This is a genomic window from Pseudoalteromonas sp. JC28 (genome assembly GCF_013319255.1).
Classification (GTDB): Bacteria; Pseudomonadota; Gammaproteobacteria; order Enterobacterales; family Alteromonadaceae; genus Pseudoalteromonas.
In genome coordinates this window covers 519,044-576,362 of the sequence record NZ_QOKX01000001.1, presented here as the reverse complement: position 1 = coordinate 576,362, position 57,319 = coordinate 519,044, and the positions used below count along the sequence as shown (strand labels likewise).

At 42.4% G+C, this 57,319-nt stretch carries 60 protein-coding genes and 2 pseudogenes (2 of these 62 cut by a window edge); 32 read left to right on the top strand and 30 right to left on the bottom strand.

Annotation, left to right across the window (positions count from 1 at the left end):
- Window positions 1-266 carry the start of an acyl-CoA dehydrogenase gene (locus DS891_RS02550; RefSeq protein ID WP_174168759.1) on the bottom strand. The gene continues 2,005 nt to the left of window position 1, outside the view, so the window shows 266 of its 2,271 coding nt (coding positions 1-266); the start codon lies at window positions 264-266; the stop codon falls past the left edge of the window.
- A gap of 362 nt (window positions 267-628) precedes the next feature.
- On the opposite strand from DS891_RS02550, the gene DS891_RS02545 reads away from it, so the two are divergent.
- The 3 genes from DS891_RS02545 (at window position 629) to DS891_RS02535 (ending at window position 4,321) form a co-directional block, all read left to right on the top strand.
- Window positions 629-2,449, top strand: coding sequence for a M2 family metallopeptidase (locus tag DS891_RS02545; RefSeq protein WP_174168758.1), 1,821 nt, complete (start codon window positions 629-631; stop codon window positions 2,447-2,449).
- A gap of 175 nt (window positions 2,450-2,624) precedes the next feature.
- On the top strand, window positions 2,625-3,431 hold the full coding sequence (locus DS891_RS02540; protein ID WP_174168757.1) for an ABC transporter permease subunit: 807 nt from the start codon (window positions 2,625-2,627) through the stop codon (window positions 3,429-3,431).
- Entirely contained in the window at window positions 3,428-4,321 is an 894-nt protein-coding gene (locus tag DS891_RS02535; RefSeq protein WP_174168756.1) for an ABC transporter ATP-binding protein, read from the top strand. Before DS891_RS02540 ends, DS891_RS02535 begins: the two co-directional genes overlap by 4 nt.
- Before the next feature lie 57 nt (window positions 4,322-4,378).
- On the opposite strand, the gene DS891_RS02530 is transcribed toward DS891_RS02535, so the two are convergent.
- The 3 genes from DS891_RS02530 to DS891_RS02520 all read right to left on the bottom strand — a co-directional run bounded on the left by DS891_RS02530 (window position 4,379) and on the right by DS891_RS02520 (window position 7,214).
- Window positions 4,379-5,992, bottom strand: coding sequence for a M56 family metallopeptidase (locus tag DS891_RS02530; protein WP_174168755.1), 1,614 nt, complete (start codon window positions 5,990-5,992; stop codon window positions 4,379-4,381).
- On the bottom strand, window positions 5,992-6,384 hold the full coding sequence (locus tag DS891_RS02525; RefSeq protein ID WP_174168754.1) for a BlaI/MecI/CopY family transcriptional regulator: 393 nt from the start codon (window positions 6,382-6,384) through the stop codon (window positions 5,992-5,994). Before DS891_RS02525 ends, DS891_RS02530 begins: the two co-directional genes overlap by 1 nt.
- A 365-nt stretch (window positions 6,385-6,749) precedes the next feature.
- On the bottom strand, window positions 6,750-7,214 hold the full coding sequence (locus DS891_RS02520; RefSeq protein ID WP_174168753.1) for a nuclear transport factor 2 family protein: 465 nt from the start codon (window positions 7,212-7,214) through the stop codon (window positions 6,750-6,752).
- Window positions 7,215-7,550: 336 nt separating this feature from the next.
- On the opposite strand from DS891_RS02520, the gene DS891_RS02515 reads away from it, so the two are divergent.
- Both DS891_RS02515 and DS891_RS24420 read left to right on the top strand, forming a co-directional pair.
- A complete protein-coding gene (locus tag DS891_RS02515; protein WP_174168752.1) occupies window positions 7,551-8,522 on the top strand; it encodes a transposase in 972 nt (323 codons plus the stop codon).
- A gap of 203 nt (window positions 8,523-8,725) precedes the next feature.
- Window positions 8,726-8,893, top strand: a pseudogene (locus DS891_RS24420) (transposase); the annotation flags it as partial.
- A gap of 373 nt (window positions 8,894-9,266) precedes the next feature.
- Here the strand turns inward: DS891_RS24420 and DS891_RS02510 are convergent.
- The 3 genes and pseudogenes from DS891_RS02510 to DS891_RS02500 form a co-directional block, all read right to left on the bottom strand.
- Window positions 9,267-10,379, bottom strand: a complete 1,113-nt coding sequence (locus DS891_RS02510; protein ID WP_174168751.1) for a hypothetical protein — start codon at window positions 10,377-10,379, stop codon at window positions 9,267-9,269.
- 371 nt (window positions 10,380-10,750) lie between these two features.
- Window positions 10,751-11,093, bottom strand: a pseudogene (locus tag DS891_RS02505) (transposase); the annotation flags it as partial.
- 93 nt (window positions 11,094-11,186) lie between these two features.
- Window positions 11,187-11,603: a MerR family transcriptional regulator gene (locus DS891_RS02500; protein ID WP_174168750.1), complete on the bottom strand. Its 417-nt coding sequence runs from the start codon at window positions 11,601-11,603 to the stop codon at window positions 11,187-11,189.
- 154 nt (window positions 11,604-11,757) lie between these two features.
- Here DS891_RS02500 and DS891_RS24415 point away from each other — a divergent pair, with 154 nt between their 5' ends.
- Entirely contained in the window at window positions 11,758-12,222 is a 465-nt protein-coding gene (locus DS891_RS24415) for an NAD-dependent epimerase/dehydratase family protein (RefSeq protein WP_254605652.1), read from the top strand.
- Window positions 12,179-12,676, top strand: coding sequence for a hypothetical protein (locus DS891_RS24410; protein ID WP_254605650.1), 498 nt, complete (start codon window positions 12,179-12,181; stop codon window positions 12,674-12,676). The genes DS891_RS24415 and DS891_RS24410 overlap by 44 nt, the downstream gene beginning before the upstream one ends.
- 137 nt (window positions 12,677-12,813) lie before the next feature.
- On the opposite strand, the gene DS891_RS02490 is transcribed toward DS891_RS24410, so the two are convergent.
- From DS891_RS02490 to DS891_RS02480, 3 genes are all read right to left on the bottom strand, one after another.
- A complete protein-coding gene (locus tag DS891_RS02490) occupies window positions 12,814-13,122 on the bottom strand; it encodes a hypothetical protein (protein WP_045988126.1) in 309 nt (102 codons plus the stop codon).
- 111 nt (window positions 13,123-13,233) lie between these two features.
- Window positions 13,234-14,247, bottom strand: coding sequence for a protease SohB (sohB, locus tag DS891_RS02485; protein ID WP_174168749.1), 1,014 nt, complete (start codon window positions 14,245-14,247; stop codon window positions 13,234-13,236).
- A gap of 103 nt (window positions 14,248-14,350) precedes the next feature.
- The gene (locus tag DS891_RS02480) at window positions 14,351-16,780 is read right to left on the bottom strand and encodes a VolA/Pla-1 family phospholipase (RefSeq protein ID WP_174168748.1); all 2,430 of its coding nucleotides are present in this window, start codon (window positions 16,778-16,780) and stop codon (window positions 14,351-14,353) included.
- Window positions 16,781-16,976: 196 nt separating this feature from the next.
- Here DS891_RS02480 and DS891_RS02475 point away from each other — a divergent pair, with 196 nt between their 5' ends.
- Window positions 16,977-17,720 (top strand): YciK family oxidoreductase, encoded by a 744-nt coding sequence (locus tag DS891_RS02475; protein WP_010604961.1) that lies wholly within the window; start codon window positions 16,977-16,979, stop codon window positions 17,718-17,720.
- Window positions 17,721-17,773: 53 nt separating this feature from the next.
- Here the strand turns inward: DS891_RS02475 and DS891_RS02470 are convergent, their stop codons facing one another.
- The 6 genes from DS891_RS02470 to DS891_RS02445 all read right to left on the bottom strand — a co-directional run bounded on the left by DS891_RS02470 (window position 17,774) and on the right by DS891_RS02445 (window position 22,018).
- The gene (locus DS891_RS02470) at window positions 17,774-18,178 is read right to left on the bottom strand and encodes a GFA family protein (protein ID WP_174168747.1); all 405 of its coding nucleotides are present in this window, start codon (window positions 18,176-18,178) and stop codon (window positions 17,774-17,776) included.
- Window positions 18,179-18,243: 65 nt separating this feature from the next.
- Window positions 18,244-19,104: a 23S rRNA pseudouridine(2605) synthase RluB gene (gene rluB / locus DS891_RS02465; RefSeq protein ID WP_128726396.1), complete on the bottom strand. Its 861-nt coding sequence runs from the start codon at window positions 19,102-19,104 to the stop codon at window positions 18,244-18,246.
- Complete coding sequence (scpB, locus tag DS891_RS02460; RefSeq protein ID WP_010378581.1) at window positions 19,101-19,688, bottom strand: SMC-Scp complex subunit ScpB; 588 nt, start codon at window positions 19,686-19,688, stop codon at window positions 19,101-19,103. The genes rluB and scpB overlap by 4 nt, the downstream gene beginning before the upstream one ends.
- Window positions 19,689-19,741: 53 nt before the next feature.
- Window positions 19,742-20,536 carry a ScpA family protein gene (locus DS891_RS02455; RefSeq protein ID WP_174168746.1) on the bottom strand — a complete coding sequence of 265 codons (795 nt, stop codon included), beginning with the start codon at window positions 20,534-20,536 and terminating at the stop codon, window positions 19,742-19,744.
- An 11-nt stretch (window positions 20,537-20,547) separates the two neighbouring features.
- On the bottom strand, window positions 20,548-21,168 hold the full coding sequence (locus DS891_RS02450; RefSeq protein ID WP_010378577.1) for an L-threonylcarbamoyladenylate synthase: 621 nt from the start codon (window positions 21,166-21,168) through the stop codon (window positions 20,548-20,550).
- 4 nt (window positions 21,169-21,172) lie between these two features.
- Window positions 21,173-22,018 (bottom strand): PHP domain-containing protein, encoded by an 846-nt coding sequence (locus tag DS891_RS02445; RefSeq protein WP_010604965.1) that lies wholly within the window; start codon window positions 22,016-22,018, stop codon window positions 21,173-21,175.
- Window positions 22,019-22,454: 436 nt separating this feature from the next.
- Here DS891_RS02445 and DS891_RS02440 point away from each other — a divergent pair, with 436 nt between their 5' ends.
- From DS891_RS02440 to trpA, 6 genes are read left to right on the top strand one after another with little or no spacing between them, the layout of a single operon-like run.
- Complete coding sequence (locus DS891_RS02440) at window positions 22,455-24,032, top strand: anthranilate synthase component 1 (protein WP_010604966.1); 1,578 nt, start codon at window positions 22,455-22,457, stop codon at window positions 24,030-24,032.
- Entirely contained in the window at window positions 24,025-24,606 is a 582-nt protein-coding gene (locus DS891_RS02435; protein WP_010378569.1) for an aminodeoxychorismate/anthranilate synthase component II, read from the top strand. Before DS891_RS02440 ends, DS891_RS02435 begins: the two co-directional genes overlap by 8 nt.
- A gap of 9 nt (window positions 24,607-24,615) precedes the next feature.
- A complete protein-coding gene (gene trpD, locus DS891_RS02430; RefSeq protein ID WP_174168745.1) occupies window positions 24,616-25,620 on the top strand; it encodes an anthranilate phosphoribosyltransferase in 1,005 nt (334 codons plus the stop codon).
- Window positions 25,613-26,977, top strand: coding sequence for a bifunctional indole-3-glycerol-phosphate synthase TrpC/phosphoribosylanthranilate isomerase TrpF (gene trpCF / locus DS891_RS02425; protein WP_174168744.1), 1,365 nt, complete (start codon window positions 25,613-25,615; stop codon window positions 26,975-26,977). Before trpD ends, trpCF begins: the two co-directional genes overlap by 8 nt.
- A gap of 7 nt (window positions 26,978-26,984) precedes the next feature.
- Entirely contained in the window at window positions 26,985-28,169 is a 1,185-nt protein-coding gene (trpB, locus tag DS891_RS02420; protein WP_174168743.1) for a tryptophan synthase subunit beta, read from the top strand.
- A complete protein-coding gene (trpA, locus tag DS891_RS02415) occupies window positions 28,166-28,972 on the top strand; it encodes a tryptophan synthase subunit alpha (RefSeq protein WP_010604970.1) in 807 nt (268 codons plus the stop codon). Before trpB ends, trpA begins: the two co-directional genes overlap by 4 nt.
- Window positions 28,973-29,014: 42 nt before the next feature.
- Here the strand turns inward: trpA and DS891_RS02410 are convergent, their stop codons facing one another.
- The gene (locus tag DS891_RS02410; RefSeq protein WP_010604971.1) at window positions 29,015-29,287 is read right to left on the bottom strand and encodes an HU family DNA-binding protein; all 273 of its coding nucleotides are present in this window, start codon (window positions 29,285-29,287) and stop codon (window positions 29,015-29,017) included.
- 122 nt (window positions 29,288-29,409) lie between these two features.
- Between DS891_RS02410 and DS891_RS02405 the strand changes: the two genes are divergently transcribed.
- Entirely contained in the window at window positions 29,410-29,979 is a 570-nt protein-coding gene (locus tag DS891_RS02405) for an inner membrane-spanning protein YciB (protein WP_010604972.1), read from the top strand.
- Window positions 29,980-30,069: 90 nt separating this feature from the next.
- Window positions 30,070-30,711: a CPBP family intramembrane glutamic endopeptidase gene (locus DS891_RS02400; protein ID WP_102056944.1), complete on the top strand. Its 642-nt coding sequence runs from the start codon at window positions 30,070-30,072 to the stop codon at window positions 30,709-30,711.
- Window positions 30,712-30,783: 72 nt separating this feature from the next.
- Here the strand turns inward: DS891_RS02400 and DS891_RS02395 are convergent, their stop codons facing one another.
- Window positions 30,784-32,208, bottom strand: coding sequence for a sodium-dependent transporter (locus tag DS891_RS02395; protein ID WP_010374065.1), 1,425 nt, complete (start codon window positions 32,206-32,208; stop codon window positions 30,784-30,786).
- A 222-nt stretch (window positions 32,209-32,430) separates the two neighbouring features.
- On the opposite strand from DS891_RS02395, the gene DS891_RS02390 reads away from it, so the two are divergent.
- From DS891_RS02390 to DS891_RS02370, 5 genes are all read left to right on the top strand, one after another.
- Window positions 32,431-32,730: a YciI family protein gene (locus tag DS891_RS02390; protein WP_138583523.1), complete on the top strand. Its 300-nt coding sequence runs from the start codon at window positions 32,431-32,433 to the stop codon at window positions 32,728-32,730.
- A gap of 108 nt (window positions 32,731-32,838) precedes the next feature.
- Window positions 32,839-33,096: a PepSY domain-containing protein gene (locus DS891_RS02385; protein ID WP_010374059.1), complete on the top strand. Its 258-nt coding sequence runs from the start codon at window positions 32,839-32,841 to the stop codon at window positions 33,094-33,096.
- A gap of 2 nt (window positions 33,097-33,098) precedes the next feature.
- On the top strand, window positions 33,099-33,773 hold the full coding sequence (locus DS891_RS02380; protein WP_010374057.1) for a response regulator transcription factor: 675 nt from the start codon (window positions 33,099-33,101) through the stop codon (window positions 33,771-33,773).
- A complete protein-coding gene (locus DS891_RS02375) occupies window positions 33,767-35,110 on the top strand; it encodes an ATP-binding protein (RefSeq protein WP_102056947.1) in 1,344 nt (447 codons plus the stop codon). The genes DS891_RS02380 and DS891_RS02375 overlap by 7 nt, the downstream gene beginning before the upstream one ends.
- A complete protein-coding gene (locus DS891_RS02370) occupies window positions 35,094-35,528 on the top strand; it encodes a hypothetical protein (RefSeq protein ID WP_010604978.1) in 435 nt (144 codons plus the stop codon). Before DS891_RS02375 ends, DS891_RS02370 begins: the two co-directional genes overlap by 17 nt.
- Before the next feature lie 121 nt (window positions 35,529-35,649).
- Here the strand turns inward: DS891_RS02370 and DS891_RS02365 are convergent, their stop codons facing one another.
- Entirely contained in the window at window positions 35,650-36,687 is a 1,038-nt protein-coding gene (locus tag DS891_RS02365; RefSeq protein WP_010604979.1) for an AI-2E family transporter, read from the bottom strand.
- 115 nt (window positions 36,688-36,802) lie between these two features.
- On the opposite strand from DS891_RS02365, the gene DS891_RS02360 reads away from it, so the two are divergent.
- Complete coding sequence (locus DS891_RS02360) at window positions 36,803-37,699, top strand: TIGR01777 family oxidoreductase (protein WP_174168742.1); 897 nt, start codon at window positions 36,803-36,805, stop codon at window positions 37,697-37,699.
- Window positions 37,700-37,713: 14 nt separating this feature from the next.
- Here the strand turns inward: DS891_RS02360 and DS891_RS02355 are convergent, their stop codons facing one another.
- Window positions 37,714-39,039, bottom strand: a complete 1,326-nt coding sequence (locus DS891_RS02355; protein ID WP_174168741.1) for a murein transglycosylase domain-containing protein — start codon at window positions 39,037-39,039, stop codon at window positions 37,714-37,716.
- Window positions 39,040-39,080: 41 nt separating this feature from the next.
- Window positions 39,081-39,659 (bottom strand): LPP20 family lipoprotein, encoded by a 579-nt coding sequence (locus DS891_RS02350; RefSeq protein WP_010604982.1) that lies wholly within the window; start codon window positions 39,657-39,659, stop codon window positions 39,081-39,083.
- Between the two features lie 176 nt (window positions 39,660-39,835).
- Between DS891_RS02350 and DS891_RS02345 the strand changes: the two genes are divergently transcribed.
- The 3 genes from DS891_RS02345 to DS891_RS02335 are packed head-to-tail and all read left to right on the top strand — an operon-like array spanning window position 39,836 to window position 43,107.
- Window positions 39,836-41,497, top strand: a complete 1,662-nt coding sequence (locus tag DS891_RS02345) for a hypothetical protein (protein ID WP_174168740.1) — start codon at window positions 39,836-39,838, stop codon at window positions 41,495-41,497.
- Between the two features lie 4 nt (window positions 41,498-41,501).
- Complete coding sequence (locus DS891_RS02340; RefSeq protein ID WP_174168739.1) at window positions 41,502-42,119, top strand: penicillin-binding protein activator LpoB; 618 nt, start codon at window positions 41,502-41,504, stop codon at window positions 42,117-42,119.
- Entirely contained in the window at window positions 42,067-43,107 is a 1,041-nt protein-coding gene (locus DS891_RS02335; protein ID WP_248298608.1) for a hypothetical protein, read from the top strand. Before DS891_RS02340 ends, DS891_RS02335 begins: the two co-directional genes overlap by 53 nt.
- Before the next feature lie 36 nt (window positions 43,108-43,143).
- Here the strand turns inward: DS891_RS02335 and DS891_RS02330 are convergent, their stop codons facing one another.
- The 3 genes from DS891_RS02330 to yejK form a co-directional block, all read right to left on the bottom strand.
- Window positions 43,144-43,548 (bottom strand): phosphate ABC transporter substrate-binding protein, encoded by a 405-nt coding sequence (locus DS891_RS02330; protein ID WP_010374038.1) that lies wholly within the window; start codon window positions 43,546-43,548, stop codon window positions 43,144-43,146.
- 10 nt (window positions 43,549-43,558) lie between these two features.
- The gene (locus tag DS891_RS02325) at window positions 43,559-44,635 is read right to left on the bottom strand and encodes a porin (RefSeq protein WP_010604987.1); all 1,077 of its coding nucleotides are present in this window, start codon (window positions 44,633-44,635) and stop codon (window positions 43,559-43,561) included.
- 153 nt (window positions 44,636-44,788) lie between these two features.
- Entirely contained in the window at window positions 44,789-45,802 is a 1,014-nt protein-coding gene (gene yejK / locus DS891_RS02320; protein WP_039497545.1) for a nucleoid-associated protein YejK, read from the bottom strand.
- A 65-nt stretch (window positions 45,803-45,867) separates the two neighbouring features.
- Here yejK and DS891_RS02315 point away from each other — a divergent pair, with 65 nt between their 5' ends.
- The 7 genes from DS891_RS02315 (at window position 45,868) to DS891_RS02285 (ending at window position 52,191) form a co-directional block, all read left to right on the top strand.
- Window positions 45,868-46,080, top strand: a complete 213-nt coding sequence (locus tag DS891_RS02315) for a DUF1414 domain-containing protein (protein ID WP_174168738.1) — start codon at window positions 45,868-45,870, stop codon at window positions 46,078-46,080.
- A gap of 4 nt (window positions 46,081-46,084) precedes the next feature.
- Window positions 46,085-47,605: a DUF3413 domain-containing protein gene (locus tag DS891_RS02310; protein ID WP_174168737.1), complete on the top strand. Its 1,521-nt coding sequence runs from the start codon at window positions 46,085-46,087 to the stop codon at window positions 47,603-47,605.
- A 65-nt stretch (window positions 47,606-47,670) separates the two neighbouring features.
- The gene (locus DS891_RS02305; RefSeq protein ID WP_010604990.1) at window positions 47,671-48,147 is read left to right on the top strand and encodes a DUF4094 domain-containing protein; all 477 of its coding nucleotides are present in this window, start codon (window positions 47,671-47,673) and stop codon (window positions 48,145-48,147) included.
- Between the two features lie 162 nt (window positions 48,148-48,309).
- Complete coding sequence (gene aceK / locus DS891_RS02300) at window positions 48,310-50,034, top strand: bifunctional isocitrate dehydrogenase kinase/phosphatase (RefSeq protein ID WP_174168736.1); 1,725 nt, start codon at window positions 48,310-48,312, stop codon at window positions 50,032-50,034.
- 16 nt (window positions 50,035-50,050) lie between these two features.
- Window positions 50,051-50,989 (top strand): LysR family transcriptional regulator, encoded by a 939-nt coding sequence (locus tag DS891_RS02295; RefSeq protein ID WP_010604992.1) that lies wholly within the window; start codon window positions 50,051-50,053, stop codon window positions 50,987-50,989.
- 99 nt (window positions 50,990-51,088) lie between these two features.
- The gene (locus DS891_RS02290) at window positions 51,089-51,463 is read left to right on the top strand and encodes a hypothetical protein (RefSeq protein WP_174168735.1); all 375 of its coding nucleotides are present in this window, start codon (window positions 51,089-51,091) and stop codon (window positions 51,461-51,463) included.
- Between the two features lie 119 nt (window positions 51,464-51,582).
- On the top strand, window positions 51,583-52,191 hold the full coding sequence (locus DS891_RS02285) for a MarC family protein (protein ID WP_017219127.1): 609 nt from the start codon (window positions 51,583-51,585) through the stop codon (window positions 52,189-52,191).
- A gap of 54 nt (window positions 52,192-52,245) precedes the next feature.
- On the opposite strand, the gene mltG is transcribed toward DS891_RS02285, so the two are convergent.
- The 6 genes from mltG to fabD form a co-directional block, all read right to left on the bottom strand.
- Window positions 52,246-53,217: an endolytic transglycosylase MltG gene (gene mltG, locus DS891_RS02280; RefSeq protein ID WP_174168734.1), complete on the bottom strand. Its 972-nt coding sequence runs from the start codon at window positions 53,215-53,217 to the stop codon at window positions 52,246-52,248.
- 5 nt (window positions 53,218-53,222) lie between these two features.
- A complete protein-coding gene (pabC, locus tag DS891_RS02275; RefSeq protein ID WP_368032155.1) occupies window positions 53,223-53,996 on the bottom strand; it encodes an aminodeoxychorismate lyase in 774 nt (257 codons plus the stop codon).
- A gap of 98 nt (window positions 53,997-54,094) precedes the next feature.
- The gene (gene fabF, locus DS891_RS02270; RefSeq protein WP_010604997.1) at window positions 54,095-55,333 is read right to left on the bottom strand and encodes a beta-ketoacyl-ACP synthase II; all 1,239 of its coding nucleotides are present in this window, start codon (window positions 55,331-55,333) and stop codon (window positions 54,095-54,097) included.
- Window positions 55,334-55,419: 86 nt separating this feature from the next.
- On the bottom strand, window positions 55,420-55,656 hold the full coding sequence (gene acpP / locus DS891_RS02265; protein WP_010374019.1) for an acyl carrier protein: 237 nt from the start codon (window positions 55,654-55,656) through the stop codon (window positions 55,420-55,422).
- Window positions 55,657-55,872: 216 nt separating this feature from the next.
- A complete protein-coding gene (gene fabG / locus DS891_RS02260) occupies window positions 55,873-56,619 on the bottom strand; it encodes a 3-oxoacyl-ACP reductase FabG (protein ID WP_010604998.1) in 747 nt (248 codons plus the stop codon).
- A 13-nt stretch (window positions 56,620-56,632) separates the two neighbouring features.
- Window positions 56,633-57,319: the 3' portion of an ACP S-malonyltransferase gene (fabD, locus tag DS891_RS02255; protein WP_010604999.1), read on the bottom strand. The gene runs 240 nt beyond the window's last position; the window shows 687 of its 927 coding nt (coding positions 241-927); its start codon lies off the right edge, out of view — the gene reads right to left on this strand; its stop codon occupies window positions 56,633-56,635.

Genomic DNA, 57,319 nt, shown 5'->3' with positions numbered 1-57,319 from the left:
AATTCGCTATCTATAAATGCCTGTTCTTCATCGCTTAGCTTTGGTTTATCATTACTTAACCACTTTCGCCAATTCGGCTTACCCGAAAACAACGCACCATCCCACCAGATACTCCCCGCTTCCATCGCTTCTCGCTCGGTTTGGGAGAGTTCAGGTAATGACGTTTTGAAATAATTAAAGAGCGGTTTAGTGATCAACTTAACCCTGATATCACGGACACAAAATACCACCACTATGGCCAAAATCACCAATAAAACAAAAGTCATATGCACTCCTTTTTGCAGGCTCCAAATACGGCCTTTTGATACAATTGACTGTCTTAATTATGGTTAATAATCACACTAACTCAACTTTTATCTGCGCTCGTATCTCTTTGTTTGTCCATCGCAAAATTGTCGTTTTAAAGTCGTCCTGCTATTATTCTTGCCACCACAGCAAAAAATGATGCTTTGCTGCGAGAAAAAGCCGCGCTCACTACGATTAGTTGTTCATACGACTAATACTAATTCGATTAATTTACTTGCTGATTTTTAGCAATTAACCCAATTAGTGTAGCTGGCTATAGATACTAAAATGCCGTCTAGCGTTAAGTCGGCTCGTGTATTCATTAAAACAACAAGTGAACTCTATGAAACCAAGATTTAAGTTAAGTGTTGGCGCACTCATTGTTGCCAGTACTTTTGCACTCTCTGCCTGCAAATCCACTGAAACTACAAATAAAGCGTTATCAGAAGCCGATGCAGTAGCATTTTTAGATAAGGCGTCAGAACAGTTGGTTGACCTTAACTTCCGCTCTAGCCGCTCAGCTTGGATTTACGCAAACTTTATTACTCACGACACTGCTTCTCTTACTGCGGACGTGAATGAGGAATACACCGCTGCGCTCGTGGAGCTTGCTAACCAAGCAGCACAATTTGATGGCTTGACGTTAAACGAAGATACTCGCCGCAAGCTTGACAAATTGAAGCTAAACCTGACATTACCTGCACCAAAAGATGCTGACAAAACAGCGGAACTTGCAAAGCTCACTGCAGAGCTTGATGGTATGTACGGCAAGGGCAAATACTGTAAAGATGATGGCACTTGTCTAAGCCTTGGCGACATGACGGCTAAGATGGCGAATAGTCGCGACTATGAAGAGCTTTTAGACATCTGGCAAGGTTGGCGAGAAGTGTCAAAGCCGATGCGTCCACTCTATGAAAAGCAAGTGGTACTTACCAATGAAGGTGCGAATGAGCTTGGCTACGCAGACACAGGCGCCATGTGGCGCAGTAAGTACGACATGCCAGCGGACGACTTTGCAAAAGAACTTGACCGTACTTGGAACCAAGTAAAGCCGCTATATGATTCGCTGCACTGTCATGTTAGAGCCAAGCTTGGCGAGAAATACGGCGAAGATAAAGTGCCTCAAGACCAGCCTATTCCTGCGCACTTGCTTGGCAATATGTGGGCACAAAGCTGGGGCAATATCTATGACTTAGTCGCGCCGGAAAACGCAGATCCGGGTTATGATGTAACAGCGCTACTGGCTAAACACAATTACGACGAAATCAAAATGGTAAAAGGTGCAGAAAAGTTCTTCACCTCTATGGGTTTTGCCCCATTACCTGAGACTTTCTACGAACGTTCTTTATTTATTAAACCACAAGACCGCGACGTACAATGTCATGCATCAGCATGGAACTTAGATGCCAAAGACGACCTACGCATCAAAATGTGTATCCAACGCACCGGTGAAGAGTTCTCAGTTATCCACCATGAACTAGGCCATAACTTCTATCAGCGCGCTTACAATCAACAGCCTGTGTATTACCAAGAAAGTGCCAACGATGGCTTCCACGAAGCTATCGGCGACACCATCGCGCTATCTGTAACACCTGGCTACTTAAAGCAAATTGGTTTGTTGGATAACGTACCGGATGAGTCAAAAGATATCGGTCTATTGATGAAGATGGCACTCGACAAAGTTGCATTTATTCCATTCGGTCTACTTGTCGACCAATGGCGCTGGAAAGTATTCTCTGGTGAGATTTCTCCAGCAGAGTACAACCAAGCGTGGTGGGAATTAAGAGAGAAATATCAAGGTGTTAAAGCACCAATTTCACGTACTGAAAATGACTTTGACCCAGGTGCAAAATACCACGTACCAGGTAATGTACCTTACACTCGTTACTTCTTAGCGCATATTTTGCAGTTCCAGTTCCACAAATCACTTTGTGAAATTGCTGGCAGCAAAGAAGCCATTCACCGCTGTTCTGTTTACAACTCGAAAGCAGCTGGTGAGCGTTTAAATGCCATGCTTGAAATGGGCAGCAGCAAACCTTGGCAACAAGCACTGAAAACGCTAACAGGTAAAGATGAAATGGATGCAACAGCAGTACTTGACTACTTTGCACCATTGCAAAAATACCTAGATGAGCAAAATAAAGGCCGTAATTGCGGCTGGTAATTGCTAGCAAATTTAAACTCAGAAACGGGCACACTCAATCGTGCCCGTTTTTTATTGGTTTAATTTTGTTACAGTTCAGTAACTTCCTTTTTTAGCGCCAATCATATACGCTCAAATCAAAGTCAGCCTACCGCTCTAGTAGTGAAAGTCTGTGTTGTCACTTGCAAGGATCCTTATGAATATAAAAAGAATTGGCCTAATTGCCATCTTTGAATTGCAACGCTTGTTTGCAACGAAACGCGGATGGATAGCCATCGCCGCATTTGTTTTGGTTTGGTACGCCATTTTGCGCTACGCCATTGCAGAAGCGGTATCCATTGTCAGCGACCCCAACTTCAAAAATATGATCCAGAGTTTTTCTGGCGTCGTTGGTATGCACCGTATTGCCCAATGGCCTGAAATGGAACTTGCACTATACTTAGTTTGGTCAATCTTTCTATTTCCTCTTTTTGTGATCTTTTCAAGCGCAGATCAAACTGTAGAAGATAGAACCCGCGGCACACTGAGATTTCTAACCCTGCGCACATCTCGCGCGGAAATTGTTGTTGGCCGCTTTGTTGGGCAGGTATTCAATACGTTGCTGCTCATAGCGATTTCTGCTGTAGGTGCTTGGATATTAATGGTGGTGCGCGACCCAAGCTTGTGGCTCACAGGGCTAAGTCGGGCTACATTAATTGTTTTAGAGCTAACGCTTATTACTGCGCCATTTATTGCCCTGATGTCTGTTGCTAATCACTTTGCTAACTCAAGCAAAATGAGTATGATTTACGCAATTTTAACCTACTTAACGCTCGCTACTTTGGTCGCTTTTGCACTTGAGTACAGCGCTTACGCGGAGTATCTGTTTTATCTTTTTCCTGGATTCCAAGGCACAGAAACCATCGCACAAAATATCAACCTCACTCGCTTTGCCACACCGGTGCTGCATAGCCTCGTGTTAATTGCAATTAGTTGTGAACTATTAAGAAGGCGCACGCTATGAGTAGCATTATTGAAGTTAATAATTTAGTGAAAGAGTATGGACGAAAGCGCGCACTAGATAACGTATCTTTTACCCTAAACGCAGGTTCCCCCATTGCGCTTGTTGGCCCAAATGGTGCGGGTAAAACCACCCTTTTTAGCACACTTTGCGGATATCTAAATGCAGATGCTGGCAATGTTCAGATTTTAGGTCACAAACCTGGCAGCGCTGCACTTTTTGGTCGCCTTGCCGCACTTCCACAGGATGCTCAGCTTGATCCAAGGTTTTCTGTCAGTAATCAGCTACGTTTATACGGACAACTTCAAGGTTTAGATGCGAAAGCGGCCGAGAGTGAAACGCACAGAGTGCTTGCGCTTGTCGACCTCAAAGACTGTTATCACGCCAAACCTCATGAGTTATCTCATGGCATGCGAAAACGTATCTGTATCGCCCAAACGCTACTTTCAAAGCCTGAAATTGTACTGCTTGACGAAGCCACGGCTGGATTAGATCCCGTAAATGCTCGTGAGATCAGAAACCTAGTAAAAAGGCTTCAATCTGAAACGACCTTTATTTTGAGTTCACACGATTTAGTGGAACTCGATGATTTGTGCGATCAAGTATTACATTTACAGCATGGTAAATTAACCGCAGTTGACCGCATCCAAGAAGCGGAGCTTACCACGCTGACTGTAAAACTTAAAGAGTCTGGCACCAGTAGTCACATGGCGCTTTTGAAAACCTTACAAGGCGTTGAAGAGGTGACAGTAAATGCCAGTGGCGCCCTGCTTATTGAGTACCGTAGCGGCCAACAGGTTGATATTGACGTACTCCGACTTTGCCGTGAACAGGGTTGGCGTTACAAGTCGTTAGTTAACGGTAAAACACTAGAAGATGAACTGTTCGGCTAGCGCACGGTTAGTTTAGTAAATTAAAAAAGCCTGCATCTTACAGGCTTTTTAAATGATTTATAACTTCGCCAGAAGCAAAGAGCCAGGTCGAGGTAAGCGAGGTAATATTGCTGGTGTTTTCGCATAATGTGCTGGTAAACGCTCTTTCAGCTCATTCACCTTTGTCTGGTTATTCAGTTTTTCGTATACATAGTATCTTAGGATATCTTGATATGTTTGATTTTCAGCGCTGGTTACAACATCACTGTTTAATACAGCTAATGCTTTATCGTAGTCTGCCATTTCAATGTAAGCGCGTGCCAAATCAGTAGCGCTACCGATTTGAAAGCGACTTTGCATTTTTTCAGATAGACTCTCTAATTGCTCTGCTGCCTGCTGATATTGCCCAAGGTGCATATAAGCTGATGCCAATCTGTTTTTTAAAAATGGCGGTTGGGTAGAGCCTTCAGGAAACCAATTATTGTAAGCGGTCAAGATTGCTTCGTATTGAGCTAGCTTATGATAGGTTTGGTCGAGCAAGGTAAAGCTTTTTACTTTTATATCCAGCTCTTCAAAACCATTTAACGAACCGCGGTTACTATGCCAATTTAAAATGTGTGAAACCGCTGCTTTAAGCTGTGTTTCATCATTCGATTTCGCGCCTTTCGCCCCAGCGAGTAGCTCTCTCAATTGCTGTTGATATCGCGCTGACTTTTCACTCTTTTGTATACTCGCTCCTTGTGTTACCTGCTTTTCAGAGACGATTTGGTTAGCAGCTAAGGCACTACAAGACAGTGCTGCCGTGATAATCATTAAATGGGATAATTTCATTTTCTTTTCCTTGTTTAGTGTTTTAACTCTTTGAATATTGAAACTTTTCGAGTGAGATACGGCTAATACTGAATGACCTAATGACGCATGTTCATACCGGTATTGATGTTCGGACAACAGTAAACTGGCCAAATCGTATCTATATTTATCACTCAGTTTTTCCATACAGCTTTCATCGCAGCTGAGTTCGATTTGTTGTCGCGCCAAATTTGCTAACAACAAACAGAATGGATTCCAAAAGAAGACGCTTTCAGTCGCACATATTAGCCATAACCAATATGTGTCCTTATGCTTGATATGCGTTAACTCATGCTCAATCACGGAATCGAGTTCTGGTCGACCTTTCATCTTAAAATCTAACCAAATGGTGTGCTGTAATGGGCCTGTCGTAATTGCTGGGGTACTCAATTCTGTAAATTTTACGGTGCAAAACGTGTGTAGATATTGATGCTCTTCACTGGTGTAGGCGCCCTTTTCGATGCCTCTTAGTAATCTTTTATACGACCATACTCTCGCTAAAAATAGTCCTCCACCTACCACTGTCAGAAATACAAACAAATTTGAAAACACTTGGTTTATGGTATAGCCAGAAAGCCAGTTTGATTCGGTTTGCAAAGTGCTTTGCTTGATGCTGTTCGGTGGAGTTGACCCTGAGTCTGAAATAGAACTCACCTCAATAGTGTAAAGCTCCAGATCTATTAAAAAAGGGGGTGGGGAAAGTTGCTGCCATGGAATTAGCCAACTCAATAACCCTACTACCAACACATAAAAGCGCGTTCGTGCAGGCGCAGTTTTCAGAAAATAGCAGCTAGTCAAACTAAACATGCTGAGCAAGCTTGCGGTGAGTAAGTAATCAAACATTAGTCGCTCTCTTTCTTCTGTTTTTTGCTCTTAAGTAGGTTTTGTAAATACTCAATATCATCATCGTCTAAACTCTCTTCTGTAATGAAATGAGCTATCAGGCTGCGTGAACTACCTTTAAAAAAGCGATCCATAAAACGCGGTGTTGCCTGCTGTGAAAGCGCTTGCTGAGTCACTTTTGCTTGATAGACGATTGACCTCCCCTGCTGACCACAGCGCTCGACCGCACCTTTTTGCTCTAGTCGATCTACGATTGTTTTGACTGTGTTATAAGCCACTTTTTTTGTTCTTGTATCATCTGCAAGAAGATATTTATGAAGCTCACTGGCAGTACATGCATTTTGTTGCCAAAGTAACTTCATCACGTCTAATTCAAATTCACTTAGTTTCACTTATCACCTCTACCACTACATCTGTAGTTTTCAACTACTACAAATGTAGTGGTTGGTACCCATGAAGTCAACTAGAAATTTTTGGTGGGACACAGAAGGTGAAACCTTTACATGAAAGCTGTATTACTTTGAAGGAAAGTGAAGACTGTGCAACAACTCCCCCAAGAAGCAGCATAAAATAGCGACGAAGGAGCGCGAGCTTGCTATTTTTCGTTCCTTGGTTAAAGCCTTTGTATGGATAATAACAACTCAAATTAGGGTAAAGTGAGACTCAAGTTTTAGCTACAACTAAAGCTCTCTATGTTGTAGTTCTATTGATCGCTGACACCCACCACTAATGTGTTAAAGCGTTTGTATGGTATTGATTACCCGTGGTGTCGACGAATGTGCTTAACTAAGCCCGCTTGATTAAACTCAAGTGAAACAATATTGGTTTTACTATATTCAATAGTTTTATCTAAATGAGCAGGTTTTACTTTACCTGATTCGGTCATTTTTACAAAGACGACATTAGCGCCAACCATTACCTCATTTATTTCTATTGAACTATGAATGACTTCATCTTTTAATTTATTAATCATATCCTCTCGGAGTTTAGATTTATCTGTATAAGTAAATTTAAATTTGACGTGTTCATCGATAAAGTCATCAGAAAGCAGTGAGATATAGTTTTCTATCTCTTTAATTGTTGTATTTGGCTGTTGACGCGCATTTTTTGCCGCTACAAATACTTTTGCTTTCTCAATTAGTTGCTCTGACGTGAAATTCTCGTGTGCACTACTAGAAAATGAAAAAAGAAAACAAAATAACACTAATATAAATTTATTCACGGTTCTTTCCTGATATACCTAGACATATTGACTCCCACATGGCACTTGTCTCCACCTCTTCGTGGGTTAGCTTAAAGCCAATGCCATAATTAGTTTGTCAAATAACTAAACAGCAGAGGCTAACATGAACAAACATAACATATTTTTCATTGGCTTAGGTATTTATAAAGAGCTTGTTAAAGTCGCTTAACGAGGCGCCCAACCCGTTCATTTTGGTCAAGAGTCAAATCGCTCAAATCGCTGCGCCAAATCGCTGACACCCACCACTAATTTGCACCTTCCTAAGATTCCGCCTACGCTTTAATTCTGCACTCAAAGGATTGAGGAAACCAAACTATGGCTACTGCCCGTAAAAAACAAATTAGTTTAACCGACACCAAATACTACCACTGTATCTCCCGTTGCGTGAGGCGCGCCTTTCTGTGCGGTGAAGATAAATTTACTGGAAAATCATACGAGCACCGCCGTGATTGGGTTGAAGAAAAGCTCCTGATGTTGGCAGATGTGTTTTGTATTGATATCTGTGCTTATGCCGTGATGAGTAATCACACCCACATTGTTTTATATGTTGATGATAAAAAGGCTAAGCGTCTGTCGGATAAAGCGATTGTGATACGATGGCACAAGTTATTTAAAGGCAATTGGATTAGCCAAAAGTTTATTGAAGATGAGCCACTCAATGAATCGGAGCAATTGATACTCAATGAGCATGTCGCCAAGTACAGGGAAAGGCTCGCAGATATTAGCTGGTTTATGCGCGTACTTAACGAAGACATCGCCCGCCGAGCAAATAAAGAAGATGGCTGTACAGGCCGATTTTGGGAAGGACGATTTAAATCCCAAGCATTACTGGATGAGGCGGCATTGGCTGCTTGTCTCGCTTACGTAGACTTAAACCCTATTAGAGCCAAAATCGCAGCAACGCCTGAAACCTCAGACTACACCAGCATCAAAAAAAGAATCGACCACGCTAAGTTGGGCAAACAACCAAAAAGTCTACTACGCTTTGCTGGCAGCCCAAGAAAACATATGCCTAAAGGCCTGCCTTTTGAACTCAAATCCTATATTGAATTAGTTGAGCTCACGGGCCAGTGTATTCGAGCCGACAAGCGAGGCTATATCTGTGAGTCTCAACCCATTCTTACTCGATTAAATATCGAACCTGAAAACTGGATAAAACTCACTACGCAGTTTTCTCGGGTATTTCACGGTGCTGTTGGCCGAGAGCGAACGATAACCGCTTACTGCGAAACACTGCAAAAACGACGACGGACAAACCTAACAAACTGCGAGCGCTTGTTGGCTTAGCAGAGCAAGCTTTTCAACTCTAGAATTTCTTACTGTTTTATTTACAGCGCGTTGTCGTGCGCGATAACCCGGTTTTAGTGTAGAGATACGCTTACCCGCCAAAGGTCATCCTATCTAAAAACGCTTTTGTCCATCCTCGTTTAAGTGTTTCCGTACTTTTAAATCTTACTTGCCAGCATAGATACAAATGATGGTGGGTGTCATTGACTCCATTAAATATAGAGCCTGAGAACTGGATAAAACTCACTACGCAATTTTCTCGGGTATTTCAAGGTGCCGTTGGTCGAGAGCGAACAATAACCGCTTACTGCGAAACACTGCAAAAACGACGACGGACAAACCTAACAAACTGCGAGCGCTTGTTGGCTTAGCAAAACTCACATTCTCAACTCTAGAATTTCTTACTGCTGTATTTGCAGCGCGTTGTCGTGCGCGATAACTCAGTTTTAGTGTAGAGATACGCTTGAGCGCTAAAAAATAACCTATCGATAAACGTTTTACAAAGTGACGGCTGTGCTTTCATACTTTTTTACTTCACCTCCTCAGTTTTGATGTTAATAGTGATGGGTGTCGCTTATTTTCTTATTGTGTAGAGATACGCTTGAGCGCTAAAAAATAACCTATCGATAAACGTTTTACAAAGTGACGGCTGTGCTTTCATACTTTTTTACTTCACCTCCTCAGTTTTGATGTTAATAGTGATGGGTGTCGCTTATTTTGCTGGTGGGTGTCATCACTTCATCATCATTTTTGCACGTCCTTCTTGCTTGATTTGTTAGGCAGTATCGGCTGATTAGCTGAGATAAGATGGCTCGTATAAACTGTTTTCCAGCCAATATTCTCAATAAACTTCTCGTCATCATTATATTCCTCTAGCTTATCAAGCAATGAATCTATCCAGCCGTAGTACTCCCACCCATTGCCCATAAGTAAAGATAATTGGTTGAATTTTATTTCAATATCGAGATTAAACTGATATGTGTGATCTTCATCGAAACGATCAAGCCCCAAGTACAGCTGTTCAAACTTTCTTGGCCACACACTGCCAAAACCTTCAAATCTAGGGTTTATGTTCAACTCAAATACTTTCGTACTGATTTTGATAGCGCCATTAGCTGTACGCTCAAGCGATGAGTCTTTTGGGAGAGTAAGTTCAAAATGATTAAATATTGCGCCTCCTTCTCCTGAAGCCCAAACTACTTTTCCAAGAGACTCATCACCCCCTCCATGACCCATAAAAGGTGCTCTTTCATTCATTGGCTTTGTAAATAGCTCAAAAATCTTGTTTTTAAATAGGAAGTCAGGAAGGTCTTCTCTTGTGTATTCTTTAAGGATGGATTGATCTATTTCATTTTTGGCAAAGTATGCTTGAATATGCATGGATAGCTGTTCAAGGATTGTGTACTCAATTGTTTGCAGAATAAGGCTATTGGAGTCTAGTGTGCTTTTACCTTTTTTTAGAGGCCTGCACTCTATAGGATTTTCATCCCATATTTTCTTAAGAGCAGGGTTTTCTGAAAACGCCGATATAAGATATTCAGATACCTTTTCACTGATTTTGTATTCTGGTACTTCTACTGGCATTAGTCCTTTGTCGGTTTTTTTAAAAACAAGAGACCCTTCATATCTAATAGTTCTCTCTAACCCATTTAGAATTCGGTACGCTACAAACATCACTAGAAGCAATATTGATGTCAGGGAGATAATTAGTACTGATGGAGTAGCTAAATCGAATAACTCAATGCTTACGGCGCCGAATATTCCAACAGAAAGACTAAGAGCTATAGCAATCAATAGGATGTCAACAAAACCTCCCTTTAATGTCATCAGTCTGGATAATATATTCCTGTCTTTCAAGCTTAACTCCTTTTTGTACTAGTGCTTCGTACTACATCTGCCTAACACTTTAGTATTTATGCGACACGCAGTTTGTGTTACATAATCGCTTGTTGGACTGAGCTGCTACCTGCTCGGTGTGACAGAGTTGGTGTTGTTTATGCTATAGCTTACTTAGAAAAAATAGGCTTTTTGAAGGCTTTCACTTTCCTAGCTAGTGTAATCAGTTTAGCTAGTGTTATGTAAGCTTTCCCTGCATTGCTCAGCGCTTATTATGTATTCATTACACCTAAATTTTCCTTAATAAGCAATTATATTTTTTAGCGTACAGAGGCCGCTAGCCTGAGCAATTAAGCAGGTTAACTAATTGATTTTGAGCAGCTATCGAGCTGCTAACTCGTTCGGTCTACTTTGGTCGGTGTTGCATCTAACTTGAATACACCAATTAGCCGCAAGATACCTACCTTACAATGCTGACAAGGCCAATGCGGTATCAATGTCACGTTTTCTCCTGTCTTTGGCCTCTTTGCTCTGCATGTGCATGACGCCTGCGACCTTATCAGCGCTAACTTTCGCTTGCGACATGCATTGGCTAAAAAACCGTAATGTCGAATACGCATAAATCCTTTCGGTAATTAATACATGCTGCAAATAACGCCGTAAGAATTCGTCATTACTCAGTGTCATCACTTTATCAAGATTATCATCTGCGTAATCTCGGTATTTGAAGCTCACCGACTGTGCATTCGCTGATACTAAACGTGCTTTGTTATACACGCAGCATTAGAAATGGCTGTCCTTCTTTCTCTCTTTCTCCTCCTTTTGCATCTACCTCCTCCTTTTATCCATCCCCATTTGTGATATCACTCGCTTGGCATTGTCGGCACACGCCATGTCACCCGGTTTGGCTTCTATGTCATTAAGGATGGAGTTTAATTGTCGTTTGTTGTCTGCAAGCTTTTTCTCCATCAGTTCAATATCAGCAAGTTTTTGACGTAAAGCGTTAAGTAACTGATCATGTTTCCAGTCACTTAGATCACTCGGAAGTAATTTACTCAACTCATCTAAACTAAAGCCTGCCTTTTGACCATTTGAAATTAAATGCAATACAGTTTCAGCTTCAGGGGGATAGATCCTATAACCATTGGCAGCGCGCTTAACTAATTTAAGTAGGCCAATATCCTCATAGAATCGAATTTTCGACGTCGCCAAGCCTGTTCTTTTTGATAATTCACCAATTTTCATAAACTCGAGTTCCTACTGCACTCAGTCTGCTACCTTAAATGAAAAAATCTGTGCTTATCCCAAACAATAGCAGATAACAGAAATTAAGTATTGACCTTCAAGTTTACTTTAACCTTATGCTTGCACAAAACAGATACAAATTAAGGTAATTTTTATGCAAACAATACTTGGAGCAAACGGCCAAATTGGTAGTGAACTCGCCCGAGCTTTAAAGAAAGACTTTACCGATAACATTCGTCTTGTCAGCCGAACACCAAGAAAGATAAACAACACGGACGAATTACTCAGCGCTAATCTACTTGACGGCAGTCAAACGCAAAAAGCAGTAGCAGGCTCTAAAATTGTTTACTTAACCGCAGGACTGCCGATTGACACAAACATGTGGGTTGAGCAATTTCCTATTATGATGCGAAATGTCATCGATGCGTGCACAAAACATAATGCCAAATTAGTGTATTTTGATAACACCTATATGTATCCGCAAAGCAATGAACGTCTCACAGAAGAAACACCTTTTTTGCCATATGGCGAAAAAGGCCAAGTTAGACCTAATAGCGAATACGCTGCTCGATGCGATGAGTACAGGCCAAGTCAATGCGATGATTTGCCGCGCGCCTGAGTTTTATGGACCGGGTAAAACGCAAAGTATCACCAATACAACGGTTCTTGATAAGCTGCGAGCAGGCGATGCTGCGAAAGTATTTATCAGCGATAATACGTTACGTACCTTGATATACACGCCAGATGCTAGCAGAGCAATGGCGTTACTAGGCAATACCTCTGATGCGTATGGCCAGACATGGCATCTACCATGTGATGACAATCGACTCACTTACAAGCAAATCGTTAACTTAGCGAGCGAAATACTCGGCATTCAAGGCAAGTATTCAATATTAAAGAAATGGCAGCTATCACTTCTAAGCATTTTTAGCAAACCTATAAGAGAAACACGAGAACTGTTACCTCGATATGCAGTCGACAACATATTTGTATCAGAAAAATTTAAGCAGCGCTTTACGGAGTTTGAAATTACCACTTACCGAGATGGACTAACAACAACTCTCAAGGAATGACGACGTTATTTAATACCTAGCTCATTAGGCGTTAAGTTAAGTGCTACAACTAACACACGCTTTGGCGAGGAACAAACACTTAGATTGCTAAACTTGGACTCTGTACGGGAAATTGCCCCGCACAGAGTTGATGCTTTTTATCTCATCCCTTTAAGAATTTCGACAATTTCTAGGGTGTTTTCAAGTACCCTGATGACCCTACCTTCAACGCTTATCGTTACCAAATCCCGATCTCTGTCGCGATAAATCACTTTGCCATGGTCGTAGATATCTGGATCTAAGCGTTCTCCAACTTGGAGCTTTTTTTGCCAACCTGGTGGAAGTGGCTTGCCCTGCTTCAACTTTTTCTCAAGGCCCGGTGGTAACTTCTCCGGTTTAGCATTCGCCTGATTTAAACCTAAAGTCAGACTAAAGGTAAGTAGAGAAAGTACAATAACTTTATTCATAACAACCTCTCTTTTAGCGCGGCATCATGCGCTTTGTGAACACAATGCCGTCTATAAAGTATTGTTAATAGTTTGAAATAAAGCTTATTGATATAAACTGAACAACAATCACTAATATTTAGATTGATTTAGTTTTGTTAACGCTTTAACGGAGAAACGTTCAATGGCGATCCCCAACTGAAGTCCAAACTTCTCAGCAACGCCTTTTTTAGCTTTATAAGCCACTTTATAAAGTTGGTGACTTTCATTTAGTGACATGAGTAAATCGTCACTGGTTGATATTTCATCAACTAGTTTAAGTTCTAACGCTTGTGTACCAAACCAATGTTCTCCAGTGGCCACTTTCTCAATATCGAGCTCGACACGATTATCAGAGACAAAGTGTTTGAACAGACCATGCGTTTCTTCAATCTCCTCTTTAAACTTTTCTCTGCCTTTATCCGTATTTTCACCAAACAGCGTGAGTGTACGCTTATACTCACCAGCGGTTACCATTTCAAAGTCAACGTTATTCTTTTTCAATAAACGATTGAAGTTGGGGATCTGCGCAATCACACCGATTGAACCAATAATTGCAAATGGCGCTGCAATAATCTTATCTGCAACGCAGGCCATCATATATCCGCCACTTGCAGCAACCTTGTCTACACAGACGGTTAGAGGAATACCTGCTTGCTTAATGCGCGTAAGTTGCGATGCACCAAGTCCATAACCGTGAACAACCCCACCACCACTTTCTACAGACACTACAACCTGATCCTTTTCTTTATCTGCAATCGTTAAAATAGCGTTGATCTCTTCTCTTAAACCCGAGACTTCGTGAGCGTCCATACTCCCGTTAAATTCAAGATAAAAAACATTTTTCTCTGTTTCTTTATCTTTATTTTTTTGCGCTTTTGATTGCGACTTATTTAGGGCTTTTAGCGCCTTTTTATCAAGCGTTTGCTGCAAAAACTGCTGCTTAGATTGCGCCAAGCTGTCGCTTAAATCGGTAACTTCTATTTCGCCCTTTTTCGATTTTGGTTTTGAGCTTGCTCCCACCATCAAAATAATGACTACTGCAATACCAAAGATAACGGTTACTGTCTTGGCTAGAAATAACCCATATTCAAACAAAAATGCCAAGTCGTTCTCCTCATTTAGCTCATAAAGGGGCCCATTTAACTCAATATTAAATAGACACAAAAAAGGCCGCTAGCTGCGGCCTTTTATAGTCTCGAAAAATGTCTTAGTTTGCAACAACATCCGGGTTAGATACTTGTAAAACCAAACCCTTTGACTTCAAGAAGCTTGCAACTTGTGTTTGCATTTCGAGTGAAGCTGCGGCGTGTCCTGCTGCTGTACCACCGGCTCTTTCATCAAAGCCTGTCGTCAAGATTGAACTATGATGGCCCTGAGAGAACTTCACTACATAACTTCCAGGTGTTCCGTCTTGACTCATTTGCGTTTCGCTTGCAGGCATTAAGCCCATGAAACCAGCAAGTGGTAAGCTACCTGACAAGAAGCTGCGTTCTGTTGTTGGAGGAATAACCAAGTCAGCAGCATTGCCATCAACACCACCCGTAACAACGCTCATATATACTGGCGTTTGTAGCGCTTTCACGGAAGCTGCATAGTTAAGTGGATCGGCACTGCCTAATGCCGTTTGTGCTGCAAAACCAAACTGCGTCACCGTGCCATCAATCAGTGCAAGTGTTGCGGTATCTTCAGCCGCCTCTAGCCCTGCTCTAAAGGTTGTATAAGCACACGACACAAACTCACTTTGTACGGCAGCAAGCGTACCACAGTCAGCAATTGCGCCTTCTTGCAGATAGGTATTAAACGCTTGCGATGCTAGGTTACCTGCAGAGCTCAACACTGAACCTTGTACAAACGGGCCAAATGATTTTGATTCAATCAAGAAATTAGCAATACCCGAACCACCACTTGCAAGCGCTGCTGACTCAACTTTAAAGAAGCCATCAATTGCTGGATTTAATGGTGTATTGGTTTGTGCAAGGAAGCTTGGGCCTACAATAGAACCAAGTGAGTGACCTAAGTAACTAACTTGTTGAGTATTAAAGTTAACTTGACCGCCAGATGCTAGATTGATGAAGTTTAAGCCTAAACGTAAACCCATTAAATCTGCTGCTGATTGCTTTAAGTTATCACGCGCAACTAACAACGATGTTAGGTTCATGTAGGACAACACGCTACCTGTCGAGGCATTAAAATCATCAGTGCCATCACCATCGATATCTAAACCGCGAGCACCGTGCATTGGATGATCAATCGCAACTGTGGCAAATCCTGCTTGTGTTAATGACAACGTCAAACCAAGCATGTCTTCTTTTTTACTCGTGATACCATGTTGCAAGATAACAACAGGCCAGCCGCCTTCTGGGCGCTGAGACTCATCCGCAGGCATTGTGATTTGCACAGGAACATTAGCAAGCCACTGCTCTTTAGGGATTGGATTGTACTTAGTTAAGAACTTAGTACCATCTAAACCTAAATCTCTCAACTTTCCACCCGAAAGTGTATTACAAGCAATATCATTTGGTTCTGTTGGCTCTGGTAAACCACCAGCTTGCGCCGCATATCCAGCGACAGCTACCGCGCTGTCGCAGCGAGCTTGCCAATAGGTATCAGCTAGCGCAGAGATATCTTTATTTTTTGGTTGTGATAAGTACTGAGGTAGTTGTATTTGACCTTGCAATAAACGCACGCTTCTAAAAGCAGGTAAAATAGCATCAGGCACTTTTCCTACAAGGGCATCAGCAACGGTGATCACCGGTTGTGCAGGTACAGCGACAACAGGGTTAGCACCGCCCTGTAGTTTAGCGGCTAACAATTGCTTAGTCGCCGCCAATGCGTGACCAGTCGACTGTGTCGTCATTGCTGCAGTATATATAATCTCTTCTTTACTCACCGAACCCGCTGCAGTTACCGCCCCTTCATAGCTACGAATCACAGCCTGAAGAGACTTCTGAGCATCAGTTACCAATGGCGCGTCTTGGCGCAATAAGGTGTAAGTCGAAGAGGCATCTACACTTTGACCTTTTGAGTCTTTAAGACCTTTGGTCAAAACAGTAATGTACGTAGTTTCAGGTTTGAATGGTTTAACTGGGATAATAACTAAACCGTTACCTGTGCTATTAGCCATGGTAACGAAATCACCATCAGGGCCAAATTGTAATTCAGCAATTGGCTTACAAGCGATACCTGAAGGCACCTGAGCACAGTCTTCGTCGGTTTGTAATGGTCCACCCATTGCAACTTCAAAAATTCGTACAGAGCCCGGGGTCATGACGCTTTGCGCATCGAGTGTCAAACCATTCGGTGTCGTCATGTCGATAACGTAAGGCATTTGCGTCGACCAACCATCTAAGGCGCCAATCACAATACTTGGGTTTGCGTAGCTTGCACGCGTTACCAGAGGGTTACCTTCACCATCTTTCACTCCTAACATTTCGTCAGGTAGGTTTAAGGTACCGTCTTGAGTGCCGGATAAAAGAATATCGTTTGGAACTGAGATCACACCACCTGATGGATCAAATTTAACAGAAATCGTTGGAGAAACGGGTGTAGTATCATTTTTTACATCTTCTAACGTTTCACCGCCTCCACAGCCAGCGAGTGCTGCTGATACTGCGAGTGAGAGTAGCATTTTTTTCATTTTATAGGCTCCGACATAATCTTATTATTATTGTGATAATTCTCGTTAAATCTATGTAATTGCATTTTTAATAAGACATTAGACCAGTTAAACTTAACTCAAACTTTGTTATTTCGCCAGCCATATTTACAATAAATTCGCTAACTTGCTACGGCATTGTGATAAAATAGCCCAAACATCTTAATTGGAGTCCAGAATGCAGACTTATCAAGCTCCTGAAAACGCACTTGCGAATAAAACGATACTAGTAACAGGTGCCGGCGATGGCATCGGCCGTGTTGCGGCGATTAATTACGCCAAATATGGTGCAACGGTTATTCTATTAGGCAAAACCACCAGTAAACTAGAAGCCGTTTATGATGAAATTGTTAACGCCGGTTACCCACAGCCTGCAATTGTACCTTTAGATTTACGTGGTGCAACCAAACAACACTTCCGAGACTTGGCTGCCACCATCGAGCAGCAATTTGGTAAGCTCGATGGCTTGCTAAATAATGCTTCTATTTTAGGCTCTTTAGGTCCAATGGAACACTTTTGCGTTTCAACCTTTGAAAACATAATGAAGGTAAACGTAACAGCCCAAGCGGTGATCACTAAATCGCTATTCCCTGTAATGAGAAAAGCGCCTAATGCTTCTATCGTCTTTACTTCATCGGGTGTAGGACGTAAAGGTCGTGAGTTTTGGGGAGCGTATGCAATTTCTAAATTCGCAACCGAAGGTATGATGCAAACTTGGGCCGAAGAAGTGGGTAAAACCAATATTCGCATCAACTGCATTAATCCTGGTGCAACAAGAACAAGTATGCGTGCATCAGCATTCCCAGGTGAAGATAAAGATAAACTAAAAACACCTGAAGAATTAATGCCAACATACCTGTACTTGATGTCTGATGACTCAATCGGAGTTAATGGCCAATCTTTAGATGCCCAAACCTACTAACTAGCACTTTAAAGGCTGCAAATCCACAATTGCAGCCTTCTATATTACCTAAGTTAATCTCTCGGCAAGGTTTCAAACGCCAGCACTTGCTCTAATTTTTCATCCCACTTCGCTTTACTCGCGATAAATAGATGTGCAGTTGGCGTAAGACTCGGCGCATCATCTAAGCTACCAGCTGGTACCACTAAACCAACAGGCTGCTGGTTTGGTAATGCAGAGCCACAACGAGCACAAAAGGCTTTAACGTGCTTAGTATTCGGTAAAGTAAAGCGGGTTATTAACTTTTCGCCCGCAAGCCAAGTTAGCACTGCATTTTGAAAAAATAGATTCGCAGCATGTGCGGAACCAGTGTCTTTTTGACAATACTCACAATGACATAGATAAAAGCCCTGCGCGTTGCCCTCTACAAGATATTTAACCTGACCACACAGACAACTACCAGCAAACGTCTCTTTCATTTGAATTTCCTTATCAAATACAAAAACACCAGCTAGGCTGGTGTGGTGTTTTAGAAAAGCTTAAATTACTTTCTTCTCGGGGTTTTGACCCTTTGATTATGCTTTTTCACTGCTTTGCGGATCTTATTAATTTTCGCGCGCTTGTCTTTACGCTTTTCTGGCATGACCGACAACTTAGTTTGCTGCTCGGCTCTCATACTCACCGATTTGCGTAAGTAGTTAACATCTTCTAATTTTAATTCTTCCCATCCACCTTGTGGCAAACGCTTGTTAAGCTCTAATTTACCATAACGGATACGGATCAAGCGCGACACTTCAACACCTTGTGACTGCCAAAGACGCCTGACTTCACGATTACGCCCTTCGGTCAGTGTTACGTTGAACCATTTATTCAGGCCTTCACCACCAAGTGGCTTAATCTTAAGGAATTTTGCAGGACCGTCTTCTAGCTCAACGCCTTTGGTTAATGTACGCAACGTTTGATTTGTTACTTCACCAAATACGCGAGCAGAATATTCACGTTCCACTTCGTATTTTGGGTGCATCAAGCGATTAGCTAGCTCACCATCATTGGTAAAGAGCAACAGGCCTGATGTATTGATATCTAATCGCCCAATAGCTATCCAACGGTCACCATCTAACTTAGGTAGCCTATCGAATACAGTACGACGACCTTGAGGGTCGCGACGAGTACACAGCTCACCTTCAGGTTTATGATACATAAGTACGCGACAGATGCGCTCTTCTTGCTGCTCTATTTTAACAATATGTCCATCTACACGGATCACCGAAGTCTCTTCCACTCGGTCTCCTAGCTTGGCAACTTTTCCATCTACACTTACGCGGTTAGACTCAATATACTTTTCCATTTCGCGTCTTGAGCCAACGCCTGCTCTTGCCAATACTTTTTGTAGTTTTTCACTCATTCAGATGGTTCTCTCACAGAAGGATCGTTTAATAACTGTTCTATTTTCTCATTATGTTGTTCAGGTAATCGAGGTAATTCCCCAAGACCAGATAATGAGAAGTAATCTAAAAATTGTTTTGTCGTTGCATACAATGCAGGCTTACCCGGTACCTCTTTGTAACCCACCACTTTTATCCACTCGCGATCTATCAAGCTTTTGATAATATTAGAACTCACGGTGACCCCGCGCACTTGCTCTATTTCGCCTCGAGTGATTGGTTGTCGGTAAGCAATCAATGCCAAAGTCTCAAGTGTAGCACGTGAGTATTTTGGTGCTTTTTCCTGCCACAGTTTACTTAGCCAAGGGCTCAAGCTCGGGCAAGCTTGAAAACGGTATCCAGTACCAACCTCAACCAGCCTTACACCGCGAGTTTGATAATGATTTACCAGTGTTTCCAGTGCCTGATCAATACGCGGTGATGACACGCTGATATCTTCCAGCACAGTTTCTTTTAAGCGCTTTTTAGATAACGGCTTATCTGAAACGAAAATCGCTGCTTCAACCAATTCAACCAGTTGTTCATCGCTAACGCGTCTTTTCATATTTTATGCTTGAAGATAAAAATGCGGAGTATAGCAGAGGCTGCAGCCATCCCCTAGCCTTTTAAATGCAGGTAAATCGACGCTGCGGTTGCTGACTGAATATAGTCAACTAATTGCTCCTTAATGAGTTCGAGCATGGCAATAAAAGTAACCACCACACCACTGCGCCCTTCGTCCAAGGTAAAAAATCGCGCAAATTCTACCGGCTTATTCTGTTCTCGTAGCAATTGCAATATAAAGCTCATACGCTCTCGAGTCGAAAGTGCTTCTGCGGATATATGATGGTGCTCAAAGGTCTTGGCTCTAGCCATCACTTCCGACAGCGCCAAAAGTAATTCCCTCAGTTCAATGTCTGGGAATTCTGGCTCAGAGTCGGTACTACTGTCTACCAACGCATGAGCGACAAAGATATCACGCTCAACACGAGGGATATCATCTAAGTTCTCAGCAGCTTGCTTAAATTGCTCGTATTCCTGCAAGCGCCTCACTAGCTCCGCTCTGGGATCTTCCTCTTCCTCTAACTCTTCGTGTTTTGGCAGTAGCATTCTTGATTTTATTTGTGCCAGCAAGGCTGCCATCACCAAGTATTCACCCGCAAGTTCGAGCTGCATGTCCTTCATCATTTCAACGTACTGAACATACTGCTGAGTAATACTAAAAATCGGTAATTCTAGAATATCTAATTTATGTCTTTTAATAAGGTAAAGCAGTAAGTCCAACGGGCCTTCAAAGGTCTCTAAGATAACTTCTAGGGCTTCGGGGGGAATATAAAGATCTTCCGGCTTTTCAATTACCGCTTCACCGTGTAAAAAAGCCAGCGGTAATTTCTGTTGGAGTGCTTCTGTCATCTCAACATACGTTATTCAAAAGGCGATGTATCGCCACAGCCACGACGCAAAATTTCAATGGTGTCTTCGGACATATCAATAACGGTGGTTGCTTGCTCGATTAAATAGCCACCATGAATTATTAAGTCTACGTGCTTCTCAAGACGCATGCGGATATCATCAGGGTCAGACTCAGTAAACTGCTCTCCTGGCAAAATCAAAGAGCATGACATCAAAGGTTCACCCAGCGCTTCCAGCAACGCGCAAGTAATTGGGTTATCAGTAACACGGATCCCGATGGTTTTTTTCTTCTCATTGAGCAAACGGCGAGGAACTTCTTTCGTCCCTTTAAAAATAAACGTGTACGGACCGGGCGTATTATTTTTAATCATCCTAAACATTTGATTATCGACACGGGCATAGGTCGAAAGCTCCGACAGATCACGACATAAGAGAGTGAAATTATGGTGTTTTTCGATGCCGCGGATCCGCTCTATCCGCTCCTTAGCTTGCTTATTACCGAGGTTGCAACCAATGGCATAGCCGGAGTCGGTTGGAAACACCACTACGCCACCTTGTTCAATAATATCAGCCGCTTGGCGAATTAAACGCGTTTGCGGGTTATCTGGGTGAATATGAAAAAATTGACTCATAAGCTTATTCCTCTTTGCCTCCCCAATGACGCCAAACTCCCTGACAATCTTTAGGTAAATACAAGTTACGACCAAGGTCGACCCAAGGCATTGGGAAGTGGAAATCTGACCCTTGGCTTGCTAACAATTCAAACTCTTGACTTAGCCGCCCCAAAAATTGGCGCTCAGTAGGCGCTTGCTGCGGCTGTGCAACTTCCATTGCAGCTCCCCCAACCGCTTTAAATTCAGCGATTAACTTTCTTAGCCACTTATTCGACATCTTATATCGAGCAGGATGCGCCAACACACTTACTCCACCCGCAGCATGAATAGCAGAAACAGCCGTTTGTATATCGCACCATTGACTTGGCACATACCCAGTTTTGCCACGTGCTAAAAATTTATTGAAAACGCTTTGCACGTTTTTAGCCACACCTCGCTCAACCAGCACTTGAGCAAAATGCGCTCTGGTGATCTGCGCAGTTTGGGCAAGTGCAAGGGCATCTTCGTAGACATGCTCATAGCCCTTTTTGGCTAATCGCTCGCCGATTTCTTTTGCTCTGGCTTCTCGCTTTTGCTGCTGTTCGTGCAGCAACTTTGTTAATGCTTCATGCTCAGGGTCAAAATTTAATCCAACGATATGGATTTCAAAGCTTTCCCATTTTGTAGAAATTTCAACGCCATTAATAAGTTCTAACGTGAGATTATTTTGGCTAATGTAGTCACGGGCAGGCTGGAGCGCATCTATCGTGTCATGATCTGTAATTGCAAGAATATCAACGCCTTTTTCCGTTGCTCGCTCAAGCAATTCATCAACAGCTAAGCGGCCATCGGAAAAAGTAGTATGGCTATGGAGGTCATATTTAATCAAAATGTATTAACTATCTCTATGAATTATCAACGTTTTGATTATATCACAAGTTAACTGATACGACCTTAGGTTATTTTCTGATATTTGCCCTTGACACTTGTAGCAAGAATAGGGTTTACTGTAGCTAATTTAGATTAAACAACGAAATATTCACAAATGAACAAACAAATTCAAAAAAACATTTGGTGGTGGCACTCGAACTAAGCGGGTGTGTTTCGTTATATCTACGATTTATCAACCCGCGCAATGTCGCGGGTTTTTTTATACTTTTTAGAGGCTTATATGAACAACAATATCACAGTAAACACAATTTGGTGGTGGTGGATGCCCTAGCGGGACGGTATTGTTGTGTCTGAACAATAACCCCCGCAGAGCTCAGCTTTCGGGGGTTTTTTATTTTCTAAACAGAATATCTAGAAATTAAGAGGAATGAGGTTTGATTTTTAGTCACATAACGACCACACCAGGTGAGGTCACCAGCATAAGACAAAGGCGCGATTATATTGCCAGCCCACTGTCTTTATACGCAGGTTTAAACAAAGCAAACTCGTTACTGCTCGAATCGGCAGAAATAGAGTCTAAAGACAATGTGAAAAGCATCGTGCTTGTGGATAGTGCGATTCGATTCGAATGTAACGGCGCCCAAGTCATTGCTAAAGCCTTGTCTAACAATGGTGCTCAGTTGCTACCGTACCTTGCGCAAAAGGTCACAAATTGTGACGTGACCCTCAATGATAATACCTTGACGCTCACGTACAACGCATTGGAAAGTAACATTGATGAGCATACAAAACTAAAAGCGGATAACGCCTTTAGTGCGCTCAGAACCTGCATAAATGAAATTAAACGTAACTCAGATACGCCATTTTCAGTTTTTTTAGGTGGTGTATTCGCCTATGATATGGTGGCAAACTTTGAGCAACTTCCTGAAGTACCAGATGGGGACAACGACTGTCCCGACTATGTTTTCTATCTCGCTGAAACCCTAGTTGTGATCGATCATCAAGCACGAACTACTGAGCTCATTGGTAATGTTTTCAATGGCCCTGAGGTTCACGCCAATTGTTTTGAAGTAGGCAAACAGCTAGAAGAGCTAAACAGTCAGTGTGACCAAATCACTGAATTTCAGTTTGAGCCACAAAGTGGCGGTGCAGACGTCAAAGTCAATGTGAGTGACGACGAATATTGTCAACACGTTGAAAAGTTGAAAACCAACATTATCAACGGTGACATCTTTCAAGTCGTTCCCTCTCGCACTTTTTCACTCCCTTGCCATAACTCACTCGCCGCCTATAAACAGCTCAAACTACAAAACCCTAGTCCCTACATGTTTTATATGAAGGATGAGCGCTTTGTGTTATTTGGCGCATCTCCAGAGTCGGCACTCAAATATTGTGAGCAGAGTAACCAAGTTGAAGTCTATCCCATCGCGGGGACGAGACCACGAGGTAAGTTTGCTGATGGCAGTATCAATCCAGATTTAGATAGCCGCATTGAACTTGAGCTGCGCAACGATCAAAAAGAGCGTGCAGAGCACCTTATGCTGGTTGACCTTGCCCGTAACGATGTCGCACGGATCAGTATTGCAGGTACTCGACACGCAAAAGAATTATTGAAAGTGGACCGCTACTCACAAGTCATGCATTTGGTATCACGCGTCGTTGGCCAATTAAAGCCGGATTTAGATGCGCTTCACGCCTATCAGGCTTGTATGAATATGGGCACTCTCGTCGGCGCACCAAAAGTTAAAGCCGCAGAACTGGTTCGCCATACAGAAAAGCAGCGTCGTGGCAGCTACGGCGGAGCGGTAGGTTATTTGATGGGCAATGGCGCCATGGACAGCTGCATCGTAATTCGCTCCGCGTTTGTAAAAGATAACGTTGCTTACGTGCAAGCGGGAGCGGGTGTTGTGTTTGATTCAAATCCACAAAGCGAAGCAAATGAAACTAAAGCTAAAGCCATGGCAGTGATTAAAGCAGTACAGTCCACGTATGAAGGAGCAAACCATGACTAAGGTATACTTTTTAGATAATTTTGATTCTTTCAGTTATAACCTTGTGGATGAGCTTAGTTTGCTAGGACTCGACTTGGTCGTTTATCGTAACAATATCTCTGCCGAAACCATTTTCAATAAAATGTGTGCAGAGGTTGATCCTGTGATCTTAGTTTTATCACCTGGACCTGGCGCGCCATCGGAAGCAGGCTGTTTGCTCGCGTTAATTGAGCTATGTAAAGGTAAATTCCCCATGCTTGGGATTTGCCTTGGTCAACAAGCCCTAACCCAAAGTTATGGTGGTGAAGTTGGCAAAGCAGGTGAGACGGTACATGGTAAATCTTCTATTATAGAAGCGGATGAACATCCGGTATTTGCCGGACTCGGGACGCAATTCCCCGTGGCGCGCTATCACTCTCTAATGGCAACAAGCGTACCACCAGCACTGCAAGTGATCGCGAGATATCAGGCCATTCCGATGGCTATCTATCACAGTGAACACAAAGTAATTGGTTATCAATTTCACCCAGAATCAATATTGACCCCCAATGGCGCTCAGCTATTACAACAAAGTATCGCGTACCTTAGCGCTTAGGAGATCAGGATGGAAAAGTTACAACCTCTATTACAGCAACAAGATTTATCGTTCGACGCCGCCAAATCCTTGTTTAGCGATATTATGGCTGGACAACTGAGCGACATCGAACTTACCGCAGCGCTGCTTGCGCTAAAGTTTAAAGGTGAAACAGCGGCGGAAATAGCCGGAGCAGCTCAGGCCATGCGTGATCATGCCACCGCATTTGACAAGCAAAATCTACTCGCAGCAGACAGCTGTGGTACGGGTGGCGATGGCACAAATACCATCAACGTGAGTACCACCGCCGCCATTGTCGCCGCAGCATGTGGTATTAATATGGTCAAACACGGTAATCGCAGCGTGAGCAGTAAATCAGGTTCCGCTGATTTACTAAAAGCACTTGGGATCAACATTGATATGACCCCCGCACTTGCAGAAAAGTGCTTAGCAGAGACCGGCTTTACCTTTTTGTTTGCGCCGCATTACCACGCCGGTGTAAAACATGCCATGCCGGTTCGCACGCAACTAAAAACACGCACGATATTTAATATTCTCGGGCCATTGGCAAACCCTGCTAAGCCTGAGGTGCAATTACTCGGCGTTTACGACCCTGCCCTTGTTTTACCCATGGCTGAAACGTTAAACCGTTTAGGTACGAAACGAGCGATGGTAGTTCACGGTAGTGGCACAGATGAAATTGCCCTACACGGCGAAACGCTAGTCGCAGAAGTAAAGCAGGGTGAAGTGACGCAATACACCGTTACCCCAAGCGATTTTGGACTAGAAAACTATTCACTTGAATCTATTGCTGGTGATACGCCAGAATATAACGCGAAAGCGAGCCTTGCGATTTTAAATGGTGAAGGCGAAGCAGCACACAATGCAGCGATTATTGCAAACGTTGCAGCCTTGTTGGTATTAACCGATAAGGCCACAGATTTTAAAACCGCAAGCGAACAAGTACGCGAAGTGCTTGCTACCAAGAAAGCCATGACAACCTTGGCTAACATTGTAGAGGTGAGTAATGGCTAATGTATTAGAAAAAATTGTTGCCGATAAAGTCGAAGAATTAAAAGCGCGCAAGGCGCAGCGTCCGTTAAGTGACTTTATCGATGAAGTAACCCCCACCACGCTTAACTTTATCGCTGCGTTGGCGCAAGCTGGGACCCAATTTATTTTAGAGTGCAAAAAGGCGTCACCTTCAAAAGGCCTTATTCGCTCACATTTTGATTTGACTGAAATTACCAATGTTTATCGTAAGTACGCGACGTGTATTAGTGTGCTAACCGACGAAAAATACTTTCAAGGCAGTTATGAATACCTTGCCACGGTGAGAAAGCTGGTTGATCAGCCTCTGATCTGTAAAGACTTCTTTATTGATGAATACCAAGTTTATCTCGCCCGCTTACACGGTGGCGATGCCATTCTTTTGATGTTGTCTGTATTAAATGACGAAGAGTATTTGGCACTAGCGAGCGTGGCCAAATCACTTAATATGTCGATTTTAACGGAAGTAAGCAACGAAGAAGAAGTGACCAGAGCGCTTGCATTAGATGCTGAGCTTATCGGTATTAACAACCGTGACCTCAGAGATTTATCAACGGATTTAGCAACAACAGAAAAGCTACGAGCGTTAATCCCCGAAGACAAAGTGGTGATTTCAGAGTCTGGCATATACACGCACCGCGATGTGAAACGCTTATCACCGATTTGTGACGGCTTTTTGGTTGGCAGCTCACTGATGGCTGAACAGGACTTAGAACTTGCTTGCAGACGCTTGATTTTGGGCGAAAACAAAGTGTGTGGTCTTACTCGAAGCCAAGATGCGCAAGCAGCTTATGAAGCTGGAGCGGTATACGGCGGTCTTATCTTTTATCCAAAATCGCCTCGCTATGTCGACATTGATTGTGCGAAGGCCGTCGCCGATAGCGCACCGCTCAAGTACGTTGGTGTGTTCGTTAACGCACCGCTTGAGCAAGTTGCTGAGTATGCGCAAATATTAAAACTGAGTGCAGTGCAATTACATGGCAACGAAGATGAGTTGTACATCGATACCCTGCGAAAACAACTTCCAGTGACCTGTCAAATTTGGAAAGCACAGGGTGTGGACACAGCACTGCCAAGCCCCTTCGCTGGCGTAGACAAGCAATTGTACGATACCAAAACCGACACCGCATTTGGTGGCACGGGGCAAGTGTTTGATTGGCAGCTATTAAATCGTAGTTCGAGCAATTATATGTTGGCTGGCGGCCTAAACCCCGAAAACATTCACGGTGCCGTTAATATAGGTGCCGATGGTCTTGACCTAAATTCAGGCGTTGAGCAATCGCCTGGTAAAAAATGCGCTCAAAAAATCGCTAACGCGTTTACACAAATTCGAAAATATTGAGGTGGACATGAGTAATTCAGCTTATTTTGGTGACTTCGGAGGCATGTTTGTGCCCGAGTTACTCGTACCTGCGTTAAAGCAGTTAGAACAGGAGTTTTATAAGTCACAAAAAGACCCAGAATTTCAACAGGAGTTTTATCAACTTTTGAATGAATTTGCGGGTCGCCCGACCCCGCTGACTAAGACACGCAACTTAGTTAAAAACCCTAAGGTCAAACTGTACTTAAAGCGTGAAGATTTACTTCACGGTGGTGCACACAAGACCAACCAAGTGTTGGGTCAAGCGCTCTTAACCAAACGTATGGGTAAAAAAGAAGTCATCGCTGAAACCGGCGCTGGACAACATGGTGTTGCAACCGCCCTAGCCTGCTCATTACTCGGCTTAAAGTGCCGCGTATACATGGGGGCTAAAGATGTTGAGCGTCAGCAACCAAACGTATTTAGAATGCGTTTGATGGGTGCGGAAGTTATCCCTGTTACCGCCGGCTCAGGCACATTAAAAGACGCGGTAAATGAAGCATTACGTGACTGGTCTGCAAACTACAAAACGGCACATTATTTACTCGGCACGGCTGCAGGTCCTCATCCATTCCCGACGATTGTCCGTGAGTTCCAAAAAATGATTGGTGAAGAGGCGAAACAACAAGTACTAAAAGCGGAAGGTCGTTTGCCAGATGCTGTTATCGCTTGTGTGGGCGGCGGCTCAAATGCTATTGGTATGTTCGCAGACTTTATTGATGAAAAAGACGTTAAATTAATCGGGGTGGAACCGGCTGGTAAAGGCTTAGATACCGATGAGCACGGCGCTGCACTATGTAAAGGAAGTAAAGGCATCTTGCACGGCGCCTATACCTATATCATGCAGAACAAAGATGGCCAAATTGAAGAATCTTATTCTGTCTCAGCAGGTCTTGACTACCCAGCTGTTGGTCCACAACACGCCTACCTTCATGAAACAGGCCGCGCGCAATATGTTGGCATTACCGACACTGAAGCATTAAATGCCTTTCAAGCGCTTGCTAAACACGAAGGTATTATTCCAGCCCTAGAGTCAAGCCATGCTCTGGCATACGCACTAAAATATGCAGAAGCGAAAACGGAAGAAACGGTGATTGTTGTTAACTTAAGTGGTCGCGGAGACAAAGACTTAGCTCACGTCCACCAGGTACTATCTGAGCGAGGTGAACTATGAGACGTTATGACGCGATGTTCGCGCACTTAAATGAAAAAAACCAAGGTGCATTTGTTCCTTTCGTGACGATTGGTGATCCCGATAAGGCACTCAGTATTGAGATCATCAAAAGCCTGATTGACGGTGGCGCTGATGCATTGGAGCTCGGTATTCCGTTTTCCGATCCCATCGCTGATGGTCCTGTTATCCAAGCGGCTAACATCCGTGCATTAGAGCAAGATGTTAATACGCAAGACTGTCTTGAGATCATCGCTGAAATTCGTCGCTACAACAGTGATATTCCAATTGGTTTGTTGCTTTACTCAAACTTGATTTTTGCTCGTGGTATTGAGCAGTTTTATCAAGACGCCAAAACTGCGGGTGTGGATTCTATCTTAGTTGCTGATGTGCCACTGCACGAAGCCAAACCGTTTAGGCTCACTGCAATGGCAAATGACATCGCGCCAATTTTCATTGCCACACCGAATGCCTGCGATGATACGTTACGAGAATGCGCCACCCGAGGTCGTGGCTATACCTATTTACTTTCGCGTGCAGGCGTGACAGGTACAGAAACGACAGCACAAATGCCGGCAACAGAGATGATCACCAAACTTATCGAATATCATGCTGCGCCGCCACTGCTAGGGTTTGGTATTTCTGAACCGGAGCATGTAAAGCATGCGATTGGCTCAGGTGCAGCAGGTGCGATAAGTGGCTCTGCAGTGGTGAAAATCATCGAAAAACACTTGGATGACCCTAGCACCATGTGCTTTGAGCTAAAAACCTTTGTTGAGCGAATGAAAGCTGCAACGCAGAAGTAATATTACTTTCAAGCCAGTGTTTAACACTGGCTTTTCTTAGAATTAACGCAAGTTATCTTTTAAGGCTTTAGCAGGCTTAAATAATACCTTATTTTGTCCCTCAATGGTGATGGTCTCACCCGTTTGAGGATTACGTCCTTGCTTTGGGGGATGATAACTTAACGCGAATGTCCCAAGTCCATTGATTTGCATCTGATCGCCTTCTGACAAGCGCTTTTTAGTGGCCTGTAAAATGACATTTAACACCGTCTGTGAATCTTTCTTTGTTAATCCACTAATTTCCGCCATTTTTGTAACTAAATCGCTCTTATTCATGCAAATACCTCTGAACCATTGAATGAGCGCAGCAGGCTATGGGTTTCGTTAAAGAAAGTCAATGTTGATGTTCTCGCCGTATCTTGGTAAAACCCTTACAACCAACTTTGTTAGGATAAAAAATGTCATTTTTAATTGAGTACTTACCGCTTATCCTGTTTTTTGCGGTTTATAAGTTTGTCGATATTTTTTGGGCAACGGGTGTGCTAATCATCGCTTCTCTTATACAGGTTGCACACCAATACATCACTAAGCGCGAAGTCGCAAAACGTCATTGGGTATTCTTAGCGATTGCGTTGATCCTCGGTGGAATGACGATTTTCTTCCATGATGAGCAATTTATAAAATGGAAAGCCACTATTATTTATGCAATTTTAGGTGTGGCTTTACTCGTATCGAGGTACTTGTTTAATAAAAACTTGGTAAAAGGCGCACTCGAAGGGGTTTTAAAGTCAGTAGCTGAGAAGGAAAAAAGCGAGATTGATATTGATTTACCAGTAAAAGACTGCGACCAATTAAACCTATTTTGGGCAGTATTACTTTTCTTCATCGCTGGCCTAAACCTTTACGTTGCGTACCACTTCTCTCTTGATTTTTGGGTGAACTTTAAAGTCTTTGGTTTAATTGGGATCACCTTCGTTGCACTCCTCTTTACCATGTTTAAAATTCAAAAATATTTACCTGAAGAGTAACCATTCAAGGTTCATCTGCAGCTGCTATAGTTAACGAGTAAGAGCTAACTATAGCGGCTTGTAGCCGCCAAATATTTTGGGGAACCAGCCTTGAACGCAAGCCAATACCGGTGGTGTGAACTCGTATTTGTATTCTTTGTCCTGCCCATTGTCGCTTATCAATTCCGTGATCACCTCAACAATTGGCTTTTTCCAGCACTGATCATTTTAATGGCAGTCTGTACCCATTTACTACTAACCGACCCCCATTTCAAGCGATTTAGGTTAACCAGTTTGGGAGAGTTTTCGTCCGTCAAAAAACGTTTATTCACCACGTTTTTCGCAGGTGCGATGTTTTCAGCCATGCTCTATGGTTTAGTTAGTCAAGGAAATTGGTTTTCCCTGCCGCTCAATTCACCTAGCGACTGGTTATTATTATTATTTGCTTACCCTATTCTTTCTGTCTTACCACAAGAGTTAATTTTCAGGAGCTACTTCTTTCATCGCTATAAAAGGATTTTACCAAATAAAAACAACCGAGTTTTGTTAAGTGCATTGGTGTTTGCGCTTGCTCACTGCGTCTATGACAACTGGATAGCCGTGGCGTTATCTTTTGTTGGAGGACTACTATTTTCTTATACTTACGCACACAGCCGTTCCCTTGCCGTGTGTGTGTTAGAGCATAGCCTGTGGGGGCTGTGGATGTTTACAATAGGAGTTGGGCAGTACTTAGATTCGGGCGTAAAATTTTAGTGGCTTAGTGAAGAATAAACATCGGCGCATTAATACGCCGATGTCATCGTGCCCAAACCAAATGTTCCGTTGCTAGAAGCCAAAGATACTAAATGCAAAATATTTAGTTGCAACGGTATTAATGAAAATAGCTAACAGGATCACCGGGATGAATGTAGATAGGGAGAAATTAATATATTTCTCAGTAAAGCTGCCTACGTACCCCTCTGAACCTTGCGCAAGTTCTTCATTCAAACCAGATTTTTTCCAGCGATAAGTAACAAATAGACACAACAGCAGACCATTCAAGGGTAAAATAGTATCGTAAAACACATCGTAGATTAGGTCAAAGAAGCTCTTCTGAGCATCGCCATAACTTACAAAACTTGTAAGCCAATCCACCATTCCAAAAGACATAGTAGATAGCACAGTCAAGATACCTGTGGTCAACGCTAAGATAATCAATGCCTTTTTACGTGAAATACATTTTTCTTCCATCAAAGTTGCTGTAGGCACCTCGACAATTGACACTAGCGATGTTATCGCGGCAAAGAAAACCAGTAAAAAGAAAGTACCTGCAACTATTGAGGCACCGACGTAGCCAATATCATCTTGTAAAGCCAATAACAATTTCGGCAAGTAATCGAAAATCATAGATACAGAAGAGTCAGATAACTTACTTGGATCTGTATTCGGATTGAAACTAAAGATAGCCGGAAGTACCATCAGACCTGCGATAAACGCCACTAATGAATCTGTAATCGCGACCATTTTAGAGCTACCGACGATGTCGTCTTTCTTAGAAATATACGAAGCGTATGTGATCAATATACCCATCCCCAAAGACAGTGAAAAGAACGCTTGTGACAGTGCGCCATTTAGCACACTTGCATTCATCTTTTCGAAGTCAGGAACGATGTAATAGCGTACACCTGCCATCGCGTTATCAAGAGTTAATACGTATGCAACAAGGCCAATTAACATGACAAATAACGCTGGCATGAGTAACTTAGCTGCTTTTTCGATTCCTTCTTTTACACCGCCAACCAAGATAAGATTAACGATCACACCCACTATCAACATATAGATGAAAACATTGGTATCGTTGATAAAAGTGCCAAAGTACTTCGGAGAGGCGAGTACATCTAAGTTACCTAAAGCTGTTTGCGCTAAGAAGCCAAAAATCCAAACGGTAATAACCATATAGAAGACGGCAATCATAAACGGCGTGAGTACAGCCAAGAATCCAGCTATTGACCACTTTTTATCATGATTAGATAGCAGCTTATATGCGCCAAACGGGTCCTTTTGGGCTTTCCTACCCATTGCCATTTCGGCCATCATGACAGGTAAACAGATAAACACTACAAATAGTGCATAGATTAGTAAAAATGCCCCACCACCATTTTTTGCGGCGGAAACAGGAAAGCCGACTAAGTTACCAATACCAACAGCAGAACCTGCAGCGGCAAGGATAAACCCTAATCGGGAGCTAAAATGCTCACGGTTTGCACTCATTGCAATCAACCTTATTATTATTTTCTACAAATATCCGAAGGACTCTACCAGTCAAGCTGAGTGTTTTTCAAGTTTAAATGTCTAATCACTGAAAAACTCTGCGTACATTTACTTTTGCACTGAGGGCGTTTTATCATAGTATTGATAAACGGGCCTGAACAGCCGACAAAATACGTAAAAAATAACAATAATAACCTAGAAACCAATCCGGAACTAATACTTATGCTTTACATGATCTATTCAACCGACGCTGAAAACTCATTAGAAAAGCGTCTTGCTGTACGCCCTGCTCATCTAGCTCGTTTAGAAGAATTAAAACAACAAGGTCGATTGTTTGCAGCAGGCCCGTTACCGGCGATTGACTCGGAAGATCCTGGTGAAGCGGGTTTTACGGGTTCTTTGGTTATTGCTGAGTTTGAAAACTTAGAAAGTGCGCAGCAATGGGCGAGCGTCGATCCCTATATTGATGCTGGTGTCTATACTGCTAGTATTGTAAAACCGTACAAGCGAGTTCTGCCATAAAAGTTTACTGAACGTTAAGTTCAGCAAAGGTTAATTACAAAAGCACTAAATTTGTTTGAGATTTATGAAGTTTAGACACTTAGTATCTATGAAACTGTGGAGCTTAAAATGCGATTGCAACTCACTCTTTTAGCGTTGATTTTGGCGTTCGCTTCGAGTGTAGCAGACGCCAATAGCCGCAATGATAAGAATGTAAAGACAATTACAAAAAAAGAAGCTGTGTCTCTGGCGCTTGATAAGTACGCTGGGAAGACGCTTAAGATTTCTGAAGAAAATCAGTTTTTTGTGGTAAGAATTCTCCAACCAGATGGTCGAATTGTTGACTTAAAAGTAAACAAGAAGACAGGTGAAGTAAATAAGGACTAAGGATGCGTATTTTAGTTATCGAAGACGATATTCAACTAGCAGAAAACCTGCGAAATGCATTAGAGAAAGAAAAATATAGCGTTGACTTGTGTCATGATGGTGAGTCTGGATTATTTCACCTTGAAGAATATCCGTTAGATATGGCAGTAATCGACCTCGGTTTGCCAAAACTTGACGGTATTGAAATTATCCGTAGAGCACGAGCTAACGGCGTTAAGATCCCTATTTTAATCTTAACGGCACGCGACCGCTGGCAAGACAAGGTGGAAGGCCTTGATGCAGGTGCTGATGACTACCTCACTAAACCGTTTCATGTTGAAGAGCTAATTGCGCGCTGTAATGCACTTATTAGACGTAGCGCTGGACAAGCAAATCCAGAGATTTGCATTGGTCCAATCAAAATCCATACTCGCTCACAGCAAGTCTGGGTTAACGATAACGAGCTATCACTAACAGCCTATGAATATAAAGTTTTAGAATACTTAATGGTTAACCCACAAAAAGTCATTTCTAAATCTGAGCTCACTGAGCACATATACGATCAGGACTTTGACTTAGACTCTAACGTCATTGAAGTGTTTGTCTTAAGGCTGCGTAAGAAACTTGATCCTGATGGCACTCTGAACCCTGTTGAAACCCTTAGAGGACGTGGATATAGGTTCAAAAATCAGTGGTAAACAGCTCTCAAATTTCGCTTAAAATAAGACAAGGATTTATCCTTGTCTTTGTGCTTATTATTGCCCTTCCCGCGCTATTTTTCTCCGTGGGCAGGGCTTATTACTCTTCTTTAGTCGATGCGACTGAAAAAACATTGGAAGCCCACCTCTACTCACTTATCTCTGAAGTCGAATTTGTCTCTAACGGACTCGAAATGCCTCGCAGTATTCTTGCACCTGAGTTAAACAGATTGAATTCTGATACTTATGCACTGGTCTATCAAGATAACTCCCTCGTTTGGTATTCCGAGTCGGCTGTAAATCTCTCAATTTCACCTGACTTTTCAGAAAACCAGGCTGGAGCATCTGAGTTTAAGCGAGTTGAATATAATGGCGTACTGTTTTGGCAACTTAGCCTGACCGTTATTCTCGGAAATGCAGAGCAATCGCAGCAAGCCCGCTTTGTACTTTTAAAGAAAAATGACGCGCTGATGGAGTTAATGTCAGGGTTTAGAAACACCTTGGTCAACTGGATGCTGGTTATGGGTGTGGTGATAGCCGGATTGATGGCATTTGGGTTTGTATGGAACGCAAGGCCGCTGCAACGACTCGATAGAGAAATTAAAGAGATTGAAGCTGGCGAGCGCGATAAGATCACAGGTCTTTACCCCGTCGAACTCCTAACAATCAAATCCGACTTAAACCTACTATTGGAATCTCAAAAGCGTCAAAAAGAGAGATATAGAGCTTCACTTAGCGACCTTGCGCACGCGTTAAAAACGCCCCTTGCGGTGATCAAATCCAGTCCACTGGCAAAAGATGCAGACGCTCAGGAGCAGCTAGACAGAATCAATGCAATGATCGAACATCAATTGAAACGTGCTGCAACGGGCGCATCCGATACATGGAAGAAGCAAACATCAGTAAAACCCGTACTTGACTCAATACTCAACGCCATGACTAAAGTGTATCATGACAAGCACATTCAATTTTCATCCGAATGTGGTGAGGAGGTTGCATTTTTAGGTGATAAAACGGATTTAATGGAAATTCTTGGTAATATTATAGATAACGCCTGTAAAGCATGTGGTTCCTTGGTCGATATAAAAGTAAGTGCACCTAAAAAGCGCCTACTAATCATAGAAGTAGAAGATGATGGCCCTGGCATTCCAGAGCATCGCCGCTCAGAACTACTAACCAGAGGTGCAAGATTAGACACCTATGAAGCTGGCCACGGCGTAGGAATGGCTATCGTATCTGATTTAGTTAAGTCCTATCATGGCTTGATGCAAATCGGTACTTCCAAACATGGTGGCGCGAAATTTACGATAGAGTTTAACCATGAAAAGAATAATTAGCAGTCTATTGGTATCGGGATTAACCTTTTCTGTGATTGCAGACGACGATGTCACACTACAAGACTGTACGAAGTATGAGTCAACGCATCCGGAAAAGGCAAAAAAATTCCTCATGTGCCTGGATGGCAATATCAACTTACTTGAACGTCATCGTCAAACCTGGATCACTAAGTTATTGCTCGATACTAAAAAGTACCAAGCGGACACTGGTAATACACAGATCTTGCCAATTATGGAACGTGCCCTTCGCAATCAGGAGGAATATATGGAAGACAGCTGCCGGTGGCGATACTTACTAGACATGCCAAACGCAACGCGCTCAGCGACAGCTTATAAAAATTGCAAAATTGCATTTTTAAAAGCACACATCATCGAGCTAAAAAGCAGTAAAGTATTGAAAGAAGATTTGAATCTCTAGCGACATTTTTGATTGGATTATTAGGTGCTAAGCTTTAATAACCTGAGCTTCAGATAATGACGAGTAAACCTTAGAAAGGAGCTGTTTATAGCTCCTTTTTATTTGCCGGATCTCAGCGTTGTTAAGATGGTCTATTATCGGGTTGTTCTGAACCGAGAAGGATTGCAAGCCATTTACCCTCTTCGCTGGTTTCAAGGGCAATTTTCACAACCATGGTAAGTGGCACAGAAAGCAGCATTCCAACAGTTCCGAGTAACCACCCCCAGAAGATTAACGAGAGAAACACTACCAAGGTCGATAAACCTAACCCTCGACCCATAAACCTTGGCTCAATAATGTTGCCCATCAAGGTATTAATACAAATGTAACCCACAGCAACAATGCCGCTCACCAATGGCCCCTGTGTCACTAAGGCCAGAAAAACAGGCGGCACAGCCGCAATGATTGAACCTATGTTTGGAATATAGTTAAGCAAAAATGCAACTACGCCCCAAAGCACGAAGTAATCAACATCTAACGCCCATAAAAAAACGGCCGCCACGACACCAGTCGCCAGTGAAACAAGCGTTTTAATCGCCAAATAGCTATTGATAGAATCTAAAAATCTATCAATTTGCTGCATTTTCATCTCTGGATCGTCTAGTGCGAGATGCACTTTGTGGCCCAAAGAAGGCGCTTCAAAAAGCATGAAGACGACGATAAGCAGAATTAAAAAGCTATTTGCCATCACACCACCAAAGCCAGTCAGCATGTTGGTGGCCACATCGATTAGCTTATTTGGGTCTAGCATGCTAATAAGTTGTTGTTTATCCAATAATATATTGTAGTTCGCTGCAGTATTGACCAACCAAACGAACTTTTCTTGTAAGTCTTCTTTATAAGTTGGCAGCTGCTTAGAGAAATCATTGACTGATTGCCCAACAAGCCCACCAATACTTGCACCAATTAAAATCACAAGTGCGATAATCACCAAAATGGCCAGACCTTTTGGTATCTTAAAACGGGCCAAAAGCTTGAGCATGGGATTACAGATAATCGCAATGAATGCGGCTAATATAAACGGCACAACAATCTCAGACGCAAGCTTGATCCCACCTAACACTAAAAATAGCGAGGCCAAAACCACCAGCGTTTTGTTAATTCCAGTTAGTGAAGACACAGTTCACTCCTTTTGCTTTTTTACCATTCTAAAACAAACCACCTATAATGAAAATGAGTGATCTAACTCCTTGCTAAAACGTAAGTTTATTTGATTACAATAAAGAGTATTGAGAATGAATATATTCATAACAGGCGCTACAGGATTAATTGGTAAAAAGCTATGCCAATTTTTAGTACACAAACATAATCTGGTTGTACTGACCCGTTCGCCTTCAAAAGCTGTAAACCTATTACCAGGAGGGGTTAGCTGCGTCACCGATACTGATGATGTCGACTTTAATGAGCTTGATGCGGTCATTAATCTTGCGGGTGAACCAATAGCCAATGGCCGGTGGAGCAAAGAAAAAAAACAAGAGATCTACAATAGCCGGATAAAAATCACTGAGCAAATCGTTACAGCGATAAACACTGCGACGTCACCGCCCAAGGTGTTTATTTCAGGTAGTGCAATAGGTTTTTATGGACGCCAACCGGATAACTTGACCATCACTGAAGATTTCAAGGATTACCATGATGAATTCTCCCATAGGCTGTGCCGAGATTGGGAAGATACCGCCTTTAGAGCCAGCTCCAGCCAAACTCGAGTATGTATAATAAGAACAGGCATTGTGCTTTCAAAATCGGAAGGTGCTTTAGATAAAATGTTACCGCCTTTTCGATTTGGCGTTGGCGGCCCGATTGGTTCTGGAAGACAGGTGATGTCTTGGATCCATATCGACGATATGATTCAGGCGATAATGTATCTACTTAAACATGACGAGATCTGCGGTGTTATTAATGCAACAGCCCCAAACCCGGTATCAAATAAGCAATTTTCTCAAGCCTTAGCACGCGCTATCTCACGCCCTTGCCTATTTACCGTACCACCGTTTGTCCTCAAATTGGCATATGGTGAAATGTCAGAATTGCTACTGTACGGCCAATACGTCGTACCAAAAAGACTTCTCGATGCAGGTTATCGATTCCGCCACGATCATATTGAAGATGCCTTGAACGCACTTAACTTATAACTTTGTGCAATACTTTATTCAGATGATATATAGAGCTTTTCCCGCGTTAAGACTTTGTCCAGGTAATGTTTGGTTTCATCATACGGTAAACTCTTGTCTAGCGCTGCTAGTACGTTTTCTGGCGAGAGTGAATTAATTATCTTTGCTGCTTTTGTAATTGATCTCGAATCATCAGCATTAAAAACACGAGCAACATTTCCAGCACCGGTGTTATAAGCCGCAATCGTGCAATACTTACGACTAAGTGGGTTATGTATTTTACTCAGGTAGCGCTTATCTAGAATATTCAGGTAAGCCGTCCCCGCTTCAATATTATTATCCGTCACATATAGATAAGGTGCCGACATCGGTTCATCGCGATTGTACAACATACGATTCACATCAACACCCGCACTCGTCGGTACTATCTGCATCAAACCAAACGCAGGAATGTGTGACTTTGCCATTGGGTTAAAGTGGCTTTCGGTGTGCATAACCGCAAAAATTAAACTAGGTTCAATGTCAAAGCGCTTCGCTTGTGCATTCACTTGGCTAACATAACGTTCTGCTCGATGCTTGGAAAGTTCAGTCTGCTTGGGTAGCTTAAGCACGATTTCAGATACGACAGTTGCTTCACTTTTACCAGTATTGCTAGCTGTTTCTAATAGCTTTTTAAGGCGTTTTTGCTTTAACAACTCCAGCTTTTTCTGTTGCGCTTGTTGTTGAGCCTCTGCTAATTTTGAATCTTCACCGTCAATGATGGCCTCATCCGTCTGACGTTCTATGTAGCGTTGCTGTTGTTCGAATTGGCTATCTATTTGCTTTTTCGCTGCGATCAACGCTTTTGCACGAGCAGCGTTATCCACTTCACGTTTCGTTGTTTCACTTTGGTTTATCGCGAGCGTATCAACATTAAATACATCAATTACTGCACGGTCTTTCGCGGTAAATTCCTTGTATAGGGCTTGAAGTTGAGCCTGAGATACCTTTTCATCTTCTGCATGCCTAATGCTTACTACCAACTCATTGGCTTCAAAGTCGACAACCATTCTGGATGATAAATCGTCACTGTAGGTGACAAATGCAGCTTGATCAGCAACAGTTATATCTCCCCACTGTTGGATCACGTTATCACGAAAGGCATCGTACTCTTCAAAATGCTCTTCGACATAATCAGCAAACTCACTTAATTGTTGGCGTTTATATTGCTCAAACTCGCTCAGCTCTTCATCACTAGGCTCGGAGGTTTGCCAACGTGACATTTTCTCTGATAGCTCTTCAAAAAGCTGGGCTTGACTCGCCACCGCACTTGGAATGGCACTTAACGCCATGACTAAAAATGAGTATATCGATTTGCGCATAGAGCGTTCCTTTCAAAAAATTAAAGCGTGAAACTCACGCTTTAATTAGTTAGCCTTGCAATTTCCTTCTCCAGATCTTTTTCTGCTTTGTAAGCTTTAAATTCTTGATATAAAAACTTTTCATCTTGAGGGTTTACACTGCGCTTACTTTCTTTGATCAAATCTTTGAAAAGTTCTTTAGTCTGATCAGGTGATAACGTCGTCAATGCACAGAAATAATCTTTACCAGAAATATCGATAACATCGGCCTTAACGATACGAGAGCCATTTAATGTTTGTTTAGTCAATTGTTTGGATACAGAGCTAAAGGTTGCGCCTACCGTTGTGTCATCGTTTGCATCTGTACGGTTCGCGAATGTCTTATCAAGGCCTTCAACACGGGTTTCAATTTGCTGAGCTAACGCAAGACGCGCATTTGCAACCGCCATTTTTTGATCGATTGAAATGTTGCCCGAGTATTTCACACAATCTGCTGCAGCTATACCATCTTCGATTGTTGGATTGAGAACCCATTCTGGAATATTAACTCTTGGGCTTGAAGCCGCATCATCTTTACTTGAACTACAAGCCGATAGCATCCCTATAACGGCCACTGATATAAGTAGTTGTTTTGCTTTCATGTTGGGTTCCTTAATTGCCCTGATTACGGAATAAAATTTATCAAAAAAATTATTGATTAACAGTAATAAATTGTAAAAACGATTTTTAACAATTTAGCACTTTCAATTCAATTTTTTACTATTTAATTTATTGTTATATGATTGAACACCACAACACTGCCATTATAAGAACAAGTATGCAAGGAATGCGATTCCAAGTTGATTTATATAACTTCATGATAAAGCTCTTTATCTTTACAGGTTGCTTGATGCTGAGCGGCTGTAACTTGACCCCTAAAGCCAACAAGCAGGCCATAGAATACGCGGAGCAAGGAGATTTTATCTCAGCCCAACAGCGTATTGACGATGCCTATAAAAATTCATCTAGTGACGAATTATTGTATTACCTAGAATCAGGCATGTTAGCTCACTTACAACATCATTATGAGTTAAGTAATCAACACCTTTCTCACGCAAAAGAAATTATTGAAGCCGCTTACACTGTCAGCATCAGCGACCAGCTTTTTTCTGCTTTTACTGGTGCGAGTTACAAAAAATATACTGGCCGTGCTTTTCATAAACCTATGATCCATACATTAATGGCGCTTAATTATGTATCGTTAGCAAACGCATCAAAAGTGAATCGTGTTGCTATGTATGACTCTGCACTGACAGAAATGCGTCAACTGGATTTATATCTCTCTCAATTACAGCAACAAACCGGAGGCTACGTAAATCAGCAAAAGGCAGGAAATGATATTGAGCAAATTTTTAAAGCGATTTTTAATCAACCATTTATCAGCGGTGAACTTGAGTATAAAGACGATGCATTTGCACAGTATTTAAGCGGCGTTCTATATGAGCAACAAGGCGAGCTAGATAGTGCTCGGATCCAATATGAGCGAGCGGTGAGCGCATACAAAAATGGCTTTAGTAAACAATACAAACTAGGTCAATATGCAGGCCAACAAGCACAGCAAGACCTCAACAGAGTGGTTGCAGACAAGGAAGAAAACTACTTCACATTAGTTCAAAGCTTAGGTGTATCACCGCAACGCAAAGAGTTTAACCTTTACCTTAGACCTGATGAAGAGGCACAAGCATTAGTGATTACGCCAATTTATTGGGGAACAAAAGAAGAACGCCAAGCCCAGTTCGCATGGTTTAATTTAATGTTTGCTGATACCAGTCTGTTTGATCTCATTCAAAACTATGCAACAGGCGACTTTAGCGATGTTGTATTAGGCACTGTCACAAAACGCTTACCTCTCGGTGATAAATTATGGCAAAAAGCCGTAGACGAAGGGGTGATTGATGCACTCAAGTATGGCAGTAGAATCTCGGTTACTTACTTACAACCTCATAAAAATGATATTCAACATGTTACGCTTTTCGCCAACGGACAAAAACTTACAGAATTACACCCCTTTTATTCGGTAAACTTACTCACACTGTATGACGCGCTAGGTAATGCCAATATGGAAATTTACACCGCTATTTCACGAGAAGTGTTAAAAGCAGTCACAGCAAGTAAAGCTATAAAGCAAGTTGGCATCCAACAGAACTCGCTGTTGGCAGGGCTTGCTCAGCTAACATCATCTGTCACCAACGCCATTACAGCAGCGGCAGACACAAGGCAATGGCAATCTTTACCGGGTGAGATTAGAGTAGCTCGAGTGAAATTACCCGAAAATACCACTCACCTGCAATTGCAAACCCAATTAAGGACTGGCAGAGTAATTAAACAGGATATACCGCTGACTCAAACAGCACCATTGCTCAGCCACATTCGCACCTTCACCGGTGTAGCTGAACCAGAAAAACAAAATTATTTATCATCTCTAACTAACATGGACTGAATACATGAAGCCTAAATTTGCAGTTAAATTAGTTGTCCCAATGCTCATCGCGTCTTGCGCAGCTATGACGGGTTGTTCTTCAACAACCAAAGTGAGTCGCGTGGACGCCAATGAAGAAATAGCGCTTTCAGATAAATGGAATGCCAAAGACTCTCAGTTAGTTGCTGAAGCAATGATAAGCGATATGCTCGGCTTCCCTTGGGTACGTGAACACCGTGCCAAAGAAGGCACTCGACCCGCAATCATTATTCAATCTGTTCGTAACAAGTCGCATCAGCATATTGCAGTTGACACTTTTTTGAATGACCTCAAGCGCGCCATATTGCGAAGCGGGCAAGCTGACTTCGTCGCAAACCGCTATGTACGAGATGAAATTCGTGAGGAAAGGCGAGACCAAGAGCTTAATTCAAGCCTCGAAACTCGTAATGAGATCGGCCAAGAGCAAGGTGCTGATTATGCACTATCCGGCACGATTAACTCATTTGTTGATGAACAAGGTGGTAGTCGAGTCACTTTCTACCAAGTAGATCTTCGATTAATAGACATGACGACTAACCGAGAGGTGTGGAATGGACAGAAGAAAATTCAAAAACTTCAAGAGCGCAGCGGGTATGGCTTCTAAACGTCTAGCGTTACCTCTGTGTATTCTACTTAGTTTATCTGCCTGTCAGTCTACCAAGCAGGCTGTTGCAAAGGAAGAAAGCTTACCCACTTGGGCTACACAGCAACCGAGCTCCGATTATCTAGTGTATGGCGTTGGTTCAGCGAGTCATATTGTAGATAGGACGGAAGCCAAACTTGCCGCCCAAGAAGCAGCTAGATTGGCGATTGCCAAACAGTTAAATGTGGAAATTGAAGGAACAACACAAGTTGCTCAAAGTCAAGCTAATGGCGATTTTTCGTATCGAGTGGATGAGATTTTATATTCTCGAGTCCCAAGTATACAATTACAGGGGATCAATATTGAGCAGGAGTTTTACTCCACAGAGCAAAAAACGGCCTATGCCCTTGCCTCATTTAACAAGATTGAGTCAAGAATGCACGCTGAGCTTGATATTAGACAACTTGACGAAGAGATCAGTAACGCGACTATTTCGGCACTAACCAATTCAGAAAAATTAAAAGAAGCGATGGCAATTAAGCGACTAATTGCTAAAAGACGCAAAGCAAACGAATATCACAGGCAATTAGGTGGAGGCAGCATTGCCATACCAGCCTCAGTGAGCAACAAAAACAAAATGCTGAATGATTTTATTCAGTCATTAACTTTTAGTATTTCATCAAAGTTTTGGGGACAGGAGTCTATCCGTAACCAGTTAGCCGAAAGCTTGACTAAGCAAGGTCTTACTGTTGTGGGTGAAAAACAAAGTGCAGACTTTCAAATTGATTTTAGCGTTGATTTCGAAGACGTGAAGAAAAACAGCACTTATTATGTTTTTGCCAACTCAAGTTTAAAACTCATGGAAAACGATAAAGAAAAGGCGCATGTTTCTGCACAAATAAAAGCAGCGTCTAGTTTTGAGAACATGGCTAAGTCTAATGCTGAAGAAAAGTCAGCAAAAATGCTAAGCAAAAAGCTGACGATGTTAATCATTGATAGCAAAATCTAAAGTAAGGCCCTTTTATAGGGCCTTACTTATCCCTTCCTAGAATGACTTCACCACTTTAACGCTGCTATCTGCAGCTCCCGAAGATACAAACCCAATTAGGTTAGGGTTACTCGCAACGAGTTTAAGTACCTCAGCATCATCGGCGGCTTCTTTTGGTGGCGTCCCTTTTCCAGTAAATACTAATTTTGACCAATAAGCTTTAAGTTGACTTGATGACTTATTAAGTACCTTTTCATTAAACTCATCGGTTACCGTCGAACCATCAGCCTGTGTTATCGGAAGTGCTTTAGAGCCATCGGAGAATGACTTTGATTTACCAATAAAAATTTGCTTAATTTCGTTTTCATCAAGTGTAGAGGTATTGGCAGGATTGACAATGACATCCACGGCTAGGCAACTAAAAGCGCTGCAAAGTAGAGTAAGTAAAAATAATTTTTTCATGCTTCTCTCCTTAAAATACCATGTCGATGCCAATTGTAATGGCTTTACTATCACCTGCGACCGCTAAACCAACGGAGTTATCCTCTACCTCATCGTACTGAATCTTGAAAGCGGCGGAGGAATGAAAATCCCAACGTACTCCAAACGAAGTGGTTTCATGGCTTTCGGCATCGTCGCCCTCGCCTTCAAAATCTGCGTAAGATACGAATGGCGTGATATTGTCAAAGCGATAGCCCAGTGTCAGCATCTTAGTGTCTAGATTGCCGTCTAAGTCCAACCGATTTAGCTCAGATAAAATAAAGAAATTTCCCCAGTCTGCATTTACTGCTAAACCATAAAACTTACCATCTCGCTCATCACTCCCCTCCCATAAAACAGGCTCTCCAGAGCGATACCGCTGGTTGGTGTAACGCATATGGGTTAAACGCACTTCAAGCCAATCATTACTGGTTTGAATTACGCCGCCTAGGATGTCTTTCCAGATTTCTCTAGTTGGCTCTTGAAAGAAAAACTCGCTCAACAGCTTATTGTCATCATCGTCTTCTTTACCGGCGTAAATATTCCCGCTTAATGACCAGTCGCCTATACTGCCGCTGTAGAGCATATTGATGCCATTATAATTAAAGATTTGCCAGGTGTAGTTGTCCGCGGGTGCCCGCATCCAAATATAGGCGTAACCCACATCATAAAAGTCGGAGTAATAGAATAGTGGTAAGCGCTTTTTACCTGCTTGGAACGTCCAATTCTCATTAATCTCATAAGACAAGTAAGCCCATTCGAACTTTGCATCAAAATCGTCTGCGCCGCGCGCAACAATTTGACCAGTAACACTTAAACCTTCTGTTAGATCAGCACTAAATTGAAGGCCCATCAGTGTTTCAGGTTCAAATGAGATATCCTCGTCGTAAACACTGACGATAGGATAATCGGCGAGAAATATTGGATCGTTTATTCCGAATTGTGGAACACCACTTCCGCTCAGCACCTTACCAGCATTGATACTTGCGAATCCGGAAAAGTTAACCTCTGCATGCCCTGAAAAACAGGCAAGGCAAAGGGTACAACCTAAAGCTAGTTTCATCTTCATTGTGATTCATCCCAATTGCTTGTTCTACAAGTACTACATTGCAAGTATAGTTAAATTTAAGAAAATGCTAGCAAAAGCAGAAAATTGATATAAATATTTGCAGAAAAAGGGATGAAATAGGAACAAAAAGCAGCATACGCTGCTTTTTAACAATTAAGATTCGTCGTTATAATAACGTTCTATTTGGTCCTTTAAGTTAGGCGGCACACCTTTAATCGTAAGTGTATCAGTCGCAGCATCATAAATAACCCGCTCACCCAAATGCTTACGTTCAAAGCCAACGCTTACTCCACCGCCGAGCCCAGAAAATTTCACCATACTCGTTACTGTCTTTTTATCGACAGGAAAGCTTTCTTCCAGCTCATAGCCCTGCTCTTTATAAAAGTCTTCAAACTTTACGTCTGAAGACTTAGAAAGCGTCTCGGACAGTGTATTAACATCTGCGTCCTCGCCGCTTGAAACACAGTCGTTACAGTAATCAAAAATTTCCTTGCGGATGTCGTCTTTTTCTGACTTTTCAAATTGCTGTGTAGACAAATAATCCTCAACCGCGTGTAACATAGTTTGTGATTGCTGCTTTGGATCGATCCCCTCTTCACAACCAAGAAAATCTAAAAAGAAATCAGCAACTTTTCGACCAGCACGCCCCTTAATGAAGGAAATATAACGGTTTTCTTCTGCGGCTGTATCCCAAGCATCTAAATCGATTCTAGCAGCCAATTGCATACGTGAAATATCTAAGTGTTTTGCTGCGGATAAGTCTAAGTCTGAGGTAATCGTGTAATGCTCTTTAATATTAATCAGTGCAATCATAATAAAATTGCTGGCAACATACTGATAATGACAAAACACTAAATACCCAGTTTCATGAAATGCATATTTATTAAGCTCTTCTTTAAGCACATTGGTTGCTTCTTGGGTTAAATTCCAAAAGTTAAGCTCATTATTTCTATAACTCTGCATCGCAGACGCGACCACACTGCTTTTTTCGCCGCTAAAAGCACAGAACCCTTTACCCGGTTTGCCATTGTAGGCATGGTGCAATTGTTCAATGAAAACATTAACTTTGTCATTGATTTGCATTTCATCGTCACGTAGATGTATTTCGGTATCTTCGTCTTGTTTGTCTACATAGTGAACAACTAGTTTTTTTACCTCAACGCTCATCTTTGTTTTTCACGCCTCTAATGTTAAAATGTAAAAATTATTGCTTTTATAAATTGAACCAACTGATGCCTATCCAATCAAAGTATTCCAATAAACAAGTAGAAGAAATTGTTGACCAATTAGTTAATGTATTAAGCTCGCAAAACGCACCAGTTGATCTCAGCTTAATGTGTTTGGGTAATTCTATCACGCACATTCTAAAAGAACATGTTCCAGAGAGTAAGAGACTATCTGTTGCCGAAAATTTTGCCAAAGCACTTACACAATCAGTAAAGTAACGGAATGAATCTTACACCGCACAGCCCTTTTTCATCAAAAGCAAGTCAATTACTCAGCTGGGGACACTGGTTTACCTTTGCTAACATTGGCTTGGTTTTATTGATTAGCTCAGTTTATTTGTTCGCCGACAAAGCGCCAAGTACCTTTGTCGGTTGGTTTTATATGCTGATCACGTGGATAAGCCATACCAGTTTTATCACTTTTTGTGCGTTTGTATTAACTATCTTTCCGCTTAGTTTAATATTCCCTTACCCGCGACATATTCGCGGGATGGCTGCAATTATTGCCTCGGTTGGTATTGTTGTACTAACAGTGGATGCCTTTGTTTACCTACAACTTGGCTACCATATAAACCCAGCTTCGCTTTCCGATATTTTTGTTTTATTGTGGGAAACCTTAGTCGGATCATCCCTCATTAATCTCATTATTACCATTGCAATGCTTGGACTGGTGCTCACTTTTGAACTACTCGCAGGTAATTATGCTTGGCGTCATTTGGCCGAGCTTAAATCCTATAAATTCCCTCGCTATGCAACGGGGACCATTGTTACCTGCTTTGCGCTCAGTCACAGCCTGCATATTTGGGCCGATGCGAATGCCTTTTTCGATATCACTAAGCAAGATAATGTATTACCTCTCTCATATCCTACAACCGCAAAGAGCTTACTCGCCAGACACGATTTACTTGATATCGAGCAGTATGAAGAAGCGCACTCATTGAGCATTGGTGATACGCATTCAAAATACAAAGCCCCTGTAATTTCGGCGGTATGCAAAGAAAAGAAAGATACCACAGAGCAACCTATCAACGTTTATGCTTACACAGATGAGGCGCTGTTCCAAAAAACAGCAACAGCACTTCAGAGCAACGGTAAAAATAACGTGTTCCGAATGGATTCTGTTTTACGCGCAGGAAATAGCAGCGATGCGCTATTCAGCCTGATATACGGTCTACCGAGTTATTATAAAGAGTCTGTCCTGCTACAGCAGCAAGTTCCGGTATGGTCAATTAATAATGACTTAATGAGTGTTAATGCTAATGGCGAGTTCTCTTTTGTTCCTTCTCATCAAGCAAGTAAATTAACAATCATTGAAGTAAGTGACGAAATTGACATTGATAGTTCAAAGCCGTTCGTGGCAATTGATATTAGTGCACAGCAAGCGACGGTGTTAACCAGTTCTGCAGTAACGAACATTGAGCTGTTTGCTCAGGCTTCTGGTCTTGTGCAGCCCAATGACATCACCTACACCCTGTTAAGCTCTTATCTAGGCTGCGACCCCCTTGCTCAACAAAGTATGCTGGCATCGAACATTAAAACTCGCTCTCATGCAGAAGGCGTTAACTTTACGCAAGGTGTCTTAGTTGCCTTCAAAAAAGACAAAATCACCTTAGTCAATCAAGATGGTAGCTTCAAGCAGATGTCAGCAAAGGAAGGCTTTGTGTTAAACGGTAATTTAGATATTCCATTTTTAATACAAAGTATTAAGACATTAAAAAAATTCACGGCCCCTGAAGCGCAATAACCTTGAACAAAGTGGGATGTCATCTATGGTTAAGTAGATATTAACTGTTACAGCAAGGATGCCATATGCAATTATATCTAAAACTACTTGTACTGATTTTTGTTTCTACTCATTGTTTCGCCACAACAACGGTAAAATACTTTAAATGCACGACCGATAGAGGCATCGTTTTTAGCCAATTTCCCTGTTCGGCCAATGCGACCCAGCATACGATAACCACATCCGATCCTAAAGCCTCGGCTCCCTCAGAGCAGCACTATAAAACGTTAAACAATTTGGAACGTAACCAAATTGCGAAAAGGACAAAGCGTGCACTCAGAGCCAAACACCATGAAAAAGCCGTGCTCAATCGCAAAAGAGATACCGCAGTTAGAGAGCAACAAGATCAATTAACTAAACTGATGAATGAAGACAGGCGCAAAAAGGTCGTCAGACAAGTTAAAAAGGAAATAAAGGCCATTAATAAGGCACATGCTAAAGCGATTAAAAGCCTAGAGAAAGAGATTTCAAAATTAGAAAAGCAACTCAAAGAATATGAGTGATATAACCGCTCAATTACATTGGTTGTTTTTTGAGAATCACACTTGGTCTATGCGCATTCGCTATAGTTATGCAAATACCTTAACTGGTATTACCAGATGACTTTTCGCACATTACCTTGTAAAGTGAAACCACTCCGCGTGGATAATTTATGAGGGATGTAGATGCAAGCACAGCAGTTAGCAGAGCGAATTTTATCAGGTTTTCAAAACCACTATCACGCATTTGTAAAAATTACCAAACTGGCACCCATCGCTTTTGCTGCTCAAAATTGGGGAGAGATAGAGCGGATAAGTAAAGCGAGGATCAGCCAATACGATAGTAAAGTTGATGAAACCGCACGGAAGTTAATACAACTCTATGGCTCTACGCAACTGGATGAATCGCTATGGTATAAAGTAAAACAGGCTTACCTTGAGCGTCTTACCTTTCACCCTCAACCAGAGCTTGCTGAAACTTTCTATAATTCAGTTTTTTGTCGCCTCTTTCACCGCCGATATTACAATAGCGATTTCATTTTTGTTGAAACCCAGCTTGCTAACGCCACATCACTCCCTGTAGAAGCAGAGTATCGAAGCTATTTTCCAGTCGTCAGTGGCCTCAAACCCACCATCAAAAGAATCATTGAACACATTGACTTTCATTGTGAATTTGAAGATTTAGATAGAGATATTCGACTACTCGTTAAGGCGTTTCTTAAACAAGCACCTAACACCCATCATCAGGCGCACTTAATGCGCTTCGACATCCTCAGCGCACCTTTCTATCGTAATAAAGGCGCCTATATTGTCGGCCGAGTGGTATCTAAATCTGGTGTACAGCCGTTTATCATTTCGGTATTACACGCACAAACTGGGGGCTTACTGATCGATGCGCTGCTTACCAACAGCTCACAAATGCGGGTGATTTTTGGTTTTGCGCGGGCTTACTTTTTAGTAGAGACCCACGCCCCATCTGCGCTAGTTAAGTTTTTAAATCAACTCATGCCAAATAAAACAAAGGCTGAGCTTTATAACGCCATCGGCTTTCATAAACAGGGGAAAACCGAATTTTATCGTGAGTTTTTACACCACTTAGCTAATTCCGAAGAACAATTTGAAGTCGCTCCAGGTACACCGGGTATGGTGATGATGGTATTCACTCTGCCAAGCTTTCCCTATGTTTTTAAAGTGATCCGTGACCAATTTCCAGAAAGTAAGCCATTTACAAAAACAACCGTTTTAGAGCGCTATCAACTTGTAAAACGCCACGATCGCGTAGGTAGAATGGCAGATACAATTGAATATTCCGATGTGGTGATCCCACTTGCACGTATTTCACCAGCCCTTTATCAGCTATTGCTGGACTCTATCTCTCAAAGTATACGTATTGAGGGGGATAATATGGTGATAAAGCACTTGTATATTGAACGCCGTATGACACCGCTCAACCTCTTTGTACAGCAAGCCGATGAAGAAACGTGTGAGCAAGTCATTAGAGATTACGGCTATGCGCTCAAAGAAATGCTCGCTGTAAACATTTTTCCAGGTGACATGCTGTTAAAAAACTTTGGCGTGAGTAAACACCATAGAGTTATCTTCTACGACTATGATGAGGTGCAATATCTCACGGAAATGAACTTTAGAGCGCTGCCAAAACAAGGGCTAGATAATATGTACGACTCTGGCGATATTTCCAGTGCACCACAAGACGTCTTTCCTGAACAGTTGTGTACATTTGTTCTGACAAATCCTACACTAAAGGAAATGTTTCTGCGCCATCATGCTGATTTGGCTGAGGTGTTGTTTTGGCAGCAAGCACAACGAGATATTCGTGAGAAAGTCGTAAGACATATTTACCCTTATCCACATGACAATCGCTTTCTCCAAAATGCCAAAAAAGAAGAATAATACAAAGGAAAACTGAGTGAACATTAGTAAAATTGACCTTAACCTGCTGGTTTACCTCGATACCTTACTTCGAGAATGCAATGTAACACGTGCCGCAAATCAATTAAGTATTACCCAACCGGCAATGAGTAACGGTCTTAAGCGTCTCAGAAACCTCTTTAATGACCCTATTTTAGTACGTACCAGCGAAGGCATGGTGCCAACAGAGCGCGCGCTTGAGCTGCAGCCTGTGATCCGTGGCATACTCATGACTTTGGAAGAAACCTTAGCCCCTAACAGGGAGTTTGAAGCAGCGAGTAGTAATCGAGTGTTTAGGATTATGGCCAGCGACTATGCTGCAAGTACGCTTGCGCCGAAACTTCTAACTAAACTTCATGAGGAAGCCCCAGATACGACCCTTGATATTCTCACGCCGAGTGATGTTACTTTTCATGATGTAGAAAATGGCAAGGTAGACATGGCAATTAACCGCTTCGAAAATCTACCGCAATCGTTTCACCACAAACGAATTTGGAAGGATAGTTTTTGCTGTCTGGTGAAGTCCGATAACCCCGTTATTACCAACTTTACGCTTGATGCCTATTTAAAATCTCGCCATATTTGGGTAAGTAAAACCGGATTTGGTGTTGGGGTCGGAATGGATCCCGCCGATGTACAGAAACTTGGCTGGGTTGACGAGGCACTCGCACACTTTGGAAAACACAGAAACATCGCAACTTTTACACGTAATTACCACGTTGCAATTCACTTAGCAAAAGAGCAGAACTTAATCGCAACATTACCGTCAAAAGCCGCGAATATCTATCGTGATGATCCGACCTTAACAGTTTTGGAGCCGCCATTCCCTATTCCGCCGTTTGAGTTAGATATGATTTGGAGCCCGCTATTACACCGTGATGCAAGCCACATTTGGCTGAGACAAAAAATCGCTGAGGTAGCTGAAGAGCTAGCATAGCGATATAACTAAGCTTTGCTTTGGTGCGCTTTTTGAAATTGGTATCGCCAGCTAATTGAACTATCCTTTTATCTATATGCATAAAAGGTGCAATAGAGCATGGCGAAATTCTCTTATAGAGCAACGGTTGATAGTAAAGAGAAACTTATCCACGCAGCCGCATACGGGGAATGCGTGGAAGCCAATATCATCGAGATGTACAAAAATTTAGGGCTTGCACTTAAATCGAATCAGCTAAAAAGTTTAGTTATCGACGTCTCTCAATTACATATCACCTACGACTATCCAAGCGTGCTAACCGTTTTACAAAAACTCAATCAATTTGTCGATGGGATTACTCTTGCCCGAGTTATCTCCCCCTCAGACACCAAAAGTGGATTAATTGAAGCATTTGCTGAAAAGCACGGCTTAGCGATTAAAAACTTCGAGAACTACAACGACGCAGTGGCTTGGGTACATGCTGTGAATACATAAAATAATTAAGGAAATTCAGAATAAAGTCATGAAATTAGTGATATTATTTGCCGTTGGTCAATAGCAGATGGCCAACCATAAGCAATTTTTGAACAACCTTTATTTCATAATAGGGAACTATGGAACACTATATCTCAACGTTCATTTTTTTCTTTGCGGTCATCGACCCCATTGGCACCATTCCAGTATTTATCGCAACCACTACTGGCTTTGATATTGCGACGAAACGAAAAATAGCGGTAAAAGCTACACTGGTTGCAGCAATTGTGTTGCTGTTTTTTATTATTGCGGGCGAAATCATTTTAAACGCGATTGGTATTCCCCTACCTGCATTCGCGATTGCCGGAGGCATCGTACTATTTATCTTTGCCATGACAATGATTTTTGGCGAGGGTAAGCCAAGTGAAGAGATTAAGTTAGACAGTAAAGCATCCGATACCGCTATTTTCCCTTTAGCAATGCCTTCTATCGCAAGCCCAGGGGCAATGCTAGCAGCCGTTTTGCTTACTAAAAACAGCGAAAACAATGTATTTGAACAACTCCAAACGTCGATTATTATGCTCAGCGTATTGGCTATCGTGTTGATATTTCTACTGGTTGCGACAAAAATTCACCAATGGATTGGTGATAGTGGCGCAAGTATCGTCAGCCGAGTAATGGGACTTATTTTAGCTTCAGTTGCAGTATCTAGTGTATTGGCGGGTATTAAAGAATATTTTATGTTGTAATAGAGAGTAACGAGAGGGTTAGCCCTCTCTTTCAACGCCAGCTCTCTTGCAATGTCATTGTTTCAAAATAAATTTCTTCACCGCTTTATTGTGTTCAGTCAGTGTTTTCGAAAAGTGGTGTCCACCATCTCCTGACGCAACAAAGTACAAGTATTCGGTTGTTGCTGGATTAAGTGCCGCATGGATCGCAGCACGAGATGGCATTGCAATGGGTGTCGGTGGCAAACCATCAATCCGATAGGTGTTATATGGTGTCTTTTCACGGATATCTTCACGTTTAATATCACCATCAAAGTGCTCACCGATACCATAAATAATGGTTGGATCTGTCTGTAAACGCATGCCCTTACGCAAACGATTGATAAAAACGGAGGCAACTTTATCTCGTTCTGCGACTACACCCGTTTCTTTCTCAATAATCGAAGCCAAGATCAAGGCTTCATAAGGCGTGTTTAAAGGAAGATCTGGCATTCTATTTTGCCACTCTTCTTCAAGCACACTCTGCATTTTGGTATGGGCACGTTTAAGTAAGCGCTGTGCTGAATCATTTCCATGATAGTGGTAGGTGTCGGGGTACAACCACCCTTCAGCTGAACTTTGCGATATATTCAGTTGTGCTGTCAGCTTATCAATGTCTTGCGTTAAGTAGGGGGCGCTGAGGAGCTTGTCTTTGACTTCCCAAATGGGCATCCCTTCAATGATTGTAAAGCTAAAGTTGTGTTGCTCCCCGCGACTAATTTTGCTGATGGCATCTAGTACAGTTAGCCCTTTAAGATCGTAAAAGCCCGCTTGTAACGCGAATAACTTAGGCTCTAACTTACTATAAAGTTGATAAGGAAAGCAGTTAGATAACGCCCCGCTACGCTGCCATAGATGACATAGCTGATTGAATGTTTGCCCAGCCTTTATCTCAACTAATGGCTCAGAGATATTAAGTGGTTCAAATTTAACCTTATTTATTTGCTGAGATAACCACCATGACGCTGCTGCTATCAAAAATGCGACTATGATGAACAGTTTTTTCATTTATATTATTTCCCTAAAAATCGCCTTTTCAATTCATGTAAGTCGGCGATATCGAAATGTTTATTCTCAATTCTTACTACAGGTACCAACTGCATTAAACTATTACAAATAAATACACCATCAGCCGCTTGTAACTCGTCAAAAGCAATATTTTTGACCCTAATATCGTGTTTACTTTCAAGTGCGGTTAAAAACACGCCTTTAATGCCTGAGCCACTAAGTTCTGGTGTATACAGCCTGTTGTCTTTAATCATGATGATATTTGCCGCTGACGCTTCAATCACCCTATCATTGATGTCCGTCACAATGACATCGTCACAAACCAATGTCTGAGCATCTTGTTTAATAAGTACTTGTTCTAACCGATTCAGTGTCTTTAATCCAGCGAGTAACGGCTGAATACCCAGTTTAACCCGGCTTAATGCGACTTCAATCCCACTCTGCTGCCAAGTTGTATAGTGTGAAGGAAAAGGTAATATCTGAATACTCACACTCAGCTTAGGCGTCTCAGGAGCTTGATAACCACGGCCCCCTTCCCCTCGAGTGATAAGGAGCTTTAGCACCGCTTCCCTTTTATCTTTAACTTGCTCTTGAACCAAAGACTCGATTTCGCCTAGTCGTAACTCAGGAAAGCCCAAGCGCTGCTGACATTCCACCAGTCGGTTTCTATGAAGTGGCCACAAATCAACATTTCCATCACGGACTAACGCGGTGGTAAAAAAGCCATCGCCATAGGCCAATCCTCTGTCAGTGTTAGAAAAAAGCTGTTGATTATCCACATCACTTTCCTTTTTAAGGGTATCAAAAACATAAAAAACTCGGCAATGCCGAGCTTTTTTATCATAACCTACTTTGCTATCAAATTACTAAGGCTGATCTACACCTTTTTAAATAGCAACGAACCGTTTGTTCCACCGAAACCAAACGAGTTACACAAAGTGTACTCTAGTTTCGCATCACGGGCAGTATGAGGCACATAATCTAAATCACAGCCTTCATCTGGGTTATCCAAGTTAATGGTCGGCGTTACTTTTTGGTCTTGCAGCGCAAGAATCGAAATAATTGATTCAACTGAGCCCGCAGCACCAAGTAAGTGACCCATCATTGATTTAGACGAGCTCACCATCACATTTTTTGCCGCAGAACCAAATACCGACTTAACAGCATGCGTCTCTGCAACGTCACCCGCTGGAGTAGAAGTGCCGTGTGCGTTGATATAGCCAACCTGCTCTGCATTGATCCCTGCATCATTCAATGCATTAACCATGGCCTGTGCAGCACCTGCACCGTCTTCTGGTGGTGATGTCATGTGATATGCATCGCCACTCATACCAAAGCCAACCAGTTCAGCATAGATCTTCGCACCACGAGCTTTCGCATGCTCATATTCTTCCAGTACGATCACACCGGCTCCATCAGCTAGCACAAAACCATCACGGTCTTTATCCCAAGGGCGAGAAGCCGCTTGCGGATCATCGTTACGCGTAGAAAGCGCACGAGCCGCGCTAAAACCACCCATACCAATTGGGGTTGACGCTTTTTCAGCACCGCCTGCTACCATCGCATCCGCGTCGCCGTACGCAATCATACGTGCCGCATGACCAATATTATGAAGGCCAGTTGTACATGCAGTCACAATCGAAATATTTGGACCTCTCAAGCCATGCATGATGGACAAGTGGCCAGAGATCATATTGATAATGGTAGACGGAACGTAAAACGGAGAAAGCTTGCGTGGACCGCTATTTAATAGCTTAACGTGGTTTTCTTCAATAAGCGTCAAGCCACCGATACCAGAGCCGATGGCCACACCAACTCTAGCGGCATTCTCTTCGTTAACTTCAAGACCTGAGTCTTTTAAAGCCTGTACACCTGCAGCGATACCATACTGGATGAAAACATCCATTTTTTTAGCATCTTTAGGGGAAATGTACTCAGTGACATCAAAGTCGTTCACTAAACCAGCAAACTTAGTCCCGAAACCTTCTGTGTCAAAATGCGTGATATTGCGAATACCACTACGGCCTTCTAATAAGCCCTGCCAGGTAGATGCAACATCATTACCCAGCGGCGTCAACATACCTAAGCCAGTTACTACGACTCGACGTTTAGCCACGGTGTCCTCCAAAAAGGGATTATTATAATAATTGGGGGGTCTAGAAAGAGTTAGGGCAGCGAGTGCTGCCCTAATAGAAAAGCTAGTTACTCAGCGTGAGCAGTAACGTAGTCGATAGCTGCCTGAACAGTAGTGATTTTCTCAGCTTCTTCATCAGGGATCTCTGTATCGAACTCTTCTTCTAGCGCCATTACAAGCTCAACAGTGTCTAGAGAGTCAGCACCTAAATCATCAACGAAAGACGCTTCTGATTTAACTTCTTCTTCTTTAACACCTAGTTGTTCAACAATAATTTTCTTTACGCGTTCTTGGATGTCGCTCATTCTTCTTTCCTTTATTTAAACGCTACTGCGTTAATTTTCAGATTGCGGCGCAGTTTACGACGCATCATTCTGGGATTCAAGGATTGACCCGTACTTTTTTTTCTGGTCAAACCTGTTACAAAGCTATGGATCTTTTTATCGCCTATTTTCGTGACGATTTCAAGTACGTTGTCGACAAGATCACAAAAATTTCAATTGATTTGTGATCTTAGCGGGTTAAACCATGTACATCGCACCATTTACGTGCAAAGTTTCACCAGAAACATAAGCTGCCACATCTGATGCTAAATAAACCACAGCCGCTGCGATTTCTTCAGGCTGACCTAAACGACCTGCTGGTACATTCGCCAAAGTAGCTGCTTTTTGCTCATCAGTTAGCTCATCCGTCATGTCTGTCTGAATGAAGCCCGGTGCTACAGTATTTACCGTAATACCACGAGATGCAACCTCACGCGCCAATGATTTTGTAAAACCAATTACGCCCGCTTTTGCAGCAGCATAGTTAGCTTGACCCGCATTACCCATAGTGCCCACTACTGAACCAATGTTAATGATACGGCCATTTTTCTTCTTCATCATTGGGCGAAGTACCGCTTTTGATAAGCGGAAAATGGATGACAAGTTAGTATCGATGATGTCATCCCACTCTTGATCTTTCATGCGCATCAGCAAGTTATCGCGTGTGATACCAGCATTGTTTACCAACACATCGATATCACCTAAGTCTGCTTTGATTGCATCCAAAGTTGCTGCGATTGAGTCGGCATCTGTCACGTTTAGCGCATAACCTTTACCATTTTCGCCTAGATACTCAGAGATACGCTCTGCTCCAGACTCACTCGTTGCAGTACCCGCAACTTTTGCACCTTGTGCCACTAAGGCGTTAGCGATTGCTTTACCAATACCTCGGCTAGCACCCGTTACTAGTACTACTTTTCCTTCTAAAGAAAATAAATTACTCATAATACTCTCGTTATTATTCTGCTGCTGCAATGGCAGCTAAATCATTTACCGACACGCACGACACTGAGCGGTCGATGCGTTTGACAAGACCCGAAATCACTTTACCAGGGCCGAACTCAAAAGTTGTTGTAACACCTTCTTTTGCAACCGCTTGTACAGTTTCAGTCCATCTTACTGGACTATAAAGCTGGCGAATAAGCGCATCTTTTATTGCTGCAGCATCTTTTGCAACAGCAACGTCAACATTGTTAATCACGTCAAACTTTGGCTCTGAAAAAGCGAGTATCTCAAGATCTTTAGCTAATTTATCAGCTGCTGGTTTCATTAATGCGCAATGAGATGGAACGCTAACTGCTAGTGGTAATGCGCGTTTAGCTCCTGCTTCTTTACACGCTTCAGAGGCTCGATTTACTGCTTCAACATGACCCGCAATCACCACTTGACCTGGTGAGTTGTAGTTTACCGGCGAAACAACATCCCCCTGTGCAGATTCGGCACACACCTTAGCAATCACGTCATCATCTAAACCAATAATTGCCGCCATTGAACCCGTACCAGCAGGAACTGCTTCTTGCATGTATAAACCACGTTTTTCAACTAACTTAACGGCATCTGCAAGGGTTAATACTTCTGCACATACTAATGCAGAGTATTCGCCTAGACTATGGCCTGCTAACGTCAGTTCAGCTTCAACACCTTT

Coding starts and splice junctions, on each gene's coding strand:
- DS891_RS02405 (WP_010604972.1), top strand. CDS start 29,410: ATGTCATTTTTAATTGAGTACTTACCGCTTATCCTGTTTTTTGCGGTT.
- DS891_RS02325 (WP_010604987.1), bottom strand. CDS start 44,635: ATGAAGATGAAACTAGCTTTAGGTTGTACCCTTTGCCTTGCCTGTTTT.
- DS891_RS02455 (WP_174168746.1), bottom strand. CDS start 20,536: ATGACAGAAGCACTCCAACAGAAATTACCGCTGGCTTTTTTACACGGT.
- DS891_RS02450 (WP_010378577.1), bottom strand. CDS start 21,168: ATGAGTCAATTTTTTCATATTCACCCAGATAACCCGCAAACGCGTTTA.
- DS891_RS02540 (WP_174168757.1), top strand. CDS start 2,625: ATGAATATAAAAAGAATTGGCCTAATTGCCATCTTTGAATTGCAACGC.
- DS891_RS02470 (WP_174168747.1), bottom strand. CDS start 18,178: ATGAAAGAGACGTTTGCTGGTAGTTGTCTGTGTGGTCAGGTTAAATAT.
- DS891_RS24410 (WP_254605650.1), top strand. CDS start 12,179: ATGAGTACAGGCCAAGTCAATGCGATGATTTGCCGCGCGCCTGAGTTT.
- DS891_RS24415 (WP_254605652.1), top strand. CDS start 11,758: ATGCAAACAATACTTGGAGCAAACGGCCAAATTGGTAGTGAACTCGCC.
- DS891_RS02385 (WP_010374059.1), top strand. CDS start 32,839: ATGCGATTGCAACTCACTCTTTTAGCGTTGATTTTGGCGTTCGCTTCG.
- DS891_RS02340 (WP_174168739.1), top strand. CDS start 41,502: ATGAAGCCTAAATTTGCAGTTAAATTAGTTGTCCCAATGCTCATCGCG.
- DS891_RS02285 (WP_017219127.1), top strand. CDS start 51,583: ATGGAACACTATATCTCAACGTTCATTTTTTTCTTTGCGGTCATCGAC.
- DS891_RS02370 (WP_010604978.1), top strand. CDS start 35,094: ATGAAAAGAATAATTAGCAGTCTATTGGTATCGGGATTAACCTTTTCT.
- DS891_RS02330 (WP_010374038.1), bottom strand. CDS start 43,548: ATGAAAAAATTATTTTTACTTACTCTACTTTGCAGCGCTTTTAGTTGC.
- DS891_RS02335 (WP_248298608.1), top strand. CDS start 42,067: ATGGACAGAAGAAAATTCAAAAACTTCAAGAGCGCAGCGGGTATGGCT.
- DS891_RS02545 (WP_174168758.1), top strand. CDS start 629: ATGAAACCAAGATTTAAGTTAAGTGTTGGCGCACTCATTGTTGCCAGT.
- DS891_RS02535 (WP_174168756.1), top strand. CDS start 3,428: ATGAGTAGCATTATTGAAGTTAATAATTTAGTGAAAGAGTATGGACGA.
- DS891_RS02355 (WP_174168741.1), bottom strand. CDS start 39,039: ATGCGCAAATCGATATACTCATTTTTAGTCATGGCGTTAAGTGCCATT.
- DS891_RS02480 (WP_174168748.1), bottom strand. CDS start 16,780: ATGAAAAAAATGCTACTCTCACTCGCAGTATCAGCAGCACTCGCTGGC.
- scpB (WP_010378581.1), bottom strand. CDS start 19,688: ATGAAAAGACGCGTTAGCGATGAACAACTGGTTGAATTGGTTGAAGCA.
- DS891_RS02345 (WP_174168740.1), top strand. CDS start 39,836: ATGCAAGGAATGCGATTCCAAGTTGATTTATATAACTTCATGATAAAG.
- DS891_RS02515 (WP_174168752.1), top strand. CDS start 7,551: ATGGCTACTGCCCGTAAAAAACAAATTAGTTTAACCGACACCAAATAC.
- DS891_RS02380 (WP_010374057.1), top strand. CDS start 33,099: ATGCGTATTTTAGTTATCGAAGACGATATTCAACTAGCAGAAAACCTG.
- acpP (WP_010374019.1), bottom strand. CDS start 55,656: ATGAGCGACATCCAAGAACGCGTAAAGAAAATTATTGTTGAACAACTA.
- DS891_RS02490 (WP_045988126.1), bottom strand. CDS start 13,122: ATGAATAAAGTTATTGTACTTTCTCTACTTACCTTTAGTCTGACTTTA.
- rluB (WP_128726396.1), bottom strand. CDS start 19,104: ATGAGTGAAAAACTACAAAAAGTATTGGCAAGAGCAGGCGTTGGCTCA.
- DS891_RS02310 (WP_174168737.1), top strand. CDS start 46,085: ATGAATCTTACACCGCACAGCCCTTTTTCATCAAAAGCAAGTCAATTA.
- trpB (WP_174168743.1), top strand. CDS start 26,985: ATGAGTAATTCAGCTTATTTTGGTGACTTCGGAGGCATGTTTGTGCCC.
- fabG (WP_010604998.1), bottom strand. CDS start 56,619: ATGAGTAATTTATTTTCTTTAGAAGGAAAAGTAGTACTAGTAACGGGT.
- DS891_RS02410 (WP_010604971.1), bottom strand. CDS start 29,287: ATGAATAAGAGCGATTTAGTTACAAAAATGGCGGAAATTAGTGGATTA.
- trpD (WP_174168745.1), top strand. CDS start 24,616: ATGGAAAAGTTACAACCTCTATTACAGCAACAAGATTTATCGTTCGAC.
- DS891_RS02475 (WP_010604961.1), top strand. CDS start 16,977: ATGCAGACTTATCAAGCTCCTGAAAACGCACTTGCGAATAAAACGATA.
- yejK (WP_039497545.1), bottom strand. CDS start 45,802: ATGAGCGTTGAGGTAAAAAAACTAGTTGTTCACTATGTAGACAAACAA.
- DS891_RS02530 (WP_174168755.1), bottom strand. CDS start 5,992: ATGTTTGATTACTTACTCACCGCAAGCTTGCTCAGCATGTTTAGTTTG.
- trpA (WP_010604970.1), top strand. CDS start 28,166: ATGAGACGTTATGACGCGATGTTCGCGCACTTAAATGAAAAAAACCAA.
- DS891_RS02315 (WP_174168738.1), top strand. CDS start 45,868: ATGCCTATCCAATCAAAGTATTCCAATAAACAAGTAGAAGAAATTGTT.
- DS891_RS02290 (WP_174168735.1), top strand. CDS start 51,089: ATGGCGAAATTCTCTTATAGAGCAACGGTTGATAGTAAAGAGAAACTT.
- DS891_RS02435 (WP_010378569.1), top strand. CDS start 24,025: ATGACTAAGGTATACTTTTTAGATAATTTTGATTCTTTCAGTTATAAC.
- DS891_RS02390 (WP_138583523.1), top strand. CDS start 32,431: ATGCTTTACATGATCTATTCAACCGACGCTGAAAACTCATTAGAAAAG.
- DS891_RS02350 (WP_010604982.1), bottom strand. CDS start 39,659: ATGAAAGCAAAACAACTACTTATATCAGTGGCCGTTATAGGGATGCTA.
- DS891_RS02305 (WP_010604990.1), top strand. CDS start 47,671: ATGCAATTATATCTAAAACTACTTGTACTGATTTTTGTTTCTACTCAT.
- mltG (WP_174168734.1), bottom strand. CDS start 53,217: ATGAAAAAACTGTTCATCATAGTCGCATTTTTGATAGCAGCAGCGTCA.
- DS891_RS02360 (WP_174168742.1), top strand. CDS start 36,803: ATGAATATATTCATAACAGGCGCTACAGGATTAATTGGTAAAAAGCTA.
- aceK (WP_174168736.1), top strand. CDS start 48,310: ATGCAAGCACAGCAGTTAGCAGAGCGAATTTTATCAGGTTTTCAAAAC.
- trpCF (WP_174168744.1), top strand. CDS start 25,613: ATGGCTAATGTATTAGAAAAAATTGTTGCCGATAAAGTCGAAGAATTA.
- DS891_RS02395 (WP_010374065.1), bottom strand. CDS start 32,208: ATGAGTGCAAACCGTGAGCATTTTAGCTCCCGATTAGGGTTTATCCTT.
- DS891_RS02500 (WP_174168750.1), bottom strand. CDS start 11,603: ATGAAAATTGGTGAATTATCAAAAAGAACAGGCTTGGCGACGTCGAAA.